The 57,671-nt window shown below is 42.5% G+C and carries 47 protein-coding genes and 2 riboswitches (2 of these 49 cut by a window edge); of the genes, 43 read left to right on the top strand and 4 right to left on the bottom strand.

Annotated features, from left to right (window positions below):
• From qatC to ACW6PM_RS06175, 5 genes are all read left to right on the top strand, one after another.
• Positions 1-79 carry the 3' end of a Qat anti-phage system QueC-like protein QatC gene (gene qatC / locus ACW6PM_RS06195; RefSeq protein WP_456056584.1) on the top strand. It extends 1,292 nt beyond the left edge of the window, so the window shows 79 of its 1,371 coding nt (coding positions 1,293-1,371); the start codon falls outside the window, past its left edge; its stop codon occupies positions 77-79.
• A complete protein-coding gene (locus ACW6PM_RS06190; protein ID WP_456056583.1) occupies positions 76-804 on the top strand; it encodes a TatD family hydrolase in 729 nt (242 codons plus the stop codon). Before qatC ends, ACW6PM_RS06190 begins: the two co-directional genes overlap by 4 nt.
• 223 nt (positions 805-1,027) lie before the next feature.
• Positions 1,028-1,348: an AlbA family DNA-binding domain-containing protein gene (locus tag ACW6PM_RS06185; protein ID WP_456056582.1), complete on the top strand. Its 321-nt coding sequence runs from the start codon at positions 1,028-1,030 to the stop codon at positions 1,346-1,348.
• Between the two features lie 11 nt (positions 1,349-1,359).
• Positions 1,360-1,785 carry a hypothetical protein gene (locus ACW6PM_RS06180; RefSeq protein WP_456056581.1) on the top strand — a complete coding sequence of 142 codons (426 nt, stop codon included), beginning with the start codon at positions 1,360-1,362 and terminating at the stop codon, positions 1,783-1,785.
• Between the two features lie 18 nt (positions 1,786-1,803).
• Positions 1,804-2,190: an ATP-binding protein gene (locus ACW6PM_RS06175; protein ID WP_456056580.1), complete on the top strand. Its 387-nt coding sequence runs from the start codon at positions 1,804-1,806 to the stop codon at positions 2,188-2,190.
• Positions 2,191-2,341: 151 nt separating this feature from the next.
• On the opposite strand, the gene ACW6PM_RS06170 is transcribed toward ACW6PM_RS06175, so the two are convergent.
• A complete protein-coding gene (locus ACW6PM_RS06170) occupies positions 2,342-2,581 on the bottom strand; it encodes a hypothetical protein (RefSeq protein WP_456056579.1) in 240 nt (79 codons plus the stop codon).
• Positions 2,582-3,145: 564 nt separating this feature from the next.
• Here ACW6PM_RS06170 and ACW6PM_RS06165 point away from each other — a divergent pair.
• From ACW6PM_RS06165 to ACW6PM_RS06130, 8 genes are all read left to right on the top strand, one after another.
• On the top strand, positions 3,146-4,090 hold the full coding sequence (locus ACW6PM_RS06165; protein ID WP_456056578.1) for a transposase: 945 nt from the start codon (positions 3,146-3,148) through the stop codon (positions 4,088-4,090).
• A 492-nt stretch (positions 4,091-4,582) separates the two neighbouring features.
• On the top strand, positions 4,583-5,587 hold the full coding sequence (locus tag ACW6PM_RS06160; RefSeq protein ID WP_456056577.1) for a transposase: 1,005 nt from the start codon (positions 4,583-4,585) through the stop codon (positions 5,585-5,587).
• A gap of 90 nt (positions 5,588-5,677) precedes the next feature.
• Positions 5,678-6,481, top strand: a complete 804-nt coding sequence (locus ACW6PM_RS06155) for a DNA-3-methyladenine glycosylase family protein (protein WP_456056576.1) — start codon at positions 5,678-5,680, stop codon at positions 6,479-6,481.
• A 133-nt stretch (positions 6,482-6,614) separates the two neighbouring features.
• Complete coding sequence (gene pth / locus ACW6PM_RS06150) at positions 6,615-7,175, top strand: aminoacyl-tRNA hydrolase (RefSeq protein WP_012741365.1); 561 nt, start codon at positions 6,615-6,617, stop codon at positions 7,173-7,175.
• 49 nt (positions 7,176-7,224) lie between these two features.
• The gene (mfd, locus tag ACW6PM_RS06145) at positions 7,225-10,764 is read left to right on the top strand and encodes a transcription-repair coupling factor (RefSeq protein ID WP_456056575.1); all 3,540 of its coding nucleotides are present in this window, start codon (positions 7,225-7,227) and stop codon (positions 10,762-10,764) included.
• A gap of 173 nt (positions 10,765-10,937) precedes the next feature.
• Entirely contained in the window at positions 10,938-12,158 is a 1,221-nt protein-coding gene (locus ACW6PM_RS06140; protein ID WP_456056574.1) for a peptidyl-prolyl cis-trans isomerase, read from the top strand.
• Positions 12,142-12,648 (top strand): shikimate kinase, encoded by a 507-nt coding sequence (locus ACW6PM_RS06135; RefSeq protein ID WP_308650162.1) that lies wholly within the window; start codon positions 12,142-12,144, stop codon positions 12,646-12,648. Before ACW6PM_RS06140 ends, ACW6PM_RS06135 begins: the two co-directional genes overlap by 17 nt.
• 187 nt (positions 12,649-12,835) lie before the next feature.
• Positions 12,836-14,128: a UDP-N-acetylglucosamine 1-carboxyvinyltransferase gene (locus ACW6PM_RS06130; RefSeq protein ID WP_308499323.1), complete on the top strand. Its 1,293-nt coding sequence runs from the start codon at positions 12,836-12,838 to the stop codon at positions 14,126-14,128.
• A gap of 174 nt (positions 14,129-14,302) precedes the next feature.
• Here ACW6PM_RS06130 and ACW6PM_RS06125 read toward each other — a convergent pair whose 3' ends face one another.
• Positions 14,303-15,433, bottom strand: coding sequence for an HD-GYP domain-containing protein (locus ACW6PM_RS06125; RefSeq protein ID WP_456056573.1), 1,131 nt, complete (start codon positions 15,431-15,433; stop codon positions 14,303-14,305).
• A gap of 247 nt (positions 15,434-15,680) precedes the next feature.
• Positions 15,681-15,783: riboswitch (SAM riboswitch) on the top strand.
• A gap of 98 nt (positions 15,784-15,881) precedes the next feature.
• On the opposite strand from ACW6PM_RS06125, the gene metK reads away from it, so the two are divergent.
• The 20 genes from metK (at position 15,882) to ACW6PM_RS06025 (ending at position 42,839) form a co-directional block, all read left to right on the top strand.
• On the top strand, positions 15,882-17,063 hold the full coding sequence (gene metK, locus ACW6PM_RS06120) for a methionine adenosyltransferase (RefSeq protein WP_456056572.1): 1,182 nt from the start codon (positions 15,882-15,884) through the stop codon (positions 17,061-17,063).
• Between the two features lie 186 nt (positions 17,064-17,249).
• Positions 17,250-17,939 carry a response regulator transcription factor gene (locus tag ACW6PM_RS06115; RefSeq protein ID WP_015515550.1) on the top strand — a complete coding sequence of 230 codons (690 nt, stop codon included), beginning with the start codon at positions 17,250-17,252 and terminating at the stop codon, positions 17,937-17,939.
• Between the two features lie 19 nt (positions 17,940-17,958).
• Positions 17,959-19,458: an ATP-binding protein gene (locus tag ACW6PM_RS06110; protein WP_456056571.1), complete on the top strand. Its 1,500-nt coding sequence runs from the start codon at positions 17,959-17,961 to the stop codon at positions 19,456-19,458.
• A 292-nt stretch (positions 19,459-19,750) separates the two neighbouring features.
• A complete protein-coding gene (locus tag ACW6PM_RS06105) occupies positions 19,751-21,136 on the top strand; it encodes an MATE family efflux transporter (protein WP_456056570.1) in 1,386 nt (461 codons plus the stop codon).
• Between the two features lie 98 nt (positions 21,137-21,234).
• Complete coding sequence (gene rsmH, locus ACW6PM_RS06100) at positions 21,235-22,284, top strand: 16S rRNA (cytosine(1402)-N(4))-methyltransferase RsmH (RefSeq protein ID WP_456056569.1); 1,050 nt, start codon at positions 21,235-21,237, stop codon at positions 22,282-22,284.
• 60 nt (positions 22,285-22,344) lie between these two features.
• Positions 22,345-22,424, top strand: a riboswitch (ZMP/ZTP riboswitch).
• A 181-nt stretch (positions 22,425-22,605) separates the two neighbouring features.
• Positions 22,606-24,858, top strand: a complete 2,253-nt coding sequence (gene pflB / locus ACW6PM_RS06095) for a formate C-acetyltransferase (RefSeq protein WP_308668099.1) — start codon at positions 22,606-22,608, stop codon at positions 24,856-24,858.
• 112 nt (positions 24,859-24,970) lie between these two features.
• The gene (gene pflA, locus ACW6PM_RS06090) at positions 24,971-25,720 is read left to right on the top strand and encodes a pyruvate formate-lyase-activating protein (protein WP_456056568.1); all 750 of its coding nucleotides are present in this window, start codon (positions 24,971-24,973) and stop codon (positions 25,718-25,720) included.
• Positions 25,721-25,803: 83 nt separating this feature from the next.
• The gene (locus tag ACW6PM_RS06085) at positions 25,804-28,674 is read left to right on the top strand and encodes an EAL domain-containing protein (protein WP_456056567.1); all 2,871 of its coding nucleotides are present in this window, start codon (positions 25,804-25,806) and stop codon (positions 28,672-28,674) included.
• Between the two features lie 79 nt (positions 28,675-28,753).
• Positions 28,754-29,473 (top strand): RluA family pseudouridine synthase, encoded by a 720-nt coding sequence (locus ACW6PM_RS06080; protein WP_456056566.1) that lies wholly within the window; start codon positions 28,754-28,756, stop codon positions 29,471-29,473.
• A gap of 315 nt (positions 29,474-29,788) precedes the next feature.
• The gene (locus ACW6PM_RS06075) at positions 29,789-30,157 is read left to right on the top strand and encodes a GntR family transcriptional regulator (RefSeq protein ID WP_456056565.1); all 369 of its coding nucleotides are present in this window, start codon (positions 29,789-29,791) and stop codon (positions 30,155-30,157) included.
• Positions 30,158-30,168: 11 nt separating this feature from the next.
• Positions 30,169-31,050, top strand: coding sequence for an ABC transporter ATP-binding protein (locus tag ACW6PM_RS06070; protein ID WP_456056564.1), 882 nt, complete (start codon positions 30,169-30,171; stop codon positions 31,048-31,050).
• Positions 31,047-31,643, top strand: a complete 597-nt coding sequence (locus tag ACW6PM_RS06065) for a hypothetical protein (protein ID WP_456056563.1) — start codon at positions 31,047-31,049, stop codon at positions 31,641-31,643. The genes ACW6PM_RS06070 and ACW6PM_RS06065 overlap by 4 nt, the downstream gene beginning before the upstream one ends.
• 15 nt (positions 31,644-31,658) lie before the next feature.
• On the top strand, positions 31,659-32,354 hold the full coding sequence (locus ACW6PM_RS06060; RefSeq protein ID WP_456056562.1) for a hypothetical protein: 696 nt from the start codon (positions 31,659-31,661) through the stop codon (positions 32,352-32,354).
• Positions 32,355-32,584: 230 nt separating this feature from the next.
• Positions 32,585-33,868 (top strand): substrate-binding domain-containing protein, encoded by a 1,284-nt coding sequence (locus ACW6PM_RS06055; RefSeq protein WP_448754335.1) that lies wholly within the window; start codon positions 32,585-32,587, stop codon positions 33,866-33,868.
• Positions 33,869-33,962: 94 nt separating this feature from the next.
• The gene (locus tag ACW6PM_RS06050) at positions 33,963-35,471 is read left to right on the top strand and encodes a sugar ABC transporter ATP-binding protein (protein WP_456056561.1); all 1,509 of its coding nucleotides are present in this window, start codon (positions 33,963-33,965) and stop codon (positions 35,469-35,471) included.
• A gap of 18 nt (positions 35,472-35,489) precedes the next feature.
• The gene (locus ACW6PM_RS06045) at positions 35,490-37,139 is read left to right on the top strand and encodes an ABC transporter permease subunit (protein ID WP_118372296.1); all 1,650 of its coding nucleotides are present in this window, start codon (positions 35,490-35,492) and stop codon (positions 37,137-37,139) included.
• A gap of 216 nt (positions 37,140-37,355) precedes the next feature.
• Positions 37,356-38,960, top strand: coding sequence for a response regulator (locus ACW6PM_RS06040; RefSeq protein ID WP_118392181.1), 1,605 nt, complete (start codon positions 37,356-37,358; stop codon positions 38,958-38,960).
• The gene (locus ACW6PM_RS06035; RefSeq protein ID WP_456056560.1) at positions 38,941-40,734 is read left to right on the top strand and encodes a cache domain-containing sensor histidine kinase; all 1,794 of its coding nucleotides are present in this window, start codon (positions 38,941-38,943) and stop codon (positions 40,732-40,734) included. The genes ACW6PM_RS06040 and ACW6PM_RS06035 overlap by 20 nt, the downstream gene beginning before the upstream one ends.
• On the top strand, positions 40,731-41,783 hold the full coding sequence (locus ACW6PM_RS06030) for a sugar ABC transporter substrate-binding protein (RefSeq protein ID WP_456056559.1): 1,053 nt from the start codon (positions 40,731-40,733) through the stop codon (positions 41,781-41,783). The genes ACW6PM_RS06035 and ACW6PM_RS06030 overlap by 4 nt, the downstream gene beginning before the upstream one ends.
• Positions 41,784-41,798: 15 nt before the next feature.
• Entirely contained in the window at positions 41,799-42,839 is a 1,041-nt protein-coding gene (locus ACW6PM_RS06025; RefSeq protein WP_456056558.1) for a galactose ABC transporter substrate-binding protein, read from the top strand.
• A gap of 2 nt (positions 42,840-42,841) precedes the next feature.
• Here the strand turns inward: ACW6PM_RS06025 and ACW6PM_RS06020 are convergent, their stop codons facing one another.
• Positions 42,842-43,684 carry an AraC family transcriptional regulator gene (locus tag ACW6PM_RS06020; RefSeq protein WP_456056557.1) on the bottom strand — a complete coding sequence of 281 codons (843 nt, stop codon included), beginning with the start codon at positions 43,682-43,684 and terminating at the stop codon, positions 42,842-42,844.
• Between the two features lie 188 nt (positions 43,685-43,872).
• Between ACW6PM_RS06020 and ACW6PM_RS06015 the strand changes: the two genes are divergently transcribed.
• The 7 genes from ACW6PM_RS06015 (at position 43,873) to ACW6PM_RS05985 (ending at position 53,206) form a co-directional block, all read left to right on the top strand.
• On the top strand, positions 43,873-45,174 hold the full coding sequence (locus ACW6PM_RS06015; protein ID WP_456056556.1) for an ABC transporter substrate-binding protein: 1,302 nt from the start codon (positions 43,873-43,875) through the stop codon (positions 45,172-45,174).
• Positions 45,171-46,046 carry a carbohydrate ABC transporter permease gene (locus ACW6PM_RS06010; RefSeq protein WP_308668083.1) on the top strand — a complete coding sequence of 292 codons (876 nt, stop codon included), beginning with the start codon at positions 45,171-45,173 and terminating at the stop codon, positions 46,044-46,046. Before ACW6PM_RS06015 ends, ACW6PM_RS06010 begins: the two co-directional genes overlap by 4 nt.
• On the top strand, positions 46,046-46,882 hold the full coding sequence (locus tag ACW6PM_RS06005; protein WP_456056555.1) for a carbohydrate ABC transporter permease: 837 nt from the start codon (positions 46,046-46,048) through the stop codon (positions 46,880-46,882). The genes ACW6PM_RS06010 and ACW6PM_RS06005 overlap by 1 nt, the downstream gene beginning before the upstream one ends.
• A gap of 39 nt (positions 46,883-46,921) precedes the next feature.
• A complete protein-coding gene (locus tag ACW6PM_RS06000; RefSeq protein WP_456056554.1) occupies positions 46,922-49,738 on the top strand; it encodes an alpha-galactosidase in 2,817 nt (938 codons plus the stop codon).
• Positions 49,728-51,203, top strand: coding sequence for a sucrose phosphorylase (gene gtfA / locus ACW6PM_RS05995; protein WP_456056553.1), 1,476 nt, complete (start codon positions 49,728-49,730; stop codon positions 51,201-51,203). The genes ACW6PM_RS06000 and gtfA overlap by 11 nt, the downstream gene beginning before the upstream one ends.
• 163 nt (positions 51,204-51,366) lie before the next feature.
• Positions 51,367-51,876, top strand: coding sequence for a DNA-deoxyinosine glycosylase (locus ACW6PM_RS05990; protein WP_456056552.1), 510 nt, complete (start codon positions 51,367-51,369; stop codon positions 51,874-51,876).
• Positions 51,857-53,206: an MATE family efflux transporter gene (locus ACW6PM_RS05985; protein ID WP_456056551.1), complete on the top strand. Its 1,350-nt coding sequence runs from the start codon at positions 51,857-51,859 to the stop codon at positions 53,204-53,206. The genes ACW6PM_RS05990 and ACW6PM_RS05985 overlap by 20 nt, the downstream gene beginning before the upstream one ends.
• Before the next feature lie 20 nt (positions 53,207-53,226).
• On the opposite strand, the gene ACW6PM_RS05980 is transcribed toward ACW6PM_RS05985, so the two are convergent.
• Entirely contained in the window at positions 53,227-54,252 is a 1,026-nt protein-coding gene (locus ACW6PM_RS05980; protein WP_456056550.1) for a LacI family DNA-binding transcriptional regulator, read from the bottom strand.
• A 356-nt stretch (positions 54,253-54,608) separates the two neighbouring features.
• Between ACW6PM_RS05980 and ACW6PM_RS05975 the strand changes: the two genes are divergently transcribed.
• The 3 genes in view from ACW6PM_RS05975 to ACW6PM_RS05965 are tightly spaced (at most 30 nt apart) and all read left to right on the top strand, a layout consistent with a single transcriptional unit that may run on beyond the window.
• Positions 54,609-55,970: an extracellular solute-binding protein gene (locus ACW6PM_RS05975; RefSeq protein ID WP_456056549.1), complete on the top strand. Its 1,362-nt coding sequence runs from the start codon at positions 54,609-54,611 to the stop codon at positions 55,968-55,970.
• 30 nt (positions 55,971-56,000) lie between these two features.
• Positions 56,001-56,879: a carbohydrate ABC transporter permease gene (locus ACW6PM_RS05970; protein WP_306772515.1), complete on the top strand. Its 879-nt coding sequence runs from the start codon at positions 56,001-56,003 to the stop codon at positions 56,877-56,879.
• 12 nt (positions 56,880-56,891) lie between these two features.
• A protein-coding gene (locus ACW6PM_RS05965) for a carbohydrate ABC transporter permease (protein WP_308650126.1) crosses the window boundary here: on the top strand, positions 56,892-57,671 show its 5' portion. It continues 42 nt past the right edge of the window; only the first 780 of its 822 coding nucleotides appear in the window; the start codon lies at positions 56,892-56,894; the stop codon falls past the right edge of the window.

Genomic DNA, 57,671 nt, shown 5'->3' with positions numbered 1-57,671 from the left:
ATTATACAAGAAAAGTATAGAGGATTTGGTACAACTTTTTTCCGCAGATCAGAGAATGAAGGAGTATCTGGGATTATGATTCAACACCTTATTGATACACACTTTCATCTGGATTATTACAAAGAGCATCAGAAAATATATGACGGAATAAATGAAAGAAAACAATATACATTGTGCATGACGAATTCGCCTGGAGTATATATATCCTGTAAACGCATATATCCGGAAACAAAATATTTGAAATTTGCACTTGGATTCCATCCACAGGATGTATCACTGAAAGAGGCGGATTTTTATGATTTTATGCAATTGGTAAATGCAACTAATTATGTCGGAGAAATAGGACTTGATTTTTCAAGACAAAGTTATATTTCGCGTAATAAACAATGTATGTATTTTGAGCAAATTGTAAGAGTGTGTGCAGAAAAGGATAAATTAATGTCTGTGCATCTTAGAAGAGCGGAGGAAGAAGCAATATCTATTTTGAAAAAATATCGCCCTCGTAGGTGCATTATTCATTGGTTTAATGGAAACGGAGAGCAATTGCAACAATTAGTGGATATAGGATGTTATTTTTCACTTAATTCTAACATGGTAACAAATGAAAAGAATAAAGAAAAATTGTATTTGATACCAAAAACAAGAGTATTAATTGAAAGTGATGGACCGTTTACAAAAATCGATGGAAAAAAGTATACATTTAACAACCTAATAAAAATATACGAGTTAGTTGCACGATATTATAATGAACCAGACATTATTAAGATGGTTTATGCTAATTTTCGAGATATTCTTTCAAAATAGTGTTAATTGCAAAGTTAGAGGGTGATTTTATGGCAATACGATCAGTAGAATATCTGCAAAGTCTTGTCTGAGAGCTTGCAAAACTTCCGGATGAGACTGAGTGGGTAGAATTCAAATGTAATAATAAACAGCCGCAGATGATTGGTGAATATATTTCTGCTCTCAGTAATTCAGCTGCGTTGTGCGAACGACCAAAAGCATATCTTGTTTTTTTGGGGGGGGGGTGGATGATGCAACGTACAAAATTGTAGGCACTGAATTTCAGTATCGTAAAATGAAAAAGGAAAATGAGGAATTGGAAGCATGGCTTTCCAGAATGCTTTCACTAAGAATTAATTTCCGATTTTTTGAGGTTCCGATGGATGAAGGAATGGTTGTGCTGATGGAGATTCCTTGTGCAGAAAAACAGCCGGTACAGTTCGCTGGTGGGGAATATATAAGAATTGGAACAAATAAAAAGAACTTAAAAGAGTATCCGGATAAAGAAAGAGAATTGTGGAGAACATTTGATTCCACACCATATGAATTGCGATGGGAAATCTGAATGAGGATGAAATGGTGTCATTACTGGATTATTCCAAGTATTATGACAAACTTGAAATGCCGATTCCGAGAAATCGAGATAAGGTACTAGAAGACCTGCAACATGAAAAATTTATTATGAAAAATGATGCCGGGACATGGGATATCACGAATATGGGTGCTTTAATGATTGCAAAAGATTTGAAGAAATTTGAATATCTGCATAGAAGAACTGTCAGAATGATATGGTATAAAGAAAACTCCAGATTGGATGCTATAAGAGAAAAGGAATTTTGTGCAGGTTATGCATTTTTACATGAAGAAATCGTGCAGTATATTATGACAATTATTCCACAGAAAGAAGTTATTGTAGATGCTACGAGAAAATCTGTTGTCAGTTTTCACGAAATTGCTATCCGTGAGTTGCTGGCAAATGCCATGATACAGCAGGATCTGTAGCAAAGGGGAACGAATCCAATGGTGGAGGCGTTTAAAAATCGAATCGAGTTTTCAAATGCCGGAGCATCATTGGTGGCAATCGAAAGAATTGTAGATTCGGTGCTGGTATCCAGAAATGAAAACATTGCCGGGTTTATGCACAAATGTGGTATTTGTGAGGAGCGTGGCAGTGGTTATGATAAGATTGTTGAAGCAACTGGTAAAAACGAACTACTTGCACCAAGGATTGAAAATCAAAATAATCAATTTACAAAAGTAATACTGTTTGCAAAAGTACCGTTTGAACTAACCACGAAAGAAGATCGGATGCATACTTGTTATATGCAGGCGTGTCTGGCATATGTCAATTTTGAGGGGATTTCTAATTCGGATATTCGAAAAATATTTGGATTGGGAGAAAAATAGAAGGCAAAAGCATCTCGACTTCTTACCAGTGCTGTTGATGGAGGATATATTAAAGTAATGGATCTGGATACGGCACCAAGATATAAAAAGTATATTCCATATTGGGCGTGATTTAAGTTTCGCTAAGTTTCACAAACAACACTTTATAACTTTATAAATAATGCTCCTGCTTAACAATCACCTGTTTTAAGGCATTTATTACTGAGGATGATTTTATTCGGGTTTTAATATTTTTCACGAAAGTGGCGAAAAGTGCCTGCTGGCGTATACTCTCGCTTAATGCAAAACGGAAATCCTGCATGCTTTTATCTCGATAATCAGAAAATTTTTCATCCTGATATGGCAATAGTTTCATACAACGGTAAGCGATGTTAATAAGATTAACCATCATTTCAATTCCCTTGCAGCTCAGAATCATGGAGGCCGCAAGCTCTAGTATTGATTATCTTTTCTGCCACATACGGTATCCGAGAGAAACAGCGTTTCAGCACTTGGGGTTGAAAAAGTTGTAAAGTGGTGATTATTATACTTGTGGTAATTATTGTGTGCTGTTCGGGAACGAAATAGGGGAAAAGATTAGGTGACTTGATAAAATTAGAGTGAGAAATTTAATGACAAACTGCCATCGCTGTGCTACAATCAACTCAAAGCATTATATTTCTGTAAATACGACACCACAGCATATTTTTTACCGGTGCGTATCACTTTGAAGAGGGCAGACCACTTCGCATTTTTCGACAAAGACATGGAAATTTTCAATGCTTTATGTTACCAGTTAATAGCAGGAAAATTGAAATGTCAGATGTGGAAACATTGTGAGAAAAGCGGGGTGTGGGGATTTTGCCGGCTTTTATATAAGTGATTATTGTACACATCATATACGTGGAAAGCATAAGTATACAGTATTTTCATTCGATTTCAAATTTTCCTGCTCATACAAGAAGAGGAGGTTAATTTGGGTACAAAGGACTCGAAGGCAAAGGAGTATTTGTCAGATAATACGAGGTTTAGTGAAATCTGCAATTATGTATTGTTTGACGGAGAGAAGGTTATCAAACCGGAGAATTTAAAAGAATGCGACACCACAGAGGTGTTATCTGTTTTCGGTATTGATAAGAAGCAGATTGTTAAGCAGAAATGGAGAGATTTGCTAAAGGGGGTGTCTGTAAAATATACAGAATCAGTATACATCGTACTGATGGGGATAGAGGCACAGACAGATGTTCATTATTCGATGCCGGTTAAGACTATGATTTATGATGCCATGAATTATGGAGAACAGGTCAACGAGGCGAAGAAGCATCATCAGAAAAACAAAGATTATAAATCATCAGATGAGTTTTTATCAGGGTTTACACTTGAGGATAGGCTGACACCGGTGATTACAATTACATTATATCTTGGAACAAAAAACTGGGATGGTCCAAGAAGCCTTGTAGAGATGATGCCACATATGGACGAGCGATTTAGACCATTTATCAACGATTACAGAATTAATCTGTTGAATCCACTGGAGATTACAGACTTTTCAAGGTTCGAGACAGGACTCAGACCGTTGTTTGAGTTGTTGAAAAATGCGTCAGATGAGGAAAAACTGAATGATTTAATTACAAACGACGAAACCTTTACAAGGGTTGACGTTGAGACAGTAGCAGCTATCAATCTATTTGTAGGAACTGACATTAAGTATGATGAAAAGGAAGAGGTGGTAAATATGTGTAAGGCATGGGATGATCATAAAAAGCGTGGCATTCAGGAGGGCCGTCTTTTTGAAATTTATCTTTCGGTACAGGAAGGAGACTATTCTGCAAAAAGAGGTGCCGAGAAAGCTGAGATGTCGCTTGAAGAATTTGAAAAAGCGATGAGCAAAGCAGGATATAAAATACCTGAGCTGGTATAATAATTACAGAACTGTTATAGCAATTAAAACAAGGGGGATAGAGAGTGTCAATGCCCTTGTCTTTTAGAGAGAAATTTGATGACAAACTGTCCTCTCTGTGTTAAAATCAACTCAAAGCATTATATTTCTGTAAATACGACACCACAGCATATTTTTTACCGGTGCGTATCACTTTGAAGAGGGCAGACCACTTCGCATTTTTCGACAAAGACATGGAAATTTTCAATGCTTTATGTTACCAATTAATAGCAGGAAAATTGAAATGTCAGATGTGGAAACATTGCGAGAAAAGTAGGCTCCGGGGATTTTGCCAGCTTATTGTGGGTGCTTATTTTACACCATCGTGTGAAAAGCGTAACTATTTTATTTACAGAAAAATTAAAGGCATAGTTTACTCGTATTGTAATTCTAAGTGTAAATAAGCATATATAGGTATACAGTATTTTCATTCGACTTCAAATTTTCCTGCTCACACAAGAAGAGGAGGTTAATTTGGGTACAAAGGACTCGAAGGCAAAGGAGTATTTGTCGGACAATACGAGGTTTAGTGAAATCTGTAATTATGTATTGTTTGACGGAGAGAAGGTTATCAAACCGGAGGATTTAAAAGAATGCGACACCACAGAGGTGTTATCTGTTTTCGGTATTGATAAGAAGCAGATTGTTAAGCAGAAATGGAGAGATTTGCTAAAGGGGGTGTCTGTAAAATATACAGAATCAGTATACATCGTACTGATGGGGATAGAGGCACAGACAGATGTTCATTATTCGATGCCGGTTAAGACTATGATTTATGATGCCATGAATTATGGAGAACAGGTCAACGAGGCGAAGAAGCATCATCAGAAAAACAAAGATTATAAATCATCAGATGAGTTTTTATCAGGGTTTACACTTGAGGATAGGCTGACACCGGTGATTACAATTACATTATATCTTGGAACAAAAAACTGGGATGGTCCAAGAAGCCTTGTAGAGATGATGCCACATATGGACGAGCGATTTAGACCATTTATCAACGATTACAGAATTAATCTGTTGAATCCACTGGAGATTACAGACTTTTCAAGGTTCGAGACAGGACTCAGACCGTTGTTTGAGTTGTTGAAAAATGCGTCAGATGAGGAAAAACTGAATGATTTAATTACAAACGACGAAACCTTTACAAGGGTTGACGTTGAGACAGTAGCAGCTATCAATCTATTTGTAGGAACTGACATTAAGTATGATGAAAAGGAAGAGGTGGTAAATATGTGTAAGGCATGGGATGATCATAAAAAGCTTGGCATTCAGGAGGGCATGAAGCAAGGAATACAACAAGGAATGAAACAAGGAATGAAACAGGGCATGCAGCAGGGCCGTCTTTTTGAAATTTATCTTTCAGTACAGGAGGGAGACTATTCTGCAAAAAGAGGTGCCGAGAAAGCAGAGATGTCGCTTGATGAATTTGAAAAAGCGATGAGCAAAGCAGGATATAAAATACCTGAGCTGGTATAATAATCCAAATATATTTCACACAAACCGGTCTATCCGTGGTACAATAAGCCACAGACAGACCGTTTTTTTAAAGAGGATAGACAAACAGATATGTACAAGACGAAAATAGATAATCTTGATTTAAAACAGATTGCTGACAGTGGTCAGTGCTTCAGATGGAAGAACACAGGAGAAAACGAATACACAGTAGTGGCGTTTGACAGGGCACTTCGGATTAAGCAGGATGGGAATGAGTTTGAGCTGAACTGTGATGAGGCTGACTGGAACAATATATGGAAAAGCTATCTGGATATGGATACGGATTATGCGGGGATTGCAAAGCTGATAGCAGACGGAGATGATGCGCATCTGAAAGAGGCATATGCATATGGTAGTGGTGTGCGCATTTTAAGACAGGATTTGTGGGAGATGATTGTTACATTTATGATTTCCCAGAATAATAACATTAAGCGAATCACAAATAGTGTGGATTTACTTTGCAGGCGGTGTGGACATAAAATAGACGGCAGTGCAGAGGGTGAAGAACTGTACACATTTCCAAAGCCTCTTGAGGTGCCGGATGAGGTGTTTGAGGACAGGAGCATGGGCTTTGGCTATAGGGCACAGTATCTGAAGGAGATATATGAGTACGGCGCTAATAATCCTGACTGGCTTGATAATCTGCGCAAAATGAGCTATGATGAGGCGATGGAAAGCCTGCTTACCCGCAAAGGAATTGGCAAAAAGGTGGCAAACTGTATATGTCTTTTTGGTTTGCATCATGTGGATGCGTTTCCGATAGATACGCATGTAAAGCAGCTTTTGGACAAATATTATAGTGATGGCTTTGATTTTGAGCGCTACAAGGGTGTGGCGGGAATTATCCAGCAGTATTTGTTTTATTTTGAATTGTAGTAATTATTCAGAATCACTGAGAACAAGAAAACTGATGAGTCATGCTTGCATGTAAGCAGCAGTTTTTCTTGTTCTCAAAGTGGCTCGAATAGTTGCGAATTGTAAATAATATGAGAAAGAGAAAGGATAAACGATGTACGTTATAGTAGGACTTGGAAATCCTGACAAAAAATATGAGCACACAAGACACAATATCGGATTTGATGTGATAGATGCGCTTGCGGATAAATATAATATAAGTGTGACAGACAAAAAGCACAAGGCTCTCTGTGGCAGTGGAGTGATTGAGGGCATGAAGGTGCTGCTCGTGAAGCCGCAGACATACATGAATCTAAGCGGTGAGTCTGTTGCTGAGGTAATGAATTTTTATAAGCTTGATCCGGATGAGGAAATGATTGTTATTTTTGATGATATTTCGCTCGAGCCGGGGCGTATCCGCATCCGCAAAAAGGGCAGCGCCGGCGGTCACAATGGGATTAAGAGTATCATTGCAATGACCGGCACACAGGGCTTCAGCCGTATCAAGGTCGGTGTTGGTGAGAAGCCACAGGGCTGGGATCTTGCTGACCATGTGCTCGGGCGTTTCAGTTCTGAGGACAGGGCGAAGGTGGAGGAAGCTATCGGTCATGCGATGGATGCAGCAGTCCTCATGATGCAGGGCGAGACGGATAAGGCTATGAACATATATAACTAGCTGGAAATCGACAAGGTGATTTTGAACAGACAGAAATGGAGAATTGAAAGTGAAAGCATTTACAGAGCCACTCCTTTCCCTTGCGGGCTTTGAGGAGATGACAAAAACGGCAGAAAAATCGTCCGGACTTATATCTGTCACGGGATGCATAGATGCGCAAAAATCACAGATGATATATGCCTTTGGAGGTCACAGGAAAAATAAGCTTATTGTGACCTTTGGAGAGCAGAAGGCGAAGGAACTGTACGATGAGTACAGTTTTTTTGACAAAGAGGTGGTGTATTATCCATCAAAGGATGTGCTTTTTTACCAGTCGGATATCAGGGGCAATCTCCTTACAGCGGAGCGCATCAGGGCTTTGAAGGCTATCCGCGAGAAAGAGAGCGTGACGCTTGTTACCACCTTTGATGCGCTGATGAATACGATGGCGCCGATAGAAAAGATGTGGGAAAACGTGCTTACTCTCGAGCAGGGACAGCTTTTGGATTTGAAGGAAATACAGGCTGCACTTATCCGTATGGGCTATGAAAAGGAGTATCAGGTCCAGACGATGGGACAGTTTTCTGTCAGGGGCGGTATTCTTGATGTTTTTCCGCTGACGGAGGAGAATCCTATCCGAATCGAGCTGTGGGGAGACGAGATAGATACCATCAGATTTTTTGACTGCGAGAGCCAGAAATCCATTGAAAATACAGATAGTGTGAGCATATATCCGGCAGCAGAGATTGTACTGAGTGATGAGGAAAAGGCCGGCGGAATTGAAAAGCTTAGGGCTGAGGCAAAGCGGGTGTCTGACAAGCTTAGGAAGCAGATGAAGACGGAGGAAGCACACAGAGTGAGTGTGATGGCAGATGAGCTTACCGAGGAGTGGGGGGAGCTGTCCATGTATGCAGGCATGGATGCTTTTTTGTCGTACTTTTTTGACGAGAGAGTCGGGCTTTTGGATTATTTTAATCCATCGGACAGCCTTATTTTTTTCGATGAGCTGACCAGATGTACAGAGCAGGGAAAGCTTACAGAGACCGAGTTTTCAGAGAGCATGAAGCAGAGACTTGCGATGGGATATATACTTCCGGGGCAGATGAACGGTCTTTTTACAGAGAAGGAGATTGTGGCAAAGCTCGAGAAGTATTCGTGTATCGCACTCGGTGCGCTCGACAACAAGGCAAACGGACTGCACCAGCTGGGAAGCTACGGTATTCACTGTCAGAGCGTAAGCCCCTACAACAACAGCTTTGAGCTTTTGATAAAGGACTTAAAGCGCTATAAGAAAAACGGCTACAGAGTCATTCTTTTATCCGGTTCAAGGACAAGGGCAAAGAGGCTTTCAGAGGATATCACAGATCAGGGAATCACATGCTTTTACACTGAAAACTACGACCATGAGCTTTCCGAGGGGCAGATTATGGTCTGCTACGGCAAGGTGAGAAGAGGCTTTGAATATCCTATTCTAAAGTTTGCCGTGATTACGGAGTCTGATATTTTTGGGGCGCAGCAGAAGAAAAAGAAGCGTCACCGCACCTATGAGGGTGAGAAAATACAGAGCTTTACCGATTTGTCGGTGGGGGACTATGTGGTGCATGAAAACCACGGACTCGGTATTTACCGCGGCATTGAAAAGCTTGAGGTGGACAAAAAGGTAAAGGATTACATCAAGATAGAGTATCAGGGTGGCTCAAATCTCTATATTCTTGCCACCCAGCTTGATATGATACAAAAATATGCCGGAAAGGATGCCAGAAAACCAAAGCTCAACAAGCTCGGCGGTCAGGAATGGACCAGGACGAAGAACCGGGTCAGAGGTGCAGTAAAGCAGATTGCAGGAGACCTGGTGAAGCTGTATGCCCAGCGTGAGCAGCAAAACGGCTATGCCTTCGGAGAGGATACTGTGTGGCAGAGAGAGTTTGAGGAGCTGTTCCCATTTGATGAGACTGAGGATCAGATTCTTGCAATAGAAGCCACAAAGACTGATATGCAGAGCCATAAAATAATGGACAGACTGATTTGCGGTGATGTGGGCTACGGCAAGACGGAGGTTGCAATCCGTGCGGCCTTCAAGGCGGTGCAGGACAGCAAGCAGGTGGCATATCTTGCCCCGACAACCATTCTGGCGCAGCAGATTTACGATACTTTTTCGCAGAGGATGAAGGATTTTCCTGTGAATGTGGATTTGATGTGCCGTTTCAGAAGTGCAGCAGAGCAGAAAAAGACGATAGAGAAGCTCAAAAAGGGTGAGGTTGATATCATCATCGGAACCCACCGCATACTTTCAAAGGATGTGCAGTTTAAGGATCTGGGGCTTTTGGTAATCGATGAGGAGCAGCGCTTCGGAGTGACTCATAAGGAGAAAATTAAGCAGATGAAGGTCAATGTGGATGTGCTCACACTGACTGCTACACCGATTCCGAGGACGCTTCACATGAGCTTGATCGGCATAAGGGATATGAGCGTGCTTGAGGAGCCGCCAATGGACCGTGTGCCGATTCAGACATATGTCATGGAGTACAATGATGAGCTTGTCAGAGAGGCGATAAACAGGGAGCTTGCCAGAAACGGACAGGTGTACTATGTGTACAATAAGGTGCGCGACATAGCTGACATAACGGCAAAGCTGCAGGAGCTGGTGCCGGATGCGTCTGTTGCATTTGCGCACGGACAGATGAAGGAGACGGAGCTTGAGCGCATCATGTACCGTTTCATCAATGGTGAAATAGACGTGCTTGTATCCACGACCATTATAGAGACAGGGCTTGACATTTCAAACGTGAATACGATGATCATCCATGATGCGGACAATATGGGACTTTCACAGCTTTATCAGCTTCGCGGACGAGTTGGCAGGTCAAACCGTACTGCGTATGCGTTTCTTATGTACAGGCGCAACAAGATGTTAAAAGAGGTGGCAGAAAAGCGTCTTGCAGCGATAAAGGAGTACTCAGACCTTGGCAGCGGCTTTAAGATTGCCATGAGAGACCTTGAAATCCGCGGTGCGGGCAATCTGCTCGGAGCAGAGCAGAGCGGTCATATGGAGGCAGTGGGCTATGATTTGTACTGCAAGATGCTGAGCGAGGCTGTAAAAGAGGCAAAGGGAATCGAGGATATCAGTGACAAATTTGACACGACCGTGGATATCGTAACCGATGCTTATATTCCGGCAGGTTATATCGCAAACGAATTCCAGAAGCTGGATATATACAAGCGCATTGCGGGCATAGAGACGGAGGAAGAAAAGGACGAGATGCTCGAGGAGCTCATAGACAGATTTGGTGAACCGCCAAAATCAGTGCTCAGTCTGCTTCGCGTGGCAAGGCTCAAGGCATTGGCACATGCAGTATATATCACTGAGATAAAGCAGACAGGCTCACAGATAAAGCTTACCATGTATGAAAGGGCAAGGATAAATCCGGAGAAGATTCCGGAGCTTGTTGCTCAGTATAAATCCTCTCTCAAATTTAATATGGCAGAAAACCCATATTTCGTGTTTGATTTAAAAAATGGCAACGTGGCGAAAAAGCAGGATGTGCTTGATGTGGTGGAGGAGCTGGTTTCGCAGATGCGTAGGGAGCTGATTTCGGCTGCCACCACCTAAATTCATGTAGCGCATAGCACCTAAAATTTATGTGGCATATAGCATAGGAAAAGCCCCATGCTTTACGCGAAATTGACGATAATTTACAAAGTTTAGAAAATGCTTGCCAGCAAGTCCAAAAAGCTCTATAATATACGAGCGATACTATACCATTTTTAAAGAGGATAGATACAATGAAAGCGAAAAAAGTAATAGCCATGTTATTAGTTGCAACACTCTCAGTTACAGCTTTTACAGGATGCACAATAAATAAAAACGCAACAGTTGCGACATTAGATAAAGAGGATATCAAGCTTGGGCTTGTTAATTTTATGATAAGATACCAGGAGGCCGGTTATGATGACATGTATATACAGTACATGGGCGAGGGCTACTGGGACAAGACTGTATCAGGCAATAATACTGTGCTTGAGACATGGAAGAAAAATGCCATCGAGGAAGCTCATGAGCTTTACACATTAAAGGCGCATCAGTCAGATTACGATGTAGCAGTTTCTGATGATGAGAAAAAGGAAATCGAAAAGGCCGCAAAGAAGTTTATGAAGGCAAATTCCGATGATGTGATAGACGAGATGAGTGCCACACAGGAGATTGTTGAGGAATATTTAGAGCTTCGTCTTATAAAGAGCAAGATGTATGCCGCAATCATCAAGAATGCAGATTCAAGTGTGACAGATGAGGAAGCCAATATGGCTGCATACACTATCGTAAAGCTTGACTACAAGGGTGCATATGACTCTAATTACCAGTATCAGACATATACAGATGAGCAGTCAGCACAGATAAAGGCACAGGCAGATGCAGTGGTAGAGGCGCTTGCAGGCGGATCATCCTTAGAGGATGCAGCCAAGGCAGCAGGCACTACAGCCACAACAGGCACATACGCCACATACGTTGATCCGGACGCGAAGAAGACAGATGATTCGGATAAGAAATCAGATGACACAGAGTCAACAGAGAGCTCAGAGTCATCAGACAGCAAGACAAAGGACAGTGTATACACTACAAACAATCTTGATCAGAGCGTTGTAGATGAACTCAATTCCCTCGAGGAGGGACAGACCTCAGACCTCATCACTACAGACAGCACTTACTATATCGTAAGACTCGACAAGAAGACAGATGAGGAAGCAACAGAGTCCAACAGAAAGACTGTAAAGGGCAATAAAGAGGACAAATATTACAATGACATCCTTTCAGGATGGCAGGACGATGAAAAATGGTCTGTAAAGCAGAAGCAGCTTGACAAGATCAAGATTCACAATTATTTTACTACTACCAAGAAGGACAAAAAGGCTGCAGACACAAGTGCTACAGAGAGTACACAGCAGTCAGAAAGCACCAATAGTACAGATACACAGAATACTGAGGCAGTAGATGGAACAGAAAACTAATATTGTACTTATAGGCATGCCGGGAGTTGGAAAGAGTACCATAGGCGTAATACTTGCAAAGGTGCTCGGGTACAGCTTCCTGGATGCGGATTTACTGATACAGGAGCAGGAGGGAAAGCTTCTGCGCGAGATAATTGAGGAAAAGGGCACGGACGGATTTATAGAGGTAGAGAACCGTGTCAATGCCTCTATCAGGGCTGATAGGGCCATTATAGCTACAGGCGGTTCGGTGGTATACGGAAAAGAGGCCATGGAGCATCTTAAGGAGATAGGCAGAGTTGTGTATCTCAAGGTTTCCTATGCCATTTTGGAAAAACGACTTGCAGACATCAAGGGTAGAGGTGTAGTATTAAAGGAAGGGCAGACTTTAGAGACCCTTTTTGAAGAGCGCTCAAAATTGTATGAGCAGTATGCGGACATCGAGGTTTCCGAGGAGGGGCTTGATGTGGAGCAGACAGTAGAGAAGCTGGTAGAGGCACTTGAATTGTAGAGCTTATCTATCGGGATATGATAAGATAATAGTAGCTGCTGTGTCAGCTATAAACAGCAGCACCGGCACAAATGACGGCTTAAGTATGCCGTTATAAATGAAATTTGTAGTTGGATGTATAACAATAGTGTAAATTGAGAATAGTATATTAGGAGGAAGTATACTCCTGAATTCATAGAGGTGGAATATGGAACAGTACGTAATCAAAGGTGGAAATCCTTTATACGGTGAAGTTGAGATTGGTGGAGCTAAAAATGCTGCACTTGCTATTTTGGCCGCTGCCATAATGACAGACGAGACTGTAACAATAGATAATTTGCCGAATGTAAGGGATATCAATGTCTTACTTCAGGCAATCGAAGAAATCGGCGCACATGTGGAGCGCGTGGATATACACAAGGTAAAGATAAACGGTTCATTTATCAGAGGCGTAAATGTCGATAATGAATTCATCAGACGAATCAGGGCATCATATTATTTAATTGGTGCATTACTTGGAAAATACAAGCATGCAGAGGTTGCGCTTCCGGGAGGCTGTGATATCGGAAGCAGGCCGATTGACCTTCATATGAAGGGCTTCCGCTCCATGGGAGCAGACATAGACATAGCTCATGGCCTTGTCATCGCCAGGGCAAAGGAGCTTAAGGGCACACACATATATATGGATAAGGTTTCTGTAGGTGCCACAATCAATATCATGATGGCTGCAGCCATGGCAGATGGCAAGACAGTTATCGAGAATGCGGCTAAGGAGCCTCATGTCGTTGACGTGGCAAACTTCTTAAACAGCATGGGAGCAAACATCAGGGGCGCAGGAACCGATGTCATCAGAATTGTAGGCGTGGAGAAATTACATGCTACAGAGTATTCTGTCATTCCGGATCAGATTGAGGCAGGTACATTCATGTTTGCAGTTGCTGCAGCAGGTGGTAATGTGCTCGTAAAGGATGTCATTCCAAAGCATCTTGAGGCCACTACAGCAAAGCTTTTGGAGGTAGGCTGTCAGGTAGAGGAATTTGATGACTCAGTCAGAGTAATATCAGACGGACATTTAAAGCATACACAGGTCACCACACTTCCGTATCCGGGCTTCCCGACAGATATGCAGCCACAGATGGCGGTGCTTTTGGGTATCGCTGAGGGTACCAGTACAGTGACAGAGAGCATATTTGAGAATCGTTTCAAGTATGTTGACGAGCTCACCAGAATGGGGGCTGACATAAAGGTAGAGAGCAATATAGCAATCATCAGCGGCGTGAAAAGATACACAGGTGCCAGAGTGAATGCACCTGACTTAAGAGCAGGAGCTGCACTGGTTATAGCAGGACTTGCAGCAGAGGGCATCACAGTGGTTGATGATATCTACTATATCCAGAGAGGCTATGAGGCACTTGAGGAGAAACTCACAAAGATTGGCGCAAAGATTGCCAGGGTGGAGGATGAGAAGGAGCTTCAGAAGTTCATACTCAAGGTATCATAAGATATAATCGATATATACGTAAAGCATGAAATGTAAACACAATATAATATAATACAATATATAAAAATAAAATAAGAACCGGCAGCATCTTACGGTAGATGCACGGTTCTTATTTTTTGCTATTTTATAATATTTTGAGTAACTACTCAGTAACACTTTGAGCTATAAATCGGCTTACATAACCGATTTGATAAAAAACTCGCGGTTTGTGGACAAATCAAGTATACTGCCGTCATCAAAGCGTACTATAGGGCGTGACAGCTCGTGTGGGTTGAGCATCACAATATTACAGAACCGGCTGTCGTTCAGCATTACGCGGTTGTTCTGGTATGTGGTAGCAAGCTTTTTCAAAAATAAAAGAAGGAACTTTGTATTGTACTTTGTAAAGCCCTCGCTTTCGAAGCTTGAGATGACAGCGAACGGACAAAGCGGTGCGCGGTAGCGTCTGGCAGCAGTCATGGCATCATACACATCAGCGATAGCGGTTATCATGGCAAAGTCGTCAATCAGTGCGCTGTCAAGATGTGAGGGATAGCCTGAGCTATCGCAGCGCTCATGATGCATGAGGGCAGTGCGTTTTATTCTGGAGTCAATCTGCAGATCCTTAATCAGATCAAAACCAAACTGTGGGTGCTTTTTTATGAGCGCAAATTCTTCGTCTGTGAGCTTGTCCGGCTTGTTAAGCACCTCATCGGGAATCTTGCATTTACCGATATCGTGGAGTACTCCTGCGATAGTAAGCGTATTCACATCTGTCTTCTCCATATGAAGCCAGCGTCCGATCATCCTTGCAATAAGTCCTACATTCAGACAGTGTGAGTACAAAGGGTCTGCAATGGTGCGCATGTTGTAGAGCATGTCAAATGTCTCGATGGTAGTGCCGCAGGATGCGGAAAGGTCAATGACAGCAGTAAGAAGCGCAGCCTCATCAAAGTTTTTTTCACCGGCACAGATTTTGCCAAAGGTATCCTTGATCTGATTTATACATGTGAGGTATTTGAGCTGGAAGCCTCGAAACTCTTCTGAGGCCTGAACACGCTGGATATTGGTCACCATCTCATGTGCGCGTGTTTTTGGTACAGGTTTTACCTTGTCTTGTTTTGCTGTATTTTCGCCGGCTTGTGGAGCGGCTGCATCGGATGGATTTTGAATTGAGATGCTGCTTACCTTATATAGCTTCATTTTGTTGATGAGCTGACGGGTGAGTGGTGTGCCGGGCATTGCAAGTATCTGTCCCAGAGGGGTCTTTATCGGTTCTGCTGTTACCATACCAATCTGCGCATCTTTTATGCTGATTTTAATCATGAGTTACTCCCCAAATTTATTTTGATATTGTGTGTTTAGTACTATAAATACAAATTTAAGTATAATTGCCAAAATTATGAAAGTCAATAAAGGAAGAAAGAATAATCGCATAAAATAGCTAATAAATAGTGAATATTGTATCGAAAATGAGTTATTGATAAATATGTATTGAAAATGGTACTTGACATATATATCACGTGGTAGTAATATAGCTCACAGAGATTTGAAAAATTCTATATTGTAACTTCTCTTATTCAGAGTGATGGAGATACAAAGGATCTATGAAGTCACGGCAACCCCGTTAGAGAACAGGAAGGTGCCAACCTGAGCGAGTAATCGAACAATAAGAGGATTTTTATTATCTTAATTTTAATCCACTTATTTGCAGTAAGTGGTTTTTTTATTGGAAAAATTGGTCACACAACAGGAAAGGAGTAACAGATAACTAATGGAGAAATTATTATTTACATCAGAATCAGTAACTGAGGGACATCCGGATAAGCTCTGTGATGCAGTATCAGATGCCATCCTTGATGCATGTATGGAACAGGACCCGATGAGCCGTGTCGCATGTGAGACAGCAAGCTGTACAGGCTTCATCCTTGTAACAGGAGAGATTACCACAAAGGCACAGCTTGATATCCCGGCAATCGTCAGAAAAACAGCACTTGAGATCGGATATGATGACGGAAAGAAGGGACTCGACGGAAACTCATGCGCAGTAATGGTTTCAATCGACAAGCAGTCTGCTGATATCGCCATGGGAGTTGACAAGGCACTCGAGGCAAAATCAGGCGACCTTACAGACGACCTTGACACCGGAGCCGGAGATCAGGGAATGATGTTTGGATATGCTACAAACGAGACTGAGGAGTATATGCCATACCCAATCGCACTCGCTCACAAGCTTGCATTCCAGCTCACAAAGGTAAGAAAGGACGGCACACTTACATATCTTCGTCCGGACGGAAAGACACAGGTTTCAGTAGAGTATGATGAGGCAGGAAAGCCGGTAAGACTTGAGGCAGTTGTACTTTCAACACAGCACGACGAGGATGTTACCCAGGAGCAGATCCATGAGGATATCAAGAAATATGTATTTGACCCAATCCTTCCAAAGGATATGATTGATGCTGAGACAAAGTTCTTCATCAATCCTACAGGACGTTTCGTAATAGGTGGACCACACGGAGATGCAGGTCTTACCGGTCGTAAGATTATCGTAGACACCTACGGCGGATATGCACGTCACGGCGGCGGAGCTTTCTCTGGAAAGGACTGCACAAAGGTAGACCGTTCAGCAGCCTATGCAGCACGTTACGTAGCAAAGAACCTTGTGGCAGCAGGATTTGCGGATAAGTGTGAGATTCAGCTCTCATATGCTATCGGTGTTGCACAGCCAACATCTATCATGGTGGATACATTCGGCACAGGAAAGCTTGCAGATGACAGGATCGTTGAAATCGTAAGAGAGAATTTCGACCTTCGTCCGGCAGGAATCATCAAGATGCTTGACCTCAGAAGACCTATCTACCGCCAGACAGCAGCATACGGACACTTCGGACGTACAGATATCAAGCTGCCTTGGGAGGCACTTGATAAGGTTGATAACCTTAAGAAATATCTCTAAACAATATGTGGGGCTTCGCGCTTTTTAGGTTGTGAGTGCCGGATAGTATACATTATATTTCTTACAAAAAGTTAGAAAGAATTTAGAGAAAATTTAGACAGAAGTTATAGGATATATGATATAATCAAGTCATGGGACTGACATTGAGTCGGTTTCCATGGCTTTTTATTTTCAGGAGGAACGGATATGAGCAGAATTTTGATAGTAGAGGACGAGGTTGCAATTGCTGATCTTGAGAAGGATTACCTGGAGCTGAGTGGCTTTGAGGTTGAGGTGGAGAATGATGGCACAAGCGGTCTCGCAAGGGCATTGGCGGAGGATTTTGATTTGTTTATTCTTGACCTTATGCTGCCGGGAATTGATGGTTTTGAGATTTGCAAACAGATTCGCGAGAAAAAGAATACACCGATACTAATGGTTTCAGCCAAGAAGGATGACATCGACAAGATAAGAGGACTCGGACTCGGCGCAGATGATTATGTTACAAAGCCATTTTCACCATCAGAGCTTGTTGCCAGGGTAAAGGCTCATCTGGCAAGATATGAGCGCCTCATCGGAAGTGCCACACCTGAAAATGACATTGTTGAGATTCGTGGCATCAAGATTGACAAAACAGCCCGCCGTGTGTGGGTAAACGGAGAGGAAAAGCAGTTTACCACAAAGGAATTTGACCTGCTCACATTCCTTGCGGAGAATCCAAACCATGTGTTTACCAAGGAGGAGCTCTTCAAGGAAATCTGGAATATGGATTCAGTTGGAGATATCGCGACAGTCACTGTACATATCAAGAAGATTCGTGAGAAAATCGAGATGAACACTGCAAAGCCTCAGTATATTGAGACTATTTGGGGTGTGGGATACAGATTTAAGCTGTAGGGGATTTCTGGAGACTACTATGAAGATAAAAACAAAACTTGCTATATCATTCTGTATAATTATTTTTGTGCCGGTTGTGCTCACCGGCATGGTGCTTGTGGGCTTCAATAAGATTCAGCTAAAGGCCATCAACAAGACCTATGGCATGGAGGATGCGGGCATGCTCGCACTCACTGATACGGTGCAGTTTTTGAACAAGGTGACAGGGCGCACATATGATGAGCTCGAGAAGACCTCGCTCATAGAACCATCCAAGCTTCTTGATGACGATTATCTGACAAAGATAAATAAGAAGCTTGAGAAGAAATACTCATACCTTATAGTGAAAAGTGAAGGAGACCTCATTTTCAATGGCGGAATTGACAATGATGATATTTTGAGAAAGCTTCCGAGAATCTCCAATAAGCAGAGCAGCTCAGATGTGAGCAGCTATATGGACAGCGATGACAAGGTGCTCATAAAGCAGCTGAATTTTCGTGACAGTGATGGTGATGAGGCGAGTCTTTACATAGTGACATCAACAGCGTGTGTGATTCCGGAGGTCAGGACTGTTTTGATAGAGGGAGCAGTTGCGCTTGTATTTATACTTCTTACCACGGCAGTTATGCTTATAGTGTGGATATACAGGAGTATTATCACACCGATAGAGAGACTGCGTATTGCCGCCGAGAATATCAAGGATGGCAATCTGGACTTTGAGCTTGAGACGAGTCCGAGCGACGGAGAGATTGGTGAGCTGTGTACTGCGTTTGAGCAGATGCGTGCGCGCCTCAAGAAAAATGCCGAGGAAAAGGTGACGAATGAGTCTGAAAACAGAGTGTTAATCAGCAATATAGCACATGATTTAAAGACTCCTATTACTGCGGTAAAGGGCTACGCCGAGGGCATACTTGACGGAGTGGCAAACACCCCTGAAAAGGTCGATAAATACGTCAGGACCATTTACAATAAGGCAAACGATATGGATAAGCTCATTAATGAGCTGACGCTTTACTCAAAGATTGACACGAACAGGATTCCGTACAATTTTGCAAAGATAAATGTCACAGATTATTTTAACGACTGTGTTGAGGAAATGGGACTGGATCTTGAGGCAAAAAATATCAGACTTTCATATGAAAATCATGTGGATAGCAACGTGCTTATCATTGCTGATCCGGAGCAGCTTCGCCGTGTGATTAACAATATAGTCGGCAATTCGGTGAAGTATATGAACAAGACGCAAAGCTATATAGATATCAGGATAAATGATGTCGGAGATTTCATACAGGTTGAGATTGAGGACAACGGACGCGGAATCGACCAGAGAGATATGCCATATATTTTTGACAGATTTTACAGAGCGGATGCGTCGAGAAATTCGGCTACCGGAGGCAGCGGCATAGGGCTTTCCATCGTAAAGAAGATCATAGAGGATCACGGTGGCAAGATATGGGCTACCAGCAAAGAAGGCGATGGAACTACCATGTTTTTCGTAATCAGGAAGTATCAGGAAACACAGGATATGAACCGGCAGTAAAGTAATAGATATGATATCGTCAGAAAAAAGCTATAATAAAAAATAACAATTAGAAATTAAAATTAAGAGCTCCCGATTGACAGCGCAAATAGTGTTGCCAGCCGGGAGCTTTAATGTATTGGTCACAATATCATCAGGACTCTTGCGCTTTGGTTTAGAAGGCTCAATTAAATTTTCTAACTCTAAAATAAATTAAGGGAAAACACATAAAATATTTGAAAAATAAAGTCTGACGTAGTAGAATAGTAACATTGCACGAAAGAACCATGGAGAAATCGAAAGGGGGACAAACATGCATAAATTCAGACAAAAATATATAGGAGACAAGGCATTTTATAAGCGCTATCTCATGCTGGCCATACCAATGATAATCCAGAATGCAATCACAAATCTGGTCAGCTTTCTGGACAACATTATGGTAGGACAGCTCGGCACAGAGCAGATGTCGGGAGTCGCAATCGTAAACCAGCTCATATTTGTGTACAATCTGGCAGTGTTTGGGGCAGTGTCAGCGGCAAGTATATTCGGAGCACAGTATTTTGGCAAGGGAAATCATAAGGGGCATATGTATTCCTTCAGATTCAAGCTGTATGCAGCGCTGCTTGTTACAGCGATAGCGATGACACTGTTTATCACAAACGGAACAGCGCTCATATCACTATATCTGACAGATACGGCAGGAAACGGTGCCACGGAGGTAGCACTGGCATATGGAAAGGAATATCTAAAAATAGTTATGATAGGTCTCGTACCGTTTGCGGTGACACAGGCCTATGCAACAAACATAAAGGAAACAGGACAGACCTTTGTACCGATGGTTGCAAGCTTTGCAGCAGTTGGAAGCAATGCAGTGCTTGATTTTCTGCTCATCTTCGGAATAGGACCGATACCAAAGCTGGGTGTGGCGGGAGCCGCTATTGCCACGGTGATGTCGCGATATATTGAGACAATAATAGTTGTGCTGTGGGCACATAAAAACAGGGATAGGAACAGGTATCTCGAGGGTGCTTACAGAGGAATAGGAATGCCGTTTGATGAGTTTAAGACTATATTCATCAAGGGACTGCCACTCATGCTCAATGAGCTTTTCTGGGCAGCAGGCATGACAACGGTTACACAGTGCTATTCAGTACGTGGGCTCTCGGTAATCGCAGGCCTGAACATTGCGACAACGATAACAAACCTTTTCAATATCGTGTTTATACAGCTTGGCGCATGCATCAGCATAGTTGTGGGGCAGTATCTTGGAGCCGGTGAGCTTGAAAAGGCAAAGGATGCGGATAACAAGATGATAGTGTTCAGTGTGTTCTGCTGCTCTATAATGGCGGCGGTCATGCTTCTGGTAGGAGGATTTTTCCCTCAGATATATAACACAACCGACGAAATCAAGGCGCTCGCAACAAGCTTCATAGCGGTATCAGCGATAATTATGCCGTTTTGTGCATTTACACATTCGTCGTATTTTACACTCCGCTCGGGTGGCAAGACACTGGTCACATTTCTGTTTGACTCTGTATTTACATGGGTGATAGTGGTGCCGGTGGCATTTGTGCTAGCCAAATACACAGCGCTTGGCATAGTAGCAGTGTATTTCCTTGTGCAGGCCACAGAGCTGATAAAGGTAGTCATTGGATATTTCATGGTGAAAAGTGATGTGTGGCTCGTGCAGATGGTATAGGAATGTGCGTCATTATCTTGCGGAAAAATGAAATAAAAGTTATACTGTAGCAAAAGTCAGCGTAACAGTCCAAACCCAAAAATGAAACGGAGCAGAAAATGAGCGAAGAAAAACAGCACAAGCGCCGCGTACATTATAGCGGAAAATATCCCAAAAAATTTGAGGAAAAATACAAGGAATTAAACCCGGAGAAATACAAGGATACAATTGAGCATGTCATCAGCAAGGGAAATACCCCTGCGGGCATGCACATATCCATAATGGTAAAAGAAATCATAGATTTTCTTGACATCAAGCCGGGACAGACAGGCTTTGATGCAACACTCGGCTACGGTGGGCATACAAAGGCAATGCTTGAAAGGCTTGACGGTCAGGGGCATATGTATGCCACCGATGTTGATCCAATCGAGTCTGAAAAGACAAAAAAGCGTCTCGCTGAAGCCGGCTTTGGAGAGGATATTCTCACCGTAAAGCTGCAGAACTTCTGCACAATAGATGAGATTGCAAAGGAAGTGGGAGGCTTTGATTTCATACTTGCAGATCTTGGAGTGTCATCCATGCAGATAGATAATCCTGAGCGAGGATTTTCATTTAAGGTGGACGGACCGCTGGATCTGCGTCTTAATCCAAATGCCGGCATCAGTGCGGCAGAGCGTCTTGACAATATTTCCCGTGAGGAGCTTTCGGGTATGCTCTATGAGAACTCAGATGAGCCGTATTGCGAGGAGCTTGCAAAGGCAATCACAGACGAAATCAGGAAGGGTAACCGCATAGATACGACCACAAAGCTTCGTCACATTATAGAGCAGACACTTGATTTTCTCCCTGAAAAGGACAAGAGGGACATCATCAAAAAGACCTGTCAGCGCACCTTCCAGGCGCTCCGCATAGATGTAAACCATGAGTTTGAGGTGCTCTACGAGTTTATGGAAAAGCTTCCGGGAGCATTAAAGCCCGGCGGAAGAGCTGCTATCCTTACTTTCCATTCAGGAGAGGACAAGCTGGTCAAAAAGGCACTCAAGGCAGGCTATAAAGCAGGAATATACAGTGACTATTCAAAGGATGTGATCCGCCCATCAGCACAGGAATGTGCTCAGAACGGACGCGCCAGGTCCACGAAGATGCGCTGGGCGGTCCGTGCAGAATAGAAAAGCTTTTAAAATAGTTCTAAAAACCTATTGCTTTATTGAGAAAAATAGTCTACTATGAACGTGTTATATGACTGACGGATAAGTGGACTAACCACATGAAATATAACAAATAAGAGCCGACCGTCTGGGCGATAAACCCGGGCAGTTGGCTCTTTTTGATTATAAAATCAGCCATAGCCATATAAATAACTATGGAATGTATCTCAAAAGAAACAAGAGGGATATTGACAAAAATACTGTAGTAAGTATATACTAACCACAGTTAAACAAAACTAATCAAACGAAGTAACATTCACACATTTTAAGGAGGATATTACAATGATAGAAATGAAAGAGTGGGATGGATTTGAAGGACGTCTTTGGAAAGAGGAAATCAACGTCCGTCAGTTTATTCAGGACAACTACACTCCATACGACGGAGACGAGAGCTTTTTAGCTGATCCGACAGATGCTACAAATAAGCTGTGGGATGCGCTCCAAAAATTACAGAAAGAAGAGCGTGCCAAGGGCGGAGTCCTTGACATGGAGACAGAGGTTGTAACAGGAATCACAGCTTACGGCCCTGGATATATAGATGAGGCATTAAAGGACCTCGAGCAGATTGTAGGTCTTCAGACAGACAAGCCGTTAAAGAGAGCATTCATGCCTTACGGTGGAATCAAGATGGCAGTACAGGCTGCTGAGACATACGGTTACAATGTAAGCGACAAGCTCAAGGAAATTTTCACAAAATATCATAAGACACACAACACAGCAGTATTCGATGCATACACACCTGAGATGATGAAGGTCCGTCATGCAAAGATCCTTACAGGACTTCCTGACACATACGGCCGTGGACGTATCGTCGGCGATTACCGTCGTGTAGCGTTATACGGACTTGATTACCTCATCGAGGAGAAAAAGAAGGACAAGGCAAACTGTGGTTGCGGACAGATGACAGATGATGTTATCCGTTTAAGAGAGGAAATCGCAGAGCAGATCAAATGTCTTGAGGATATGAAGAAGCTTGCAGAGATTTACGGATATGATATCTCAAGACCTGCAACAAACGCAAAAGAGGCAGTTCAGTGGTTATACTTCGGATACCTTGCAGCAATCAAGACACAGAATGGTGCAGCAATGTCAGTAGGACGTGTATCTACATTCCTTGATATTTACATCAAGAGAGATATGGATAAGGGCATCCTCACAGAGCAGGAAGCACAGGAGCTCATCGATCATTTTACAATGAAGCTTCGTATGGTTAAATTTGCACGTATCCCTTCATACAACCAGTTATTCTCAGGAGATCCTGTATGGGCAACACTTGACGTGGCAGGAACAGGTGTGGACGGACGTTCAATGGTTACAAAGACAGACTTCCGTTTCCTCCATACATTAGAGAACATGGGACCTGCACCGGAGCCAAACCTCACAGTATTCTACTCATCAAAGCTTCCTCAGACCTTCAAGGATTATGCAGCCCGCATCTCAATTGAGACAAGCTCAATCCAGTATGAGAACGATGACGCAATGAAGCCGGTATGGGGCGATGATTATGCAATCTGCTGCTGTGTATCTGCAACACAGACAGGTAAAGAGATGCAGTTCTTCGGAGCACGTGCAAACCTTGCAAAATGTCTCCTCTACGCTATCAACGGTGGCGTTGATGAGAAATCAGGTGAGCAGGTAGGACCAAACTACGCACCTATCACAGCAGAGTACCTTGACTATGACGAGGTAATGGCAAAATACGACAAGATGATGGACTGGTTAGTAGACATCTATGTAAATACATTAAACCTCATCCAGTACATGCATGACAAATACTACTATGAGGCAGCAGAGCTTGCACTCATGGATACAGACTTAAAGAGAACATTCGCAACAGGAATCGCAGGATTCTCACACGTAATCGATTCTCTTTCAGCAATCAAATATGCAAAGGTTAAAGTAGTACGTGACGAGAACGGACTCGCAAAGGATTTCGAAATCGAGGGAGAGTTCCCTAAATACGGAAACGATGATGACCGCGCAGACGAGATCGGTGTATGGCTTCTTAAGACATTCATGGACAAGTTAAAGAAGCATCACACATACCGTGATTCAGAGCCTACAACATCAATCCTTACAATTACATCAAACGTAGTATACGGAAAAGCTACAGGAGCAATGCCTGACGGACGTAAAGCCGGAGAGCCGCTTTCACCGGGAGCAAACCCATCATACGGCGCAGAGCAGAACGGACTTCTCGCATCCTTAAACTCACTCACAAAGCTTCCGTATGAGTGGGCACTTGATGGAATCTCAAATACACAGACCATCAACCCAGGAGCACTTGGAAACAACGAGGGCGAGAGAATCGACAACCTTGTAAACGTAATGGACGGATACTTCGATCAGGGTGCACATCACCTCAATGTAAACGTATTCGGTAAAGAGAAACTCATCGATGCAATGGAGCATCCGGAGAAAGAGGAGTACGCAAACTTCACAATCCGAGTATCAGGATACGCAGTTAAGTTCATCGACCTCACAAGAGAGCAGCAGCTCGATGTAATCTCACGTACATGCCACGAGAGAATGTAATATAAAAATAATAATGTATAAAACATTCCAGAATGTGCAGGCCAAGTGCCTGCATATTCTGATTTTTAATAAAATAAAAGTAGCAACAACAATCATCTAAAGGAGGTAAAACATGGGAGAGACACTAGGAAGAGTACACTCAGTAGAAAGCTTCGGCTCAGCCGACGGTCCGGGAGTAAGATATATAGTATTTTTGAAGGGCTGCAACATGCGCTGCAAATATTGCCACAACCCGGACACATGGGCCAAATGTGGCGAAAATGACGGCACAAAGCTGATGACACCGCAGGAGGTGCTAAAGACAGCCATGCGCTATAAAGCGTACTGGAAGCAAACCGGCGGCATAACAGTAAGCGGAGGCGAGGCACTTTTGCAGATAGACTTTGTCACAGAGCTATTTAAGCTTGCAAAGGAAAAGGGCGTAAACACCTGCCTTGACACATCAGGAAATCCGTTTACCAAAGAGGAACCGTTTTTCGGAAAATTTAATGAGCTGATGAAATACACAGATCTCTTCATGCTGGATATCAAGCATATAGATGATGAGGAGCACAAAAAGCTTACGGGACAGACCAATCAGAATATCCTCGATATGGCACGATATCTTTCCGAAAACGGCAAAAAGATGTGGATACGCCATGTGCTTGTGCCGGGAATTACTACGGATGAGAAATATTTAAAGCAGCTTAGAGAGTTTATCGACACACTTAAAACAGTGGACAGGGTTGAGGTGCTGCCGTACCACACACTTGGCGTGTTCAAGTGGAAGGAGCTTGGTATACCGTATCAGCTTGAGGGAGTGGAGCCTCCTACAAAGGAACAGATAGAATGTGCAAAAAGAATTTTAAATTGTCAGAATTAGTTTATAAATACCATTGCTAACAACTCATTAAGTTGATAAAATATAATAAGTGGAGAAAGATAAGGCAGAACGAGGAGAGTATAATGAGCAGTATAGTAATAGGAACTCTGTATGGGCAGATGAGCTTTATGTGTCTGCTGATACTGGGAGTCATATGTTTCAGATTTATGAAATCTGATGATAAAACATACAGCAACCATCAATTTTTGACGGTAGGCATACTTACAGCGGCAGCAACTGTGGTGGATTATATTATAGCTATCATAGTTTATGGTCTGTGGGAGCCGGAAAAACTGGTGCTTGATACATTTACGGTCATTTACTTTATATTGATAGCGTTACTTTCATATCACTGGTTTTTGTATTGTGAGGCAGAGCAGCAATCTGTATTTATCCGGCTTAAATCCGGAAGAATAGTGCGCATAGCGGCGCAGGCAGCCATATGTATCATGATGATTACGGTCATGTATCTGAAGTGGACAAGCCTCAGGAATGAGATAATTACGGAGGCTGTTATAGCATTTGTACCGGCTATATATAGCTGCATCAGGGCATTTTACAAGTCATTTCTTCCGGAAAATTATGCGAACCGCGACAAATACAGGCGCATGGCTTCGTTTGCAGTGCTGCCTGTTATTATGTTATTTATCCAGTATTTCACACCGATGCTTCCATCATTTGTATGTGCTGTCACACTCAGCTATATGCTTGTGTACAGTAACAGCCAGAAATCACTGATTTCCACAGATTTGCTGACAGGTATCAACAACAGGAACGCTTTTGATAAATATATCAGTGCAAAGGTAAATGGGACGTCTGGCTATAGTAAGCTGTATCTTTATCTGATAGATGTGGATGATTTAAAATCGATAAATAAAGAATACGGTCCGCTTGAAGGAGACAAGGTGCTTGTAGCGACAGCCTTTGCGCTTAAAGAGCTTGCGGCAGAGTATGATTTTTATATAGCCAGATTTGAGGCAGATGAGTTTGTAGTCGCCTTTGATACGACAAGCGAGAATATGATGCAGCTTATTCGCAAAAGAATAGAAGCGCATGTAACTGAGACCGCGCATAATATGCAGCTTGAGGCACCGGTGACTGTCACAATCGGAGTGGCACAATACACAGGACAGAGTATGCCGGCATGGATAGCTGAGGCGAATATGGCGCTTGAGAATGCACGCACCTTAAAAGAGGGAAAAGACAGGTCTGAAAATGAGCTTCAGAGAGAATTGTTTGACGCGACAGACATGCTTTTATCGGAAGCTGAGGTACGGCATAAGAGTTCTGATGAGCTTGACATAGATGGTCTTGATGAGACGCTTTTCCCGGTGTTATCAGAGGCATCGCAAAGAATATATATGTTTGTCACAAACATGGAGACCAATGTGACCAGATGGTCCAAAAATGCATTTGGTTTTATGGGAATTGACAGCGAATATGACTTAAACACAGAGGAAAGATGGAGGAAAAAAATACATCCCGATGATATGATGATGTACCAGAAGGAATTGGATGCAGTGTATTCAGGCAAAAAAGATGCTTTTGACCTCACATATCGTATAAAGGATGCACAAGGAGTGTTTGTGAGCTGCACAGGTCATGGACGCATCATAAAGGGAGTGGATGGAAGACCTGATATTTTTGCCGGTTCGATACTGAATCATGGCATATCGGATTCGGTTGATTCTGTTACCAACCTCTGGAATATGAAGATGCTTGGAAGCTGTCTGAATGACTATATTTTCAGATATGAGTCGGCAGCAGTGCTTATCATCGGAATAACAAAGTACGGACACATCAATGATACCTACGGATACGAATTGGGCAATGAGGTATTGAAGAATTATGGCGATGAGCTTTTAAAGGTAGTGAACGGAGACCTTTATGTATTCAGAATGGATGGAACAAAGTTTGCATTCATCAAGCCATACGCAGAGCATGATGAGCTTAGGGAGCTGTATCTTAAAGTAAAAAAAGTAGCTGAGGCCGGAGTGAAGCTTGGCGATGGAATGGTTCAGCTTAGGCTGGCTGGTGGAGCAGTAACAGCAAAAAATTACTCCGGAACGCCGGATAATCTGCTAAACAGCGCCACATATGCACTCAGCATATCTAAGCATGAAAAGCACGGAGACCTTGTATTTTTTGACAGTACCATAATTCATGATAATATGAAAAATATGGAGCAGATTGCGGAAATCCATAAGAGCGTCATGGACGGTTGTAAGGGATTTTTCCTATGCTATCAGCCGATAGTCAGCGCCACGGATGGAAGGATAGTCGGAGCTGAGGCTCTTATCAGGTGGAAAAATGATAAGTACGGACTTGTGCCACCGGATTCATTTATTCCATGGCTTGAGGAGGATCCTTGTATTTACATACTGGGAAACTGGATTATTGAGACCGCACTTGTGGCGGCAAAGAGATTCAAGAAGCTCATACCGGAGTTTTTCATAAATGTAAATATAGCGGCCACGCAGCTTGAGAATACGGCATTCCGCACAGATGTACTCAATATGGTTGAGAGGCTTGATTTCCCAAAAGAGGATCTTTGGATAGAGCTTACCGAAAGATGTAAGGATTTAGACCACGATTTCTTAAAGAGGGAGATATCGTTTTTCAAGGAGCATGGCATACAGATAGCGTTAGATGACTACGGAACAGGCTCGGCATCACTGAGTCTGGCGCTGGAGCTTCCGGTGGGTGAGATAAAGATAGACCGATCATTTACGAAGGATGTCATGGAGGATGAATTAAAGCAGGCGATTGTCGAGTCCATTCTTGTTTTCACCGGACGTATCAGGATGCGTTCGTGTATAGAGGGTATTGAGACTTATGAGATGGCGGAGTATCTAAAGCAGTTTGGACCTATGTATTATCAGGGCTATGCGTACTCCAAGCCTGTTGAGGAGGAGGCATTTATGTCTCTCATAAAGGAGCAGGTAGGTAAATAAACGAAATATGCCTGCGTATCGCAACTGTAAATGTGCTGAACAGTTAAAATCTACAATAATAATTTGCGGGAGTTACAACATGGGAAAACCAGATATCATTTACGAAGACAACGACATAATCGTCTGCTACAAGCCGGCGGGAATTGCTACACAGACCCGGCGTATCGGGCAGCAGGATATGGAGAGCTTCATAAGAAATTACAGGGCGGCTAAAAATGAGCCGCCCTATGTCGGCATAGTACACAGACTCGATCAGCCTGTTGAGGGAGTGATGGTATTTGCCAAGAATCAGAAAGCCGCGGCATCCTTGAGCAGGCAGATAAAGGAGCATACAACCGAGAAATATTATCGTGCGGCAAGCAGAGGTCAGGGTGTGTCAGGAGCAGATAAGGAAGAAGCTAATAAAGAAGATAATCATGATCTGGCATGGCATACTCTCACAGATTATATCTCCTTCGACAAGCTTACCAATACATCTAAAATCACAAGCGAAAAAGACAAGCTGGCAAAAAAAGCAGTGCTTCAGTACAGGATAATATCAAATGAATGCAATAAAACAGAATTTGACATAAAGCTTCTCACCGGAAGGCACCATCAGATACGTTTGCAGCTTGCAAATATTGGCTATCCACTGATAGGAGATACCAAGTATGGGAAGCCTGCCTCAAATAACTCAGGAACGGGAAGCAAATCCGGACGCACCGGTGGCGGTGTGAGGGAGCAGCTTGCACTTTGCTCCTACAAGATTGTTTTTGACCATCCTGCTACAGGGGAGAGAATGACATTTGAACTACCATAGTGCTGTTGGGAATAGGATGAATTAAAAGACCATACATTCAGAAAACAACTGAGTGTATGGTCTTTTTATATGGAGAAAAATACTGTTGACAATACTGTTTATATCATTTATTATAAGTTCATAGGTTAGTTACTTGAGTAATTAACCATATAACCATACCGCAAATATGAGCGAAATCAGCTGCGTAGCAGCGATGCTAAACAGAGTGTAGATAAAGCACGAGTATCGTGCGCTTTTGCGAATGAGTGTGGTGGTTCTGGATAGTTACGAAAATAAAAAGTACAACAAGCATAGCATAGAAAGGAGGCGGAGCATGTGAATGAAATTCTGAATCAGGAAAAATCAATCTATATTCAGATAAGCGAAATGATAGAAAACGACATACTGCGGGATGTGCTTTTGGAGGATGAGCGCGTGCCGAGCACAAACGAGCTTGCAAAGCTGTATGCGATAAATCCGGCTACAGCGGCAAAGGGCATAAATATACTGGTGGATGCAGGAATTTTGTATAAGAAAAGAGGGATTGGAATGTTTGTGAGTGACGGAGCAAAGGAAGTAATAAGGACAAAGCGGAAAGCCCAGTTTTATGAGAATTACGTCAGTGAGATTGTGAATGAGGCAAAGACACTTGGTATTACAAAGGATGAATTAATAGCAGGAATCGAGAAGAATTTTGAAGATTAAAGGAGAATGATATGGGAACAATAAAATGCAATGATTTATGTAAAAATTACAGGCAAAAGAAGGTTTTGGACAATGTAAATCTCACAATAGAGGAGGGAAAGATTTATGGTCTGATAGGACGAAATGGCGCCGGCAAGACAACACTGCTTTCCATCATTTCGGCGCAAAATCCGGCTAGCTCAGGAGATGTTACCCTCGATGGGGAGCAAATCTGGGAAAATGAGAAAGCTCTCTCTGATATATTTTTTTCGAGAGAACTTTCTGCTAATACAATGAGCGGAGCAAACAACTTAAAGGTAAAGGAATATTTGAAATATGCGCAGTGTTTTTTAAAGAATTGGGATAATGATTACGCAAACGAGCTGCTGGCACGCTTTGGTCTGGATAAAAATCAGAGTATAAATAAGCTCTCAAAGGGAATGATGTCAATGGTTACAATAGTTGTGGCACTTGCGAGCAAGGCAAAATTCACATTTTTGGATGAACCGGCAGCAGGTCTTGATGTGGTGGCACGCAATGATTTTTACAGGCTTTTAATAGAGGAGTATACGCAAAGTGGCAGAACCTTTGTCATTTCTACACATATCATTGATGAAGCATCAGATATTTTCGAGGAGGTAATCATCGTAAATAATCAAAAAATTGCCTTAAAAGAAAACACAGCAGAGCTTTTGGAGCGGGCATACCACATAAGTGGAAATAAGGAAGATGTGGATAAAATGCTTACACAAAACCCTGATATCGAAGTGCTTGATACACAAAACTTAGGACGAAGCAAGGGTATATCAATTCTCACAGCAAAAAACAAATGTTTAACAGCCACGGAGAAATTGTCAGTACAGCCAATGACACTTCAAAACCTGTTTGTTGCCATATGTGAGGAGGGCAGATGATGAAAAACAGCATAATATTCTGGAAAAAGATGACATTAAAAAGTGCATTATCGGCGGTACTCGCTTTAATAGTTTATTTTCTGATTTTTAATTTTTTAATGGACGGAAGAGTTATCAATGATAAGGGGTGTATGGCCAGTATCTGGTTTTTAGCGGTAATACTGGTTGGCTTTGAGATTAATAGGAAAACCAGGGGAATTTCGCTTGCAATTGCTTTTGGGGGCACAAGAAAAAATGCATTTATTGGATATATCATATCGGACATTGCCATGATAGTCATCTTTAGTGGATTTCAGATGCTTATAGCAGCTTATACCGGTGAAAAAAATATTCCGGCTTATATTTTTATTATAATTATATGTGCAGCAACCGGGCAGGCAATCGCCGGGAGTATGAATAAAGATAAATACATGGTTTTATATATAATTGTTTCAATCATTTCCGTTGTGGTGGCTGTTGCATGGATGGTATTTAACTATATAGCTGAAAGTAACAGCTTAAATATTCCGGTAATGATATTCGCAGTCGTATACTATGCATGGATGGCGGCTTGTACAGAAAGAAGCACAAGAAGGCTTGAAGTAAGGGTATAGACAGAGGAGGGCATTATGAGAAAAACAATAAAAAATTTCATGTATATAAAAAGGAAAGAGATAGCGATAATGATGATAGCAGTCGCTATAGCAATAATCGCGGGCATTGTATTGGGCTTCTTTGTATCAATGGGGGACGATGAAACTGTACAGCTTGGAATGATGATGGCGCTGAGTGCATATGTGATTTTTGATATAATATTTGAAGGCTTTACATTTGGACAGCATTTCACTCTTTGTCTGCAGATGGGAGTGACCAGGAAGAATTTTCTTGCATCATATGTTGTCTTTAAAGTTATAAAAAATATGCTTGCACTGTCAATTATTGCAATTCTCGGTGCTGTTGAGCGCGTTGTAAGCAAAAATCTGGTCAGTAAGTTACTAAGAGTCAGATTTGTGGATGCTTACTCACAGGTATTTTCTGGAAGGGCATTAGTGGTGACTATATCGCTGGCGGTTTTATTGGCATTTTTGGCTGTATTTGTGGGCGCTGCACTGCTGCGGTTTGGCAGAATTGCTTTCTGGGTATTATGGACATTTTGGATGATAGTTTTTCTTAAATCATCTGATAATATAAATGAGCCTGCCTTCTTTCATGCGGATATATTGGTGTTTGTAACGGTATGGCTTGCAATTTCTGCTGTGATAGGCATACTGCTGTATCTGATAACCTATCATTGTTTTATAAAGGACCAGAGTGTTAAAGCGTAGATATCATAGAATATGAAGAATATAGCGGCTAATCTAAAGAATTACTTTGGATTAGCCGTTTTTTGAAGTTTAACAATATGACGTAGCTAAAAAACAAAAACTAGAAAATTTTCGTCCACATGACGAAAAACAGTAAAATTTTTAATGTTTATCGAAAAATATTCTATAGTGATTCCCGAAATATTTTTGTATACTAGCCTTACCAACAAAACAAAGGGGGACAAAAATATATGAAGAAAAAATTTGTTGCAATCATGATGGTAGCTGCTATGGCAGCATCAATGGCCGCTTGTGGATCAGATGGGGGTTCTTCTGATACACAGAAAGGGGGAGGCAGCACATCGACATCTGATGTTGCAAACAAGGACAAGCCACTTGTGTGGTACAACCGTCAGCCATCAAACAGCTCAACAGGAGAGCTTGACACAACAGCACTCAACTACAACAAGGATACCTATTATGTAGGTTTCGATGCTAATCAGGGAGCTGAACTTCAGGGAGAAATGGTAAAAGAGTATATCGAGAAGAACATCGATAAGATTGACAGAAATGGGGATGGCGTTATCGGATATGTACTTGCAATCGGTGATATCGGACACAACGATTCAATTGCAAGAACAAGAGGTGTTCGTAAAGCTCTTGGAACAGGCGTAGACAAGGGCGGCGAGATTGACAGTGCACCGGCAGGAACAAACTCAGACGGAAAAGCAGCTGAGGTTCAGGACGGCAAGATTACTGTAAACGGCAAAGACTATGTAGTAAGAGAGCTTGCTTCACAGGAGATGAAGAACTCAGCAGGAGCTACATGGGATGCAGCTACAGCAGGAAATGCAATCGGAACATGGTCATCATCATTTGGTGAGTCAATCGACGTAGTTGTTTCTAACAACGATGGAATGGGAATGTCAATGTTCAATGCATGGTCAAAGGACAACAAGGTTCCTACATTCGGATACGATGCCAACAGCGATGCAGTAGCAGCTATCGCAGAGGGCTATGGCGGAACAATCAGCCAGCATGCTGACGTTCAGGCTTACCTCACACTTCGTGTACTTAGAAACGCACTCGATGGTGTAGATATTGATACAGGTATCGGCACAGAGGATGATGCAGGAAACGTATTAAGCGATGATGTATATGTTTACAAGGCTGATGAGAGATCTTACTACGCATTAAACGTAGCAGTTACAGCAGATAACTACAAGGATTTCACAGATTCTACAGTTGTATGGGCACCTGTTTCAACACAGCTTGATTCAGATAAGCATCCAACAAAGAAGGTATGGCTGAATATCTACAATGCTTCAGATAACTTCTTAAGCTCTACATATCAGCCACTCTTACAGAAGTATGATGATCTCTTAAATCTTGATGTTGAGTACATCGGTGGTGACGGACAGACAGAGTCTAATATCACAAACAGACTTGGAAATCCAAGCCAGTACGATGCATTCGCAATCAACATGGTTAAGACAGATAATGCAGCTTCTTATACAGCTCTTTTAAACCAGTAAAGGTATTTAAAACACTTAGTTGGGGAGGGGGAAATCTCTCCCCAAAATAAAGTGTATACAGACGACAGCAAATATAGAGTTAGGAGCAGGAAGTATGGGCGATAAGAATAATGAAAACATCTTATCGATTCGTGGCATGAGCAAGTCATTTGGACGAAACAGGGTTCTTGACCACATCAATCTTGATGTGAAAAAAGGTACTGTAATGGGTCTCATGGGGGAGAACGGAGCCGGTAAGTCGACAATGATGAAATGTCTTTTTGGTACATACCAGAAGGACGAGGGAACTATATATCTGGACGGAAAAGAGGTAAGCTTTTCAGGTCCGAAGGATGCACTGGAAAATGGTATAGCGATGGTGCATCAGGAGTTGAACCAGTGTCTTGAGAGAAATGTTGTAGACAATCTGTTTCTCGGAAGATATCCGGTCAATTCATTTGGTATGATTGATGAAGGACGCATGAAAAAAGAAGCGTCTGAATTATTCAGAAAGCTGGGAATGACAGTTAATCTCGAGCAGCCGATGAAGAATATGTCAGTATCACAGCGACAGATGTGTGAGATTGCAAAGGCAATATCATACAATTCAAAGGTTATAGTATTGGATGAGCCTACATCATCACTTACGGTACAGGAGGTTGAAAAGCTGTTCCAGATGATGAGGATGCTTCGTGACCAGGGTATTTCACTTATCTATATTTCTCACAAGATGGATGAGATTTTTGAGATATGTGATGAGATTTCGGTTCTTAGAGATGGAAATCTGGTCATGACAAAGAGCACAAAAGAAACAAATATGAATGAACTGATTGCAGCGATGGTTGGACGAGTACTGGAGAACAGATTCCCTCCGGTAGACAACAAACCAAAGGATGTAATCTTGTCAATACAGCATCTTTCGACAAAGTACGAGCCACATCTGCAGGACATCACATTTGATGTGCATGAGGGGGAGATATTTGGACTATACGGACTTGTCGGAGCAGGTCGTACAGAGCTTCTTGAGACGATTTTTGGAATCAGGACAAGAGCTGCGGGACGAGTATATTTTAAGAACCAGCTTATGAATTTCACCTGTGCCAAGGAGGCTATGGATTATGGCTTCGCACTTATCACAGAGGAAAGAAAAGCAAATGGACTTTTCCTTAAGGGAAACCTCACCTTTAACACGACAATCGCAAATCTCGATTCCTATAAGAATGGACCGGCACTTTCAGACAGTAAGATGACAAAGGCCACCTCTGATGAGATAAAGATTATGCACACAAAGTGTATGGGACCGGAGGATATGATTTCGGCTCTGTCAGGAGGAAACCAGCAGAAGGTTATCTTTGGTAAATGGCTTGAAAGAGGACCACAGGTATTCATGATGGATGAGCCTACAAGAGGTATCGATGTAGGTGCCAAATATGAGATTTACGAGCTGATAATCAATATGGCAAAGCAGGGTAAGACAGTCATTGTAGTTTCATCTGAGATGCCTGAGATCCTTGGTATAACAAATCGTATCGGAGTCATGTCAAACGGACGGCTCTCAGGAATTGTCAATACAAAGGAAACCAATCAGGAAGAACTGCTGAGACTCAGTGCAAAGTACCTATAATAAAGGGAGAAGACGGATATGGCTAATAGTAAGATTTTAACGGCTGAGCAGGAGCGCACTCTGCGCCAGCCTATCGACGAATATGTTGGTGGAATACAAAAAGAAATTGATGAACTCAGAAAAGACGGAACTACAAAGGTTGTAGAGTGTCAGTCAGCAATAGCAGGCATCAAGAGAGATAAGACTCTTTCAAAGGGTGAGAAAGAGTCGGAAATAGCAGCATGTGAGAAAGAGCTTGCAAAGGCAAAGGCTGTTGAGGCAAAGAACAAGGATGAGATTTCTAAGCTCATCGCCAAGGCTGAAAGCTACTTAAAGGAAAACTTTGACTCAAAGTATTACAATGCTGTTAAAGCAAGCTGTGAGGCAGAAAAGGCAGAGGCACTTGCTGCTCATAATGAGAGAATGGCAGAGCTTGATAAAAAGCATAAGGCTGCTCTGGCAAAGACCTCAGACAGAACTGAGATAAAGGAAGAAAATTACGTACACAAGAATCGTATTTCCAATGAGAAGCTTGAGCTTGAGAAAGAGTATCAGAGAATCAAGGACAGAAAGCATGAGGCATACAGCTACAAGTATCATCTGATTGATATGTTACGTCTTTCAAAGTTCACATTTATGGAGACAAGGGCACAAAAATGGGAGAATTACAAGTATACATTCAATAGGAGAAACTTCCTGTTACAGAATGGTCTTTATATTGCGATTATACTTATATTCATAGCGCTTTGTGTCATAACACCGATAAAGAAGGGCACACCTCTTCTGACTTATAACAACATACTGAATATTCTTCAGCAGGCTTCACCGAGAATGTTCTTAGCACTTGGTGTTGCAGGACTTATCCTCTTAACAGGAACGGACCTTTCTGTTGGACGAATGGTTGGTATGGGTATGACAACAGCCACAATCATCATGCATCAGGGTATCAATACAGGTTCTGTATTCGGTCATATATTTGACTTTACAGGAGTACCAACAGGTGCAAGAGTGGTTATCGCATTACTTGCATGTATCGTGCTTTGTACATTCTTCACAAGTATTGCAGGATTTTTTACAGCGAAGTTTAAGATGCATCCGTTTATTTCAACCATGGCCAACATGCTTGTTATCTTCGGTATCGTAACATATGCTACAAAGGGAGTTTCATTCGGTGCTATTGAGCCGGTCATCCCTAACATGATTATTCCAAAGGTAAATGGTTTCCCAACCATCATTATCTGGGCAGTAGCAGCAATCGCAATTGTATGGTTTATCTGGAACAAGACAACATTTGGTAAAAACCTCTACGCAGTAGGAGGAAACCCGGAGGCAGCAGCAGTTTCAGGTATCTCAGTATTTGCAGTAACTCTCGGTGCATTCGTTATGGCTGGTATCCTTTATGGATTTGGCTCATGGCTTGAGTGTGCAAGAATGGTTGGTTCAGGCTCAGCAGCTTATGGACAGGGCTGGGATATGGATGCAATCGCAGCCTGTGTAGTTGGTGGTGTATCATTCACAGGTGGTATCGGTAAGATATCAGGTGTTGTAACCGGTGTATGTATCTTCACAGCACTTACATACTCTCTTACAATCCTTGGTATTGATACAAACCTTCAGTTCGTATTCTCAGGAATTATCATTCTTGTAGCAGTTACACTTGACTGTCTGAAATACGTTCAGAAGAAATAATATCGCAAGAAAATTTCTTTTTCATACTTCCAAAATGATTAGCAGAGATGTCTGGGTGGCATCTCTGCTTTAATTTTGTGGTGTGAACAATTATACTTTTGAAATTACACTTTTGTTTATGTAAAGCTACAAAAGAATATATGATATGATATAATATAGTATAAACAGAGTAACTATTCAGAATAGTTACCCGGTATAGCAGGGAGAAGACATAAAATGTATACATTATTACTGGTTGATGATGAAGAGGATGTAATAGAGGTAATCGAGAGAAAGGTATCCTGGGAGCAGATTGGTTTTCATGTGGTAGGACATGCGGGCAATGGCTTCAAGGCGCTTGAGATGATGGAGGACATGCAGCCGGATGTTGTGATGACTGACATACGTATGCCTTACATGGACGGACTTGAGCTGTGCAGTAACATCAGGCAGAGGTTTCCTGCGACGAAGCTCTTGCTTTTCACAGGCTTCGACGATTTTGAGTATGCAAAGGAGGCTGTGCATCTCGAGATAGAAGAGTATATTTTAAAGCCACTCAATCTGGCTGAAATCACGGAGGTATTCAAAAAGCTTAAGACAAAGCTGGATGATGAGCTGAATGAGAAGAAAAACACAGACATATTGAAGCAGTATTATGCAGCATCGCTGCCTGTTTTGCAGTCAAATTTTTACACGACACTTATCGAGGGGCGCATACCGGAAAATGAGCTGGGCAGGTACATGCGTGACTATAAGATTGTGATTGAGGGACCATATTACTGCTGTATTATCATACATACCTCCGCAAGTCAGATGCCGCAGGGCATGGATATCAGACTGCTTGCAGTGTCAGTAGAGAGACAGGCACAGGCTGATTTAAAGGAGCGCTGGAATGGCAGGATTTTTAACTATCTCGGTGATACGGTCATGATAGCCCAGCTTATGCAGCAGGAGGATATTTCTGAGCTGACAGATGAGTGTGACAGATTCTGCAAATATGTAAATCATGTAATGGGGGCAAAGGTCACGGTCGGAATCGGACAGGTGTGCGAAAATGTACAGGAGCTGGTGAACTCTTATCAGAGTGCGAGGGAGGCAGTATCCTACAGGGTGCTTTATGGCAGCAACAGGGCAATAAACATGACAGAGGTTGAGCCACAGCGACGTATATCAAAGGATGGCGATGAGGGAAATGAGCTGTCATATTTATTTAAAATGATTTGTATCGGCAAGATAGAGGATGTGGGACAGGCTGTTGAAGCGTATATGCAGCACAATTTTATGTCGCAGCAGTCACTTGAGAACTACCATGTGGCAGTAATGGAGCTGATCAGTGAGCTATATCACTTTATGAGCAATAATGAGCTAAATGCGCAGGAAATATCGGGAAGTGTGGGCAGGCTTTATAATGAGCTCTCCAATTTTGAGCCGGTGGTGCTCAAGCAGTGGCTTTTGGATTTTTCAAGCAGGCTGCACGATGATATGGCTGATGCCAGATACAACTCCAAGAAGTCACTCATAGACAGTGCAAAGGATTATGTGCACAGGAATTACAGAAGTGTGGATCTTGGACTTGACGATACATGTAAGGAATTAGGAGTATCTAACTCGTATTTTTCAAGTCTGTTTAAGAAGGAAACGGGCAGCTCGTTTGTGGAGTATCTGACTGATTACAGAATGGATAAGGCAGCCAGAATGCTTGTAGAGACAGATGACAAGAGCTATGTCATAGCCCAGAATGTAGGCTACGCGGATCCGAACTATTTCAGTTATGTTTTTAAGAGAAAGTATGGGGTTTCCCCATCCAGGTACAGGACAGAGTATGAGAAGAATAAGGTATAAATCAGGCAGTATACAATCCATAATAATGCTCTCATTTTCACTGCTGTCGCTTGCAATCATGTTTGTCACAGTTGGTGTGATGTATGTAAAATTTGCTGATGCATCGCAGGACAGTATCATAGAGAGTAATCATAAGGTGATGGATCAGACAATAGACAGTGTGGAAAAATATCTCGTCAATATGAGGCAGGTTTCGGATGCGGCATATTATGATGTGATAAAGGAAAATGACATTTTAAAGCAGTCTGACAGCATACACGATGGCATGAGCCTGCTCTATGAGTCAAACAAGGAATATCTGCGCAGTATTGCCCTGTACAATCAATATGGAAGCCTTATAGCTGCAGAGCCTGTTGTGTCCCAGAAGGAGGATCCGAATGTGACAAAACAGGACTGGTTCATAGAAGCGATGGAGCGTATGGAGAATATACATTTTTCAACACCTCATGTGCAGAATCTGTTTGACGATGGTTCCATGAGATATCATCTCGTAATATCCTCAAGCCGTGCCGTGGAGCTGACCTCAGGTTCTGAGTCTCAGATGGGTGTGCTGCTTGTAGATATGGATTATTCGAGTGTATCAAGGCTGCTTGAGAGGATAAATACATCGGGAAAAGGACAGTACTACTATCTGTGTGATGCAAATGGCAATATCATTTACCATCCGCACCAGATACAGTTTGATGGAGATGTTTCGGAAAACAGCGCTAATGCGGCAAAGTCACAAAACAGTATATATGATGATTATTTGAATGGCGTGCATCGTAAGATTATGGTAGACACAATCAGCTACACAGGCTGGAAGCTTGTATGTGTGATGCCATACTCCATTTTTACAAACAAGATGGCAGATGTGAAGCAGTTTGTATTTGTTATTATGATCATAATGGCTATGACGCTTGTGTGGATAAACAGAGTGATATCAATACGTATTTCAAAGCCGATTATGAAGCTCGATGATTCTGTGAAAAGGTATGAAAATGGCAATGAAGCAGATATCTATGTGGGAGGCTCATCCGAGATACGGCATCTGGGATACTCTATACGCAGTTCGTATAAGCAGAACAATGAGCTCATGAAAAAAATCGTCTGGGAGCAGAACGAGAGGCGAAAGAGCGAGCTTGATGTGCTTCAAAGCCAGATTAATCCGCACTTTTTGTACAATACGCTTGACTCTATCACATGGATGATAGAGGGAGGCAAAAACGAGGAAGCCTCGTTTATGATTACGCAGCTTGCAAAGCTTTTCCGTATCAGTCTGTCTAAGGGACATACCATAATAACTGTACGCGATGAGCTTTTGCATGCAAAAAGCTACATGAATATACAAAAAGTGCGTTATAAGAATAAATTTGAGGTGAGCTTTGAGGTTGACGAGGAAATCATGGATTATTGCGCGGTGAAGCTGGTGCTTCAGCCGATTTTGGAAAATGCACTTAATTACGGAATCAGAGAGCTGGATGATTTCGGAGAGATAGTGGTCTCAGGCCAAAAAGAGGGAGAGGATATCATCATGACGGTATCCGACAACGGAATGGGCATTCCTGAGGATGAAATCCCGCTTTTACTGACAAATACAGACAGGGTTCACAAGAAGGGCTCGGGAGTGGGACTTGTAAATGTGAATAACAGGATAAAGATACTGTTTGGAGAGCGCTATGGCCTGCATATAGAAAGTGAGCTTGATGAGGGAACTGTTGTGACAATCAAAATCCCGGCAATTGTCTATTCAGAGGAAAACAGGCTTAAATTTGAGGAGCATCATATAGTATGATGCAGGTACGATTGCCTTGCTGCATGGGAGGTGTGAGAGTAACAGTGAAAAATAAATGGACAAATATGAGCAAGAATAAGAGAACCTTCATCATAACAGAGCTGCTGCTTGGAGTACTGCTTGTGATAGTGATAGGCTTTATCGCGTACAATAAGCTCAATCAGAAACCGGAGCGCATTGCGGTGGTGATGGCTGATGTGGATGAAAGCCACAGCGCAGCATTTAAATATGGCATGAAAATGGCGGCCTCTGAGTATGGTGTGGATGTAGTCATGATAAGCAAGGAAAATATGAACAATATGTCAGATGAAATTGACGTCATAAAGCAGGAGATAAACAAAAAGGCTGATGCAGTCATTTTCAAGCCAACTGCAGAAAAAGAAGCAGATGAAAAAAGCCTTAATACCCTTATCCGGATAAATAAAAAGACACCGATAATGGTAGTCGGAGAACAGGCGGGAAGCGATAGCTTTAAGCCGATTAATACAGTGGAGCTTGACCAGTACAGCATGGGTGCAGACCTGGCAAAAAAGCTTCTTGCTGACAACAACGGAACACTTTCAGGTAAAAAAATAGGAATCTATTGTGAAAGCACTGAATCCGATGCCTGTAAGAAGCGAATCAATGGCATAAAGGATACTCTCGCGGAAAGTGGCTGTGATGTGATGTGGATTGTATCAGGCGTTTCGGACACCGGAGAGAAAATCAATCTGCAGTCACAGAGAAAGGTTGACATAGTCCTTGCGATAGATGATGCAAGTGTGGTTGAGGCTGCAAAGGAAGCTTCTGATAATAATCTGCAGGGTGCACTGGTATATGGAATAGGAAACTCAACAGAGGCCATATATTATCTCGATTCGGGCTGGACAGAGGCGCTTATCACACCTGATGAATTTGCTGCCGGATACAAAAGCGTTGTAGGGCTGGTAGATATGCTTCGTGGCAGGAGGTACTCGGTAGAGGAAAAACAGATATCATATCAGCTTCTTACCGGAAAGAATCTGTTTGATGAAGAGAACAAGAAGCTTTTGTATGCAATAAGCCAGTAGTGGGGGATACAATAAATGAGAAGCAGAATAAGAAATACGGCGATAATGCTGTGCTTTGCACTGGTATTATCGGTTGCCTCTTGCAGCAATACAAGGGTTGACGAAAAAAAACAGATATATATAGGCGTGACATGTTATGACCAGAAGGATACATTTATCGGTGAGCTGATGGAGGCATTCAAAAAAGAATGTGCAAGGCTTGATACAGATCAATACGATATCAGCATGACAATCATGGATGCGGCAGGCTCACAGCGTGCACAGGATGACCAGGTGCAGGAGATGATAGAGGACGGCTGCAATGTGCTCTGTATTAATCTGGCAGACAGAACAGATTTGTCGCATATTATAAATGCTGCAATGGAGAATGATATCCCGATTATTTTCTTTAACAGGGAGCCGGTTGATGAGGATTTAAAGCGCTGGGATAAGCTGTACTATGTCGGGGCAAAGGCAAAGCAGTCAGGTCAGATGCAGGGGGAGCTCATTGCCGATTATATAAAGAATAATCCGGGTGTGGATAAAAACGGTGATGGCAGGATACAGTACGTCATCCTGGAGGGAGAGATGGGCCATCAGGATGCCATCGTCAGGACAGAGAGTGTGACAGAGAGCATGAAGAATAACGGTCTTCAGATAGAAAAGCTGAGCTGTCAGATAGCAAACTGGAATCGTGCCCAGGCGCAGAACCGTATGACACAGCTTATAGGTCAGTACAAAAACAGCATAGAGTTAGTTATAGCAAATAACGATGCAATGGCTTTGGGAGCGATAGACGCATATGAGAAGCTTGGAGTGACAGAGTCGAATGTACCTGTATTTTTCGGAGTAGACGGCACCGACGAGGGGCTTGAAGCAGTGCAGCAGTCTAAGCTTACGGCAACAGTCTACAATGACAAGGAGGGACAGGCAAGGGCTATGGCTCAGCTTGCCTATCTGGCAGCCACCGGTGGCAGCATGAAAAATATAAGGTTTGAGGACAAAAAGTATGTTTATCTGCCATATGAGAAGGTGACTCCTGATAATGTAGATGAATTTGTAAGTGATGAGCAGTGAGCTTATTTATGCTCATTCCTCCACTCTCTCGGAGCCACTCCATAGACATTTTTAAAAGCGCGTGAGAAATGAAGCTGATTTTCGTATCCGACAGCAGAGCCAACATCTGCGATGGATAAGGAGGTCAGCTTCAAAAGCTCTGTGGCCTTTATCATACGGTAATTCATGAGAAATTCCTGCGGTGAATGTCCGACGGAATTTTTAAAAATCTTGCCAAGATAGCTTCGGTTTATGCCGCAGACTGTGGCAATATCTTCGATTGATATATCATTCTGAAAATTCTGCTCGATATAATTCATCGCTTCTTTTATATAATAATCACTCATCTTTCCACTTGGAACGAGCTTTGATGATTTGGCTGACTGCATCAGATAATCCAGAAAAAGATACATATGCCCAATCAGGTGATACGGTGATTCTGATGGGTGCCTTGTGATGTAGAGCATTTCCTCAACAAGCTTTTCGCGGATATCCTTTGAATGTGTGTGATAGACAGGATTATTTTGGGTAAGATCTGTTGTGGTGAGAGCCTCCTTGACGCGCAGACCGTCAAACTCAATCCATATGTATTCCCACGGAAGCTTGTCATCCGCGATATAGGTATTTATCTGGCCGGGAAAAATCATAAAGCCCTGCCCGCTTTTTATGTTGTAGGTCTGTGTGATGCCCTTTGCATTATCGGCCATCAGAGTGCCGGTGCCGGACAGTACATAGTGGAATAGATAGTGGTTTCTTGTGGCAGGACCAAATGAGTGTCCCGGTTCGCACTGCTCGTGGCCAAACTGGTACATACACAAATCTATGAAATTTACATTTGGAAAAATATTGAAGGATAGCTTGTCCATGTGAGTCACTCCTTATTGATTAATACTATAAATATACCCTTATGCGACATTATATGCAATTATAGCACATTTTCTAGCATATTGGTATAAAAATACAAAAATAAGGGTATTTATTGTATGCATAATGGTATGTTATAATCTGTTTATCAGGAAAAAGAGCAAATAAAACAGAAAAGGAGTGAAAAAATATGGCAAAAAGAAAGATTTGTCAGGCTATGGCGGTTGTGCTGGCACTCGGAATGTGCACGACAGGACTGACCGGATGTGGAAATGAAAAGCGGGCGGACGGAAAAACTGAGATTGAGGTGGTTTCATATAAGCCGGAGGCTGTTAAGGCTTTTGAGAAGATTGAGAAGCAATTTAATGAGACTCACGATGATATTCACCTGACTATCTCATCTCCGAATGAGGCTATGACTATTTTAAAGACACGCTTCATCCGTGAGGATTATCCGGACATCATCGCAATCGGTGGAGATATCAATTATTCAAATTTCCTGGATGCGGATTTGTTTGAGGATATCTCGGACCTGGATGCAGCGGACACTGTAAAAGAGGCATATCTGGATATGGACAAGGAGCTTGAGTTCATTCCAAAGGACGGCACCTATGCACTTCCTTACGTGGCAAATGCAGCAGGAGTGCTTTACAACAAGGATATGTTTGCGGAGAATGGCTGGAAGGTGCCTACAACCTGGAGCGAGTTTACAGCACTGTGTGATGAGATAAAGGAAAGCGGAACACTTCCTTTGTATCTGGGCTTTAAGGATACATGGACCTGTCTGGCACCGTGGAATGCCCTTGCAGTAGGTCTTTGTGATTCAGACACCTGCAATCAGGTAAATATGGGAAATACGACATTTGAGGAGGCATATTCTCCGGTTGCCGACAAGGTACGCACACTGCTTGATTATGCAGAGGACAATCCATATGCTTACAGCTACAATGACGCATGTACAGCCTTTGCCAGAGGTGAATCTGCCATGTACACGATAGGAAGCTACGCTATTCCTCAGATTAAGTCGGTTAATCCTGATATGAATATCGGCTCATTTACTTTCCCGGCAAATGATAATGAGGCTGATAATGTGTTAAATTCAGGAATAGATTTACAGTTTTCAGTGATGAAGGCCTGCAAAAATAAGGAAGCTGCATACGAGGTGCTTGAATATCTCTACAGCGATGAGACAATTCAGACATATCTGGATGACCAGGGCGGAATTGCCTGCAAGGAGGGAGATTTCGCAATACCTGATACACTGGAGGATATGCAGGAGTATATAAAGGACAACCGTATGTCAGATTATCAGGATCACCATTATCCAAGCGAGATGAGCGTGGATGCCATGATTCAGACATATCTGCTTGACACAGGTGACAATGCAAAGGAGAAGTTCTTAAAGAAATTTGATTCAGACTGGAAGCGTTACAACAGAGATCTGATTCGTGAAGTACAGGATTACCAGAAGGAACAGGAGGATGCAAAATGAAAAAGAAAATGTCAAATAGGGACAAGACATTCTGGGCAGTTGTGATACCTGTTGTGGTTTTATTTTTCGCATTCAACACACTGCCGATGATAAAGGGTGTGATTTACAGCTTTACAAACTACAAGGGCTATGGCTCTTATGATTATGTCGGACTTAGAAACTATGCAGACCTTTTTACTGACGCCAGAGTTGGAAAGAGCTATCTGTTTACCTTTAAATATGCGATTGCAGGAACCGTACTTGTAAATGTATTAAGCCTTGTGATGGCAGTTGCACTAAACAGCAATATCCGCGGCAAGAGTGCATTGAGAGGTATTTATTTCGTACCGAACATCCTTGGCGGACTGGTTATTGGTTACATTTTCAGCTTTATTTTTACATATATTCTGCCGGCAGTAGGAAATACCTTTAATATCGGTTTCATACAAAACAGTATTCTGGCAAGTGAAAAATATGCATGGATCGGTGTGCTGATTGTCGGTGTATGGCAGGCGGTTGCCATGAATACCATCATTTACATATCAGGTCTGCAGACGGTGCCTGAGGATGTTTACGAAGCCAGCATGCTCGACGGAGCAGGCAAATGGAAGCAGTTCTGGAAGGTTACATTTCCACTCGTTATGCCGTTTGTCACAATCAATCTGGTGCTCAGCACAAAGAACTTCCTCATGGTATTTGACCAGATTATGTCATTGACAAAGGGAGGCCCGGCGCAGAGCACAGAGTCAATCTCATACCTGATTTACAGAAATGGTATGGATGGAGGACAGTTTGGCTTCCAGAGTGCAAACGCAGTAATTTTCTTTGTTGTAATTGTGGCTATTTCACTATTCCAGATGGGCGTTATGAATAAGAAGGAGGAACAGTTATAATGAAAAAACAAAAAACAAACTGGGTACTTACCATCGTTTTAATATTGGGAACCTTAACCGTATTTTTCCCACTGTATATGGCTGTTATCATTGCCTTCAAGAAACCGAGTGAGATGACAAATGATGTCGCAGGAGCTCTTTCCTTCCCTTCAAAGTGGAGCTTTTCAAACTTCACAGAGGCTATGAAGGTTACAGATTTCTGGCATTCTCTCGGAAACAGCTTGCTTATCACTATTGTGACCATTGTTCTCGCAATCCTTATCCATTCGATTGCAGGATATGTTATCGGACGAGGCATGGCAAGGAAAAAGAGCTTCCGTTTCATATATCTTTATATTGTAAGCGGTATGTTTGTGCCATTCTCAATTCTCATGATGCCTCTTGTAAAGCAGACTGCGCAGATGGGACTTGGAAACAGGGCAGGAGTTATCATTTTATACCTTGTGTTTTACATGCCGATGAATGTTTTATTATATAGTGGATACTTGAAAAATATCCCTATGGCACTTGAGGAGGCTGCAGACATCGATGGCGCAAGCACATGGACAACATACTGGAGAGTTGTATTTCCTATGATGAAGCCTATGCATGCGACAGTAGCCATCCTGACAGCACTCGGTACCTGGAATGATGTCATGACACCGCTTGTCATCATGTCAGGAACAGGACAGAATACACTGCCGTTAGCACAGCTCAATTTCCAGACACAGTTTGGAACCAACTACAATCTGGCATTTGCATCATATATTCTGGCTTTGATACCGATACTTATATTCTACATAATCTGCCAGAAGCAGATATTAAACGGTGTTGCAAACGGTGCAGTCAAGGGATAATTTTTAAACACTATTTTAACAATAATATGGGGTGATTTTATGGCAATTATATTTAATCCAAACAAGAAAATTTTTACTTTACAGACAGCTCACACCACATATCAGATGCAGATAGACAGACTTGGCTATCTGCTGCATCTGTACTACGGAGCAAAAAGCGCAGGCGATATGGACTATATGCTGACATATGCTGACAGAGGCTTTTCAGGTAATCCTTACGCAGCAGGCATGAACCGTACATATTCGCTTGATTCGCTGCCACAGGAGTATCCGACTCTTGGCACAGGCGATTTCAGAAATATTGCGCTTGATATCAAAAATGAACAGGGTACTGAGAGTGTTGAGCTTCTTTATAAGAGTCATGAAATCAGAGACGGAAAGTACGCTCTAAAGGGGCTTCCGGCAGTGTGGGCATCTGATGACGAAGCGCAGACTCTTGAAATAGTTCTTGGCGATGATATCGCAGGCATTGAGGTGCATCTGCTCTATGGTGTGCTTGAGGCTTGTGATGTCATCACAAGAAGTGTGCTCATTAAAAATACAGGCAGTGGAAATATTACAATTGAAAAGGCTCACGCTGCATGTCTTGATATGGTTTACGGAGACTATGATGTGCTCAGATTCTATGGAAAGCATGCCATGGAGCGCAATCTTGAGCGCACACACTTAGGACACGGCACAATTTCATTCGGAAGCCGCAGGGGAACCTCGAGCCACCAGTACAATCCGGCAGTTATTCTCGCACAGCGCGATACTACAGAAAATGCAGGAGAATGCTATGGTATGCTCTTTGTATACAGTGGCAACTTCTTATGTGAGGCAGAGAAGGATCAGATTAACCAGACACGCCTTTTAATGGGACTTTCTGATGAGCTGTTTTCATATCCGCTTGAGGCAGGAGAAACCTTTACTGTGCCTGAGGTTATTATGTCATACTCGGCAGAAGGCTTCTCACAGCTTTCTCATCAGTACCACACCTGCATCAGTGAGCATGTGTGCAGGAGCAGCTTTGCACATGAGGTAAGACCGGTGCTCATCAATAGCTGGGAGGCTGCATACTTTGACTTTACAGGTGATACGATAGTAGACCTCGCAAAGGAGGCCGCATCACTGGGCATAGATATGGTGGTCATGGATGACGGCTGGTTTGGAAAGAGAGATGATGATAATTCATCACTCGGTGACTGGTTTGTGAATGAGAAAAAGCTTGGCGGAACTCTCTCTGAGCTAATTGACAGAGTGCACGCACAGGGTGTGAAATTCGGTATATGGATTGAGCCTGAGATGGTAAATGAGGACAGTAATCTGTACAGAGAGCATCCTGACTGGGCTATCCGGATTCAGGGAAAGCTTCCTGTGCGCTCAAGAAATCAGCTTCTTTTAGACTTCTCGAGAAAAGAAGTGAGAGACAATATTTTTGATCAGATCTGTGCAGTGTTTGACCAGGGAAAGATCGACTATGTGAAGTGGGATATGAACAGAAGCATGGCTGATGTATATGCAGGAAATCTTGCATACGACTATGTGCTTGGAGTGTATGACTTTATGGAGCGTCTGGTGACGAGATATCCGGATATACTTCTTGAGGGCTGCAGTGGCGGCGGTGGACGATTTGATGCAGGCATGCTCTACTACAGTCCACAGATATGGTGCAGTGACAATACAGATGCCATAAACCGTACAAGAATACAGTATGGCACATCATTCTTCTATCCGGTATCATCCATGGGAGCGCACGTATCGGCAGTGCCAAATCATCAGACCGGCAGAGTGACAAGCCTTAAAACAAGGGGCATCACAGCCATGGCAGGAACCTTTGGCTATGAGCTGAATCCGGCTCTTCTGTCAGATGAGGAAAAGGAAGAAATCAGAGAGCAGATAAAGACCTTTAAGAAGTATGAGATGCTCATAAATGAGGGCACCTACTGGCGCCTTACAAGCCCGTTTGAGGATGAGGTGGCAGCATGGATGTCTGTCTCAAAGGCAAAGGACAGGGCGCTTGTGAGCGTGGTTCGTCTGTATGCGGAGGCAAACGCGGCTGCATGCTATGTGAAGCTTAAGGGCTTGGAGCCTGCTGCAGTATATATTGAGGAAAATACAGGCATGCAGTATACGGGGGCAGCACTGATGAATGCAGGAATACCGCTTCCGTTTGCCACAAAGGAGTATGAGGCATACCAGTTTTCATTTATCAGGCTTGATGAGGCAAGGAAGCTGTATGATGAGATAAAGAAGGTGTGCGATACTACAGATAATGCCTCTGATAACCGTCTTGTAATAAGCGTCTACGGCGGTTCAGGCTCAGGAAAGACAACGATTGCAGCAGCTCTGCAGCAGTATTTTCTTAACGATAATACAGCCTGCTATGTGCTGACGGGAGATAATTATCCACATCGTATTCCGATGAGAAATGACGAGGAACGCCTTAATGTGTATAACGAGTCCGGTGAGGAGGGCTTACGTGGATATCTTGGAACACCAAAGGAGATTGACTTTGACAGGATCAACAAGGAGCTTTCAGAGTTTAAGGCAGGAAAAGATATAATTGAGATAAAGCATATGGGCCGCGAGGATGGTGATATCTCATATGACGAAACTGATTTTACAGGAATTAAGGTGCTTATCTTAGAGTGGACCCACGGAGGCAGCGAATACCTTAAGGGCGTTGACATACCTGTATTTCTGGAGAGCTCGCCTGAGGAGACCAAGGCGCGCCGCATTAAGAGAGGACGTGACGAAAATGCCGCAAGCCCTTTCATATGCCGCGTGGTGGAATTGGAGCAGGAAAAGCTTGATTTACAGGGCAAAAATGCGCGTATCGTAGTTGGAAGGGATGGCAAAGTCTATGAACAATAAACCTATGCTTAATGCATATCCTGACAGTCTGGGTGGTAAGCTTTCCGATATCACAGCGCTGCTCAAAAAGAAGGAAATGCAGGATACATTTTCATCATTTTATATTCTGCCAAGCCTCTATCATTCGGATTTGGACCGCGGATTTTCGGTCGTGGACTACAATCTGAATGAGGAGCTTGCGACAACAGAGGATTTATCGCAGTTGAAGGAGCTGGGGATTGACTTAAAGCTTGATTTTATTTTAAACCATGCTTCAGCACAGTCACCACAGTTCAAGGATCTTGTGGAAAAGGGCGATGAGTCGGAGTACCGCGATTTTTTCATAGACTGGAACAAGTTCTGGGAAGGTCATGGAGTCATGACAGATGAGGGCTACATACAGCCTGATGAGTCATGCATAAAGCAGATGTTTTTCAGAAAGCCGGGGCTTCCGATTCTCATGGTTGAGTTTCCGGATGGACGAAGAGTGCCATACTGGAACACATTTTACCAGGAGGTGCATGGCAGAGATTATCTGGGACAGATGGATTTAAATATAAAGTCCGAAAAGGTGTGGGATTTCTATCGTGAAACACTGGAAAAAATAGCATCCTACGGTGCGGCTATCGTGAGACTCGATGCATTTGCCTATGCGCCTAAGGCACCGGGGAAAAAGAATTTCCTGAATGACCCTGAGACCTGGGAATTTCTACAGCAGATTCACGAGCTTGCAGCACCGCTTGGGCTGACTCTGCTGCCTGAAATACATGCGGCATATGAGGAAAAAATATACAAAACCCTTGCAGATAAGGGCTATGCCACATATGATTTCTTTTTACCGGGACTCATAATTGATGCAATTGAGAACAGGAGAGCAGATTATCTGGCAAAATGGGCGCGTGAGATTGTGGAAGATAAAATCTCAACAGTCAACATGCTTGGCTGCCATGACGGCATACCTCTTCTGGATTTAAAGGGTCTGCTTCCGGAGGGCGATATACGCTCGCTTATAGATCTGATTGTATCTCGTGGCGGCATGGTCAAAAATCTTCACGGACAAAAGAATATATATTATCAGGTCAATGCCACATATTACAGTGCGCTTGGTGAGTCTGACAGCAAAATGCTTCTGGCGCGAGCCATTCAGATGTTCATGCCGGGCAAGCCGCAGGTATGGTATCTGGACCTCTTTGCAGGTAAAAATGACCATGAGGCAGTAAGACGCGCAGGCGAATCAGGACACAAGGAAATTAACAGAACAAACCTTAGTGCCTCCGATATCAGGGAGGCACTAAAAAAGGATGTTGTCACAAAGCAGCTTGAGCTGCTTCGCATGAGAAATACGCATAAGGCGTTTGAAAAGGGGGCTGTCATCACAGTAGCAGAAGAAGGACCAAAGCTCTCAATCCGCTATGATAACGATGGAGCGTATGCGCTTCTTACGGTGGATTTTGAAGACATAGCATATGAGATAGAGCTGAGCTGATTACTGTATCTGAAATTATAAAAAACTCACAGTCGAAAAAACGATTGTGAGTTTTTTTATGAGAAAAATCATTTAATTGACTCGTAAAAGTATCAGCTATAAGGTATAATAAACCTATATAAAAGACAAAGGAGAGCGTTTAAAGACGATAAGAGGTGACAACATGGAATACGAGCACATAACCCACTCCTTTAAGCCTGTTTATGATGAAAAAAGCCGAATCCTCATCCTCGGCACGCTTCCATCAGTAAAATCCAGGGAAAACAATTTCTATTACGGACATAAGCAGAACCGTTTCTGGAAGCTGCTTGCGTATCTGTTGGATGAGCCGTTGCCGGAAACTATAGATGAGAAGAAATATATGCTGTTGAAAAATCACATAGCCATATGGGATGTGATACAAAGCTGTGACATCAAGGGTTCGAGCGACAGCAGTATCAGAAATGTCGAACCGACAGATATAAGGAAAATCCTTGCTGCGGCCGATATAAAGCAGGTCATTGCAAACGGAAATAAAGCAGGGTCACTTTATAAGAAATATCAGCTTCCGCTGACAGGCATGGAGGCAGTCACGCTGCCGTCCACCAGCCCTGCAAATGCGGCATGGACCTTTGAAAAATTATGTAATACTTGGAGAGAATATATAAAAACACATGAAAACAATAGAATTTGATACACATTTTTACAAAAAGCTGTGGACACTCATGGTCCCGATAATGGTGCAGAATCTGATGCTGGCGCTGGTGGCGGTGGCTGATGCCTTTATGCTTGGAGGACTGGACCAGAACTATATGTCGGCTGTCTCGCTTGCCACACAGATACAGTTCATCCAGAACATGTTTCTGTCAGCGGCGACAGCGGGCCTTGCAATACTCGGAGCGCAGTATTGGGGCAAGCAGGATATAAAGGCGCTCGATGACATATTCGCTCTTGCAATCAGAATATGCGGTGTAGTATCGGTGCTGTTTTTCGTGGCATGTGCATTCTTTCCGCGATATCTGATGCTGATTTTCACAAACGAGCCGGTGCTTATAGATTATGGTGTGAGCTATCTGAAAATAGCCTCTTTTTCGTATCTGTTGACAGGCTTTTCGCAGTGTTATATAGTCATGATGAAGATATCAGAGCATGCAGGGACTGCGGCGGCAGTCAGCTCGATTACAGTGCTAATAAATATCGTGTTGAATGCCGTGTTTATCTATGGTGCATTTGGCATCGAGAGCATGAATGTGAGGGGAGCGGCACTTGCCACGCTCATATCAAGAGTGCTGGAGCTTATGCTTTCAATCACATTTTCTTACAGACCGGGATATATCAGGCTTAAAACTAGAGAGCTTTTGGTGAGAAACAAGGAGCTGTCAGCAGATTTTATGAAGTGCTCCGGACCGATTCTCGGAGCGAGCCTTGTATGGGGCATAGGCTTTACGTCGTACTCTACATTTATGGGACACATGGGAACAGACGCGGCAGCCGCCAACTCAGTCGCAGCGGTTGTGCGTGATATCATATGCTGTCTCAGTGCAGGTATATCGAGCGCAGCAGGCATCATGATAGGAAATGAGCTGGGCGCAGGAAATTTAAAGCGTGGAAAAGCATATGGTATCAGAATGGCAAAGCTGTCATTTTTGTGTGGCGCTGTTATGACAGTGCTTATGGCGGTTTCGGCACCGGTGATTTTACATTTTGTAAAGCTCACTCCGCAGGCTGCAGAGTACCTGAAGCAGCTATTCGGTGTACTTGCACTCTACATGATTGGACGCTCGGTAAATGAAATCATCATAAACGGTGTCTTTGGTTCGGGTGGAGATACAATGTTTGATATGTATTCTCTAGCTGTTACTATGTGGGGCATAGCGATACCGCTTGCAGTTGCAGGCACATATTTTTTGAACTGGCCGGTGGTTGTGGTGTATGCGTGCACCTGCGTGGATGAGGTAGGAAAGATTCCGTGGACACTCATACATTTTAAGAAGTATAAGTGGGTAAAGGATTTGACCAGATAATGAGCATATCTGTTATCACATCAATAAAGCGAGATAACAGATTGCCTGTCAACAATCTCAACATCCATAATTTCACACAAATTATTTTCTGACTCATTGTTTTGTATTTTTTTTAGGAGAAGCTCGGTTGCAAGCCGGGCTTTTTTTTGTACATTTTGTGATACCGACGTCAGCTTCGGTACGGTGTACTGACATAGATTCAAATTATCATAGCCTATGACAGATAAATCAATCGGGACACGGTAACCGCCAAGACGCGCACCCTCCATGATGCCGATAGCACATATGTCGGCAGTTGTTACCGCTGCTGTGATTGGTGCCTTGCCACTTGCAATGGCACGGCCGGCTTCGATACCGCCCTCATATGAAGGTGAATAGCTGAAAATATATTCCGGACGGAAAGGGATATGACTGTCCTCCAAAGCTTTTTTGTATCCGTTAAAACGTTTGGTAAGGACGATGTTTCCCTCATAATCAGCGACAAAGGCAATCTCGGTGTGACCGTGATTTATCATATATTTTGTTGACAAATATAAGCCCTTTTCATCATCAGATATTACATTTATGAGATTAGGGTGAGAGTAATTGCTGTCAAAGGTAGCAATAGGGCAGTTGGCAGCATCCATCAGCTTTTCAAGGTTTTCAGCGGAGGTGGGGAAAACCAGAAGCATTCCATCGACATTCCAGTTCTTAACCAAGGATAATATGTCAGAGCTTCTGGATACTGATTGAAGCATGGTGAAGTATCCGTTTTTGTGAAGCTCTGTCTCTATTGTACCAATCATAGTACTGACATATGGGTTCTCAAAATAATTGTATCCTGAAGCATAATCCTTATCCTCCAGAAACGTAACAACTCCGATAATGTGTGAGGAATTGTTTGAAAGACTTCTTGCATTCATATTCGGAACATAATTATATTCCTCTATAATTGAATTGATTTTATCCCTTGTTTTCTGTGAAACACGGCTAGTCTTTCCGTTGATTACATTTGAGACGGTCATCGTGCTCACGCCTGCCATTTCGGCAATATCCTTAAGCGTCATATTAAACTCCATTTCATTCAGTATTACAATTTTTTACTATAAAGTTTATACATAAACTTATACATAAAAAATGAGAAGTTTATATATAAACCAAATATGATTCAAAATATAGGTTTATAAATTACCTTAAGTATACATTTTTATTGAGTAAATAGCAATCTGTTTTCTGAAAATTTATATACAAGACAATCCGTTTATCAAAAATGCACAAAAAATATATGTAAATAATATGAAAAGTGATGAAAAGGCAAAAAACTGTTGACGAATGCACATGGCAGTGTTAGATTATAGTTAGATTTAGCGCTAAACTAATTTGAACGAAAAAAGGATATTGAATTACGAAAGTGAGGATTTCTATGAAGAAGAAACTTATTGCAACAGTTATGGCAGCTACAATGGCAGTGACAGCGCTTACAGGCTGTGGCAGCTCATCGGCTTCATCAGCCAAAAAGGACATAAAGGTACCAACAGAGCCATTTGGCGATACAGTGAAGTATGACCCTTCGGTTGAGATTAATGATGGAAAGGATATCTCAATTGACCTGTGGGAGTGGGGAAGTGATGACTTATTTCAGGAGATTATTGACAGATACACAGCAATTCATCCTAATGTAACGATAAACCTTGTGGATAATCCATGGGAAGATTACTGGACAAAGCTTCCTCTGGCACTCGACGGCGAGAACGGACCGGCACTCTTTAATGTGCACAACAGCTATCATGAGAATCTTATCAACTATATGGCACCACTTGATATTCCTGTTGAGGATTTGGAGCAGGACTTCAATGGAGTAAGCGCTCATGTGATTGACGGCAAGGTTTATTACATTGATTACGGAATGATGACAGGCTCTGTTTATTACAACAAGGAGATGTGGAAGGAAGCCGGACTTACAGATGATGATATTCCAAAGACCTGGGATGAAATGATTGAGGTGGCAAAGAAGCTCACAATCAAGGACGGAGACAAAATAGTCCAGGCCGGACTCAATTTCAATAATGATTTCCACCAGAATTACCTGCTTGGTCTTAATTATCAGCTTGGTGAGAACCTCTTTAAGGAGGATGGAAAGACACCTAATGTCAATTCAGATGCCATGAAGAAGGTAATGCAGATGCTTGTTGATATGTACGACAAGGATCAGATTGGTTCAAAGGATTTTGGCGAGAACTGTGCAGACAGCTTTGGACAGGGACAGTCGGCAATGGTTATTCAGTGGGGACATTATTACAATACACTTAAGACCACATGGAGCGATATAGATTTTGGTGTATTTGAAATCCCTACATTTGACGGAAATCCATATGCATACAATAGATATAACGGTGAGTCAACATTCGGTGTAAACAAGAATGCACCTAAGGATCAGCAGGCAGTGGCACAGGATTTTGTAAAGTTCTTCCTCTGCGATGATGAGTCTCAGGTAGCTTTCAATCTTGCTATGAGTACCTTCCCTGCAAAGAAATCCCTTGCAGACAATGAGGAAATACTCAAAAACCCATCGCTTAAGGTACTTTCAGAGCACATTGACCACTACATCTGGCCGGGCCCGATGCCTTCATGTGTTGAGGATAATATGAAAAAGGCCGGAGAGGACATATTCTACAATGGAGTGGATATTGATACAGCTTTAGACAAGGCACAGGCTGATATTATAAAGGATATGAAGAGCAGTTCATTCCAATCAGTCGAGAATCTATATGAGTTTGCAAAATAACAGGTAAAGATTCACTACGGAGGATTATTAATGTTTAAAAAATCACATCCATTACAAAGTAAGAGTGAAATAATTTTAAGAAACATAGTTGTTGTAGCTATGGTAGCTTTCTTTACAATATTTTTGATAATACCAATCGGTATAGCATTTGCAGGAAGCTTTCACGAGTGGAATCCGCTAAGCGGAACATACAAGTTTTTGGGACTGGAAAATTATAAGCAGGTGTTCACAAGCAAATTGTTCGGCAAATCAATGTTCAATACCGTAATTTTTTCGGCAGTTGTAATTGTTTTCAGAGTTGGTCTGGGACTGGGAATCGCGTATGCAATTTATTCAACACTTATAAAGCATAAGAGCTTTTTCAGGGCAGTTTACTATATGCCTGTAGTGACACCTATGGTTGCAGTGGCATTTGTATGGAAATTCATGTACAATCCACAGATTGGAACCATCAACAAAATATTCGGGCTTGATATCAACTGGCTGATGAATCCCAAAACTGCTCTGATTGCAGTAATCATAATGACCATCTGGAAGGATTTTGGATATGCGGTTGTTATGTATATGGCAGGCCTGTACTCACTTCCGGCAGATGTCATGGAGGCAGCGCAGGTTGACGGAGCGAGCGGCTGGCAGAAATTCAGATACATTACATTGCCATTGCTTAAGCCTATGACACTTTTTGTAGTCATTACATCAATTATTTCGTATATCCAGGCTTATGTTCAGATACTCATCATGACAGAGGGAGGACCGGGAACATCAACATATCTGGCTTCTTACATTATTTACGATGAGGCCTTTGTCAAATACAACTTTGGATATGCATCAGCACTTTCATTTGTGCTTTTTGTGATTACCGCAGTGCTTACCGTGCTTTCTTTCAAAGTATCGGGCAAGGAAGAGTAGGAGGAAAATATCATGAGAAAAAAAGTAAGCAGTATAGTTTTAAATGTATTCCTTCTTTTATTGGGTATTGTCACAGTTTATCCGTTTATATGGATGCTTTGCTCATCATTTAAGCAGAATAAGGAAATAATGGCATTGCAGCAGCATCTGCTTCCACAAGAGTTTACAATAGACAATTACATCAGCATGAATTCGCATTTTAATTTCATGAGATTCTTTGGAAACAGTTTGTTTATCACTATTGTTGTAACACTCCTTGTAGTATACACCAGTACAATCTGTGGTTTTGTCTTAAGCAAATATAAGTTTAAGGGCAGAAATATCCTTTTTGGCTTTGTATTGTCTACTATGATGATTCCATGGTGCGTAACAATTATTCCGAAATACACGATGATTCAGAAATTCGGATGGATGGACAGCTATAAGGCACTTATTATTCCGGCTATGTTCAGCGGATTTGGAATATTTATGATGAAGCAGCACATCGAGACCATTCCTGACGAGATTATTGAAGCCGCCAGAATGGATGGCGCCAATGAGTTTTATATCTTTCACAGGATTATATTTCCGATGGCGAAAAACGGAATTTCAAGTATAGCAATTTTCCAGTTCCTGTGGACTTGGGAGGACTATCTGTGGCCTTACCTTGTAATCAATACCAAGGAAAAGCAGCTGTTGGCAGTTGGTCTTAAGATGTTTAACGGACAGTATTCAACAGATTATGGCGCACTTTTTGCGGCAACGGCAATATCTATCATACCGGTTTTACTGATATATTTGTTCTTCCAGAAG

It is taken from the genome of Agathobacter sp. (assembly GCF_977054825.1).
Note: the sequence above shows the minus strand (reverse complement) of the source record. Positions and strands in the feature narration are given on the sequence as shown.

What these genes read in the sequence shown, in the direction of transcription:
- ACW6PM_RS05970 (WP_306772515.1), top strand. Translation starts at nt 56,001, where the DNA reads ATGTTTAAAAAATCACATCCATTACAAAGTAAGAGTGAAATAATTTTA.
- ACW6PM_RS06050 (WP_456056561.1), top strand. Translation starts at nt 33,963, where the DNA reads ATGGGCGATAAGAATAATGAAAACATCTTATCGATTCGTGGCATGAGC.
- ACW6PM_RS06155 (WP_456056576.1), top strand. Translation starts at nt 5,678, where the DNA reads ATGTACAAGACGAAAATAGATAATCTTGATTTAAAACAGATTGCTGAC.
- ACW6PM_RS05985 (WP_456056551.1), top strand. Translation starts at nt 51,857, where the DNA reads ATGAAAACAATAGAATTTGATACACATTTTTACAAAAAGCTGTGGACA.
- ACW6PM_RS06110 (WP_456056571.1), top strand. Translation starts at nt 17,959, where the DNA reads ATGAAGATAAAAACAAAACTTGCTATATCATTCTGTATAATTATTTTT.
- ACW6PM_RS06045 (WP_118372296.1), top strand. Translation starts at nt 35,490, where the DNA reads ATGGCTAATAGTAAGATTTTAACGGCTGAGCAGGAGCGCACTCTGCGC.
- ACW6PM_RS06035 (WP_456056560.1), top strand. Translation starts at nt 38,941, where the DNA reads ATGAGAAGAATAAGGTATAAATCAGGCAGTATACAATCCATAATAATG.
- gtfA (WP_456056553.1), top strand. Translation starts at nt 49,728, where the DNA reads ATGAACAATAAACCTATGCTTAATGCATATCCTGACAGTCTGGGTGGT.
- rsmH (WP_456056569.1), top strand. Translation starts at nt 21,235, where the DNA reads ATGAGCGAAGAAAAACAGCACAAGCGCCGCGTACATTATAGCGGAAAA.
- ACW6PM_RS06015 (WP_456056556.1), top strand. Translation starts at nt 43,873, where the DNA reads ATGGCAAAAAGAAAGATTTGTCAGGCTATGGCGGTTGTGCTGGCACTC.
- ACW6PM_RS06055 (WP_448754335.1), top strand. Translation starts at nt 32,585, where the DNA reads ATGAAGAAAAAATTTGTTGCAATCATGATGGTAGCTGCTATGGCAGCA.
- ACW6PM_RS06070 (WP_456056564.1), top strand. Translation starts at nt 30,169, where the DNA reads ATGGGAACAATAAAATGCAATGATTTATGTAAAAATTACAGGCAAAAG.
- ACW6PM_RS06125 (WP_456056573.1), bottom strand. Translation starts at nt 15,433, where the DNA reads ATGATTAAAATCAGCATAAAAGATGCGCAGATTGGTATGGTAACAGCA.
- ACW6PM_RS06065 (WP_456056563.1), top strand. Translation starts at nt 31,047, where the DNA reads ATGATGAAAAACAGCATAATATTCTGGAAAAAGATGACATTAAAAAGT.
- ACW6PM_RS06000 (WP_456056554.1), top strand. Translation starts at nt 46,922, where the DNA reads ATGGCAATTATATTTAATCCAAACAAGAAAATTTTTACTTTACAGACA.
- ACW6PM_RS06105 (WP_456056570.1), top strand. Translation starts at nt 19,751, where the DNA reads ATGCATAAATTCAGACAAAAATATATAGGAGACAAGGCATTTTATAAG.
- ACW6PM_RS06180 (WP_456056581.1), top strand. Translation starts at nt 1,360, where the DNA reads ATGGTGTCATTACTGGATTATTCCAAGTATTATGACAAACTTGAAATG.
- metK (WP_456056572.1), top strand. Translation starts at nt 15,882, where the DNA reads ATGGAGAAATTATTATTTACATCAGAATCAGTAACTGAGGGACATCCG.
- ACW6PM_RS06130 (WP_308499323.1), top strand. Translation starts at nt 12,836, where the DNA reads ATGGAACAGTACGTAATCAAAGGTGGAAATCCTTTATACGGTGAAGTT.
- ACW6PM_RS06175 (WP_456056580.1), top strand. Translation starts at nt 1,804, where the DNA reads ATGGTGGAGGCGTTTAAAAATCGAATCGAGTTTTCAAATGCCGGAGCA.
- ACW6PM_RS06040 (WP_118392181.1), top strand. Translation starts at nt 37,356, where the DNA reads ATGTATACATTATTACTGGTTGATGATGAAGAGGATGTAATAGAGGTA.
- ACW6PM_RS06085 (WP_456056567.1), top strand. Translation starts at nt 25,804, where the DNA reads ATGAGCAGTATAGTAATAGGAACTCTGTATGGGCAGATGAGCTTTATG.
- ACW6PM_RS06020 (WP_456056557.1), bottom strand. Translation starts at nt 43,684, where the DNA reads ATGGACAAGCTATCCTTCAATATTTTTCCAAATGTAAATTTCATAGAT.
- ACW6PM_RS06025 (WP_456056558.1), top strand. Translation starts at nt 41,799, where the DNA reads ATGAGAAGCAGAATAAGAAATACGGCGATAATGCTGTGCTTTGCACTG.
- pflA (WP_456056568.1), top strand. Translation starts at nt 24,971, where the DNA reads ATGGGAGAGACACTAGGAAGAGTACACTCAGTAGAAAGCTTCGGCTCA.
- ACW6PM_RS06030 (WP_456056559.1), top strand. Translation starts at nt 40,731, where the DNA reads ATGATGCAGGTACGATTGCCTTGCTGCATGGGAGGTGTGAGAGTAACA.
- ACW6PM_RS05980 (WP_456056550.1), bottom strand. Translation starts at nt 54,252, where the DNA reads ATGACGCTTAAGGATATTGCCGAAATGGCAGGCGTGAGCACGATGACC.
- ACW6PM_RS06170 (WP_456056579.1), bottom strand. Translation starts at nt 2,581, where the DNA reads ATGATGGTTAATCTTATTAACATCGCTTACCGTTGTATGAAACTATTG.
- ACW6PM_RS05975 (WP_456056549.1), top strand. Translation starts at nt 54,609, where the DNA reads ATGAAGAAGAAACTTATTGCAACAGTTATGGCAGCTACAATGGCAGTG.
- ACW6PM_RS06135 (WP_308650162.1), top strand. Translation starts at nt 12,142, where the DNA reads ATGGAACAGAAAACTAATATTGTACTTATAGGCATGCCGGGAGTTGGA.
- ACW6PM_RS06140 (WP_456056574.1), top strand. Translation starts at nt 10,938, where the DNA reads ATGAAAGCGAAAAAAGTAATAGCCATGTTATTAGTTGCAACACTCTCA.
- ACW6PM_RS06060 (WP_456056562.1), top strand. Translation starts at nt 31,659, where the DNA reads ATGAGAAAAACAATAAAAAATTTCATGTATATAAAAAGGAAAGAGATA.
- ACW6PM_RS06190 (WP_456056583.1), top strand. Translation starts at nt 76, where the DNA reads ATGATTCAACACCTTATTGATACACACTTTCATCTGGATTATTACAAA.
- ACW6PM_RS06005 (WP_456056555.1), top strand. Translation starts at nt 46,046, where the DNA reads ATGAAAAAACAAAAAACAAACTGGGTACTTACCATCGTTTTAATATTG.
- ACW6PM_RS05990 (WP_456056552.1), top strand. Translation starts at nt 51,367, where the DNA reads ATGGAATACGAGCACATAACCCACTCCTTTAAGCCTGTTTATGATGAA.
- ACW6PM_RS06115 (WP_015515550.1), top strand. Translation starts at nt 17,250, where the DNA reads ATGAGCAGAATTTTGATAGTAGAGGACGAGGTTGCAATTGCTGATCTT.
- ACW6PM_RS06080 (WP_456056566.1), top strand. Translation starts at nt 28,754, where the DNA reads ATGGGAAAACCAGATATCATTTACGAAGACAACGACATAATCGTCTGC.
- pth (WP_012741365.1), top strand. Translation starts at nt 6,615, where the DNA reads ATGTACGTTATAGTAGGACTTGGAAATCCTGACAAAAAATATGAGCAC.
- ACW6PM_RS06010 (WP_308668083.1), top strand. Translation starts at nt 45,171, where the DNA reads ATGAAAAAGAAAATGTCAAATAGGGACAAGACATTCTGGGCAGTTGTG.
- pflB (WP_308668099.1), top strand. Translation starts at nt 22,606, where the DNA reads ATGATAGAAATGAAAGAGTGGGATGGATTTGAAGGACGTCTTTGGAAA.